This window comes from Kineococcus lubricus, assembly GCF_050871965.1.
Taxonomy (GTDB): Bacteria; Actinomycetota; Actinomycetes; order Actinomycetales; family Kineococcaceae; genus Kineococcus.
On sequence record NZ_JBJLSK010000016.1, the window covers coordinates 1 to 57373 of the forward strand.

The 57373-nt window shown below is 75.4% G+C and carries 53 protein-coding genes and 1 tRNA gene (1 of these 54 cut by a window edge); 36 read left to right on the top strand and 18 right to left on the bottom strand.

All coding sequences use genetic code 11. The annotated features are described in order from the left end of the window. Positions 1-185: 185 nt before the first annotated feature. The 4 genes from obgE to ACRYRX_RS13460 are packed head-to-tail and all read left to right on the top strand — an operon-like array spanning position 186 to position 4608. A complete protein-coding gene (gene obgE, locus ACRYRX_RS13445; protein ID WP_432512523.1) occupies positions 186-1700 on the top strand; it encodes a GTPase ObgE in 1515 nt (504 codons plus the stop codon). Beyond that, positions 1697-2842, top strand: coding sequence for a glutamate 5-kinase (proB, locus tag ACRYRX_RS13450; RefSeq protein WP_432512524.1), 1146 nt, complete (start codon positions 1697-1699; stop codon positions 2840-2842). Before obgE ends, proB begins: the two co-directional genes overlap by 4 nt. 36 nt (positions 2843-2878) lie before the next feature. Then, positions 2879-3265, top strand: a complete 387-nt coding sequence (locus tag ACRYRX_RS13455; protein WP_432512526.1) for a hypothetical protein — start codon at positions 2879-2881, stop codon at positions 3263-3265. A gap of 53 nt (positions 3266-3318) precedes the next feature. Next, positions 3319-4608 (top strand): glutamate-5-semialdehyde dehydrogenase, encoded by a 1290-nt coding sequence (locus ACRYRX_RS13460; protein ID WP_432512528.1) that lies wholly within the window; start codon positions 3319-3321, stop codon positions 4606-4608. Here the strand turns inward: ACRYRX_RS13460 and ACRYRX_RS13465 are convergent. Further along, entirely contained in the window at positions 4593-5558 is a 966-nt protein-coding gene (locus tag ACRYRX_RS13465; RefSeq protein ID WP_432512530.1) for a glycosyltransferase family 2 protein, read from the bottom strand. The two genes, ACRYRX_RS13460 and ACRYRX_RS13465, sit on opposite strands and share 16 nt — an antisense overlap. 88 nt (positions 5559-5646) lie before the next feature. Here ACRYRX_RS13465 and ACRYRX_RS13470 point away from each other — a divergent pair, with 88 nt between their 5' ends. From ACRYRX_RS13470 to ACRYRX_RS13490, 5 genes are all read left to right on the top strand, one after another. Next, positions 5647-5805 carry a hypothetical protein gene (locus ACRYRX_RS13470; RefSeq protein ID WP_432512531.1) on the top strand — a complete coding sequence of 53 codons (159 nt, stop codon included), beginning with the start codon at positions 5647-5649 and terminating at the stop codon, positions 5803-5805. Positions 5806-5843: 38 nt separating this feature from the next. Beyond that, on the top strand, positions 5844-6449 hold the full coding sequence (gene nadD, locus ACRYRX_RS13475) for a nicotinate-nucleotide adenylyltransferase (RefSeq protein ID WP_432512532.1): 606 nt from the start codon (positions 5844-5846) through the stop codon (positions 6447-6449). Between the two features lie 30 nt (positions 6450-6479). After that, positions 6480-6860: a ribosome silencing factor gene (rsfS, locus tag ACRYRX_RS13480; RefSeq protein WP_432512533.1), complete on the top strand. Its 381-nt coding sequence runs from the start codon at positions 6480-6482 to the stop codon at positions 6858-6860. Further along, the gene (locus tag ACRYRX_RS13485; protein ID WP_432512535.1) at positions 6857-7486 is read left to right on the top strand and encodes a histidine phosphatase family protein; all 630 of its coding nucleotides are present in this window, start codon (positions 6857-6859) and stop codon (positions 7484-7486) included. Before rsfS ends, ACRYRX_RS13485 begins: the two co-directional genes overlap by 4 nt. Positions 7487-7570: 84 nt before the next feature. Continuing rightward, a tRNA-Ala gene (locus ACRYRX_RS13490) sits at positions 7571-7643 on the top strand. 64 nt (positions 7644-7707) lie between these two features. Here the strand turns inward: ACRYRX_RS13490 and ACRYRX_RS13495 are convergent. After that, complete coding sequence (locus ACRYRX_RS13495) at positions 7708-8499, bottom strand: serine hydrolase (protein ID WP_432512537.1); 792 nt, start codon at positions 8497-8499, stop codon at positions 7708-7710. 61 nt (positions 8500-8560) lie between these two features. Beyond that, the gene (locus ACRYRX_RS13500) at positions 8561-9586 is read right to left on the bottom strand and encodes an LLM class flavin-dependent oxidoreductase (protein ID WP_432512538.1); all 1026 of its coding nucleotides are present in this window, start codon (positions 9584-9586) and stop codon (positions 8561-8563) included. Positions 9587-9633: 47 nt separating this feature from the next. On the opposite strand from ACRYRX_RS13500, the gene ACRYRX_RS13505 reads away from it, so the two are divergent. The 4 genes from ACRYRX_RS13505 to ACRYRX_RS13520 all read left to right on the top strand — a co-directional run bounded on the left by ACRYRX_RS13505 (position 9634) and on the right by ACRYRX_RS13520 (position 14632). After that, entirely contained in the window at positions 9634-10449 is an 816-nt protein-coding gene (locus tag ACRYRX_RS13505) for a shikimate 5-dehydrogenase (protein ID WP_432512539.1), read from the top strand. Between the two features lie 100 nt (positions 10450-10549). Beyond that, positions 10550-11419 (top strand): diguanylate cyclase domain-containing protein, encoded by an 870-nt coding sequence (locus ACRYRX_RS13510; RefSeq protein ID WP_432512540.1) that lies wholly within the window; start codon positions 10550-10552, stop codon positions 11417-11419. 154 nt (positions 11420-11573) lie between these two features. Continuing rightward, complete coding sequence (gene leuS / locus ACRYRX_RS13515; RefSeq protein WP_432512542.1) at positions 11574-14093, top strand: leucine--tRNA ligase; 2520 nt, start codon at positions 11574-11576, stop codon at positions 14091-14093. A gap of 5 nt (positions 14094-14098) precedes the next feature. Then, positions 14099-14632, top strand: coding sequence for a GNAT family N-acetyltransferase (locus tag ACRYRX_RS13520; RefSeq protein ID WP_432512544.1), 534 nt, complete (start codon positions 14099-14101; stop codon positions 14630-14632). Positions 14633-14706: 74 nt separating this feature from the next. Here ACRYRX_RS13520 and ACRYRX_RS13525 read toward each other — a convergent pair whose 3' ends face one another. Continuing rightward, positions 14707-16968 (bottom strand): glycoside hydrolase family 3 C-terminal domain-containing protein, encoded by a 2262-nt coding sequence (locus ACRYRX_RS13525; RefSeq protein ID WP_432512545.1) that lies wholly within the window; start codon positions 16966-16968, stop codon positions 14707-14709. A 46-nt stretch (positions 16969-17014) separates the two neighbouring features. Here ACRYRX_RS13525 and ACRYRX_RS13530 point away from each other — a divergent pair, with 46 nt between their 5' ends. The 3 genes from ACRYRX_RS13530 (at position 17015) to ACRYRX_RS13540 (ending at position 21039) form a co-directional block, all read left to right on the top strand. Then, entirely contained in the window at positions 17015-17611 is a 597-nt protein-coding gene (locus tag ACRYRX_RS13530) for a TetR/AcrR family transcriptional regulator (RefSeq protein WP_432512547.1), read from the top strand. A gap of 117 nt (positions 17612-17728) precedes the next feature. Continuing rightward, a complete protein-coding gene (locus ACRYRX_RS13535; RefSeq protein ID WP_432512549.1) occupies positions 17729-18598 on the top strand; it encodes a ComEA family DNA-binding protein in 870 nt (289 codons plus the stop codon). Then, positions 18595-21039: a ComEC/Rec2 family competence protein gene (locus ACRYRX_RS13540; protein ID WP_432512551.1), complete on the top strand. Its 2445-nt coding sequence runs from the start codon at positions 18595-18597 to the stop codon at positions 21037-21039. Before ACRYRX_RS13535 ends, ACRYRX_RS13540 begins: the two co-directional genes overlap by 4 nt. 3 nt (positions 21040-21042) lie before the next feature. On the opposite strand, the gene ACRYRX_RS13545 is transcribed toward ACRYRX_RS13540, so the two are convergent. After that, the gene (locus tag ACRYRX_RS13545; RefSeq protein ID WP_432512552.1) at positions 21043-21579 is read right to left on the bottom strand and encodes a GbsR/MarR family transcriptional regulator; all 537 of its coding nucleotides are present in this window, start codon (positions 21577-21579) and stop codon (positions 21043-21045) included. 165 nt (positions 21580-21744) lie between these two features. Here ACRYRX_RS13545 and ACRYRX_RS13550 point away from each other — a divergent pair, with 165 nt between their 5' ends. The 8 genes from ACRYRX_RS13550 to holA are packed head-to-tail and all read left to right on the top strand — an operon-like array spanning position 21745 to position 31512. After that, positions 21745-23349 carry a peptide ABC transporter substrate-binding protein gene (locus ACRYRX_RS13550; RefSeq protein WP_432512554.1) on the top strand — a complete coding sequence of 535 codons (1605 nt, stop codon included), beginning with the start codon at positions 21745-21747 and terminating at the stop codon, positions 23347-23349. Beyond that, positions 23346-24842 carry a M14 family zinc carboxypeptidase gene (locus ACRYRX_RS13555; protein ID WP_432512555.1) on the top strand — a complete coding sequence of 499 codons (1497 nt, stop codon included), beginning with the start codon at positions 23346-23348 and terminating at the stop codon, positions 24840-24842. The genes ACRYRX_RS13550 and ACRYRX_RS13555 overlap by 4 nt, the downstream gene beginning before the upstream one ends. Continuing rightward, positions 24839-25765, top strand: coding sequence for an ABC transporter permease (locus ACRYRX_RS13560; protein WP_432512557.1), 927 nt, complete (start codon positions 24839-24841; stop codon positions 25763-25765). The genes ACRYRX_RS13555 and ACRYRX_RS13560 overlap by 4 nt, the downstream gene beginning before the upstream one ends. Then, a complete protein-coding gene (locus tag ACRYRX_RS13565; protein ID WP_432512558.1) occupies positions 25758-26648 on the top strand; it encodes an ABC transporter permease in 891 nt (296 codons plus the stop codon). The genes ACRYRX_RS13560 and ACRYRX_RS13565 overlap by 8 nt, the downstream gene beginning before the upstream one ends. 5 nt (positions 26649-26653) lie before the next feature. Continuing rightward, positions 26654-28312 carry a dipeptide ABC transporter ATP-binding protein gene (locus ACRYRX_RS13570; protein WP_432512560.1) on the top strand — a complete coding sequence of 553 codons (1659 nt, stop codon included), beginning with the start codon at positions 26654-26656 and terminating at the stop codon, positions 28310-28312. Continuing rightward, on the top strand, positions 28309-29772 hold the full coding sequence (locus tag ACRYRX_RS13575; protein ID WP_432512562.1) for an amidohydrolase: 1464 nt from the start codon (positions 28309-28311) through the stop codon (positions 29770-29772). Before ACRYRX_RS13570 ends, ACRYRX_RS13575 begins: the two co-directional genes overlap by 4 nt. Next, positions 29772-30410 (top strand): FMN-binding negative transcriptional regulator, encoded by a 639-nt coding sequence (locus tag ACRYRX_RS13580; protein ID WP_432512564.1) that lies wholly within the window; start codon positions 29772-29774, stop codon positions 30408-30410. Before ACRYRX_RS13575 ends, ACRYRX_RS13580 begins: the two co-directional genes overlap by 1 nt. 55 nt (positions 30411-30465) lie before the next feature. Further along, complete coding sequence (holA, locus tag ACRYRX_RS13585) at positions 30466-31512, top strand: DNA polymerase III subunit delta (RefSeq protein ID WP_432512565.1); 1047 nt, start codon at positions 30466-30468, stop codon at positions 31510-31512. A 77-nt stretch (positions 31513-31589) separates the two neighbouring features. Here holA and rpsT read toward each other — a convergent pair whose 3' ends face one another. Beyond that, positions 31590-31850, bottom strand: coding sequence for a 30S ribosomal protein S20 (gene rpsT, locus ACRYRX_RS13590; RefSeq protein WP_432512567.1), 261 nt, complete (start codon positions 31848-31850; stop codon positions 31590-31592). 315 nt (positions 31851-32165) lie between these two features. On the opposite strand from rpsT, the gene ACRYRX_RS13595 reads away from it, so the two are divergent. Next, positions 32166-32621 carry a hemerythrin domain-containing protein gene (locus ACRYRX_RS13595; protein WP_432512569.1) on the top strand — a complete coding sequence of 152 codons (456 nt, stop codon included), beginning with the start codon at positions 32166-32168 and terminating at the stop codon, positions 32619-32621. 8 nt (positions 32622-32629) lie between these two features. Continuing rightward, positions 32630-33400: an alpha/beta hydrolase gene (locus ACRYRX_RS13600; protein WP_432512570.1), complete on the top strand. Its 771-nt coding sequence runs from the start codon at positions 32630-32632 to the stop codon at positions 33398-33400. 18 nt (positions 33401-33418) lie between these two features. Here the strand turns inward: ACRYRX_RS13600 and ACRYRX_RS13605 are convergent, their stop codons facing one another. Further along, the gene (locus ACRYRX_RS13605) at positions 33419-34378 is read right to left on the bottom strand and encodes a DUF4349 domain-containing protein (RefSeq protein WP_432512572.1); all 960 of its coding nucleotides are present in this window, start codon (positions 34376-34378) and stop codon (positions 33419-33421) included. A 103-nt stretch (positions 34379-34481) separates the two neighbouring features. Between ACRYRX_RS13605 and lepA the strand changes: the two genes are divergently transcribed. Continuing rightward, positions 34482-36392, top strand: a complete 1911-nt coding sequence (lepA, locus tag ACRYRX_RS13610; protein ID WP_432512574.1) for a translation elongation factor 4 — start codon at positions 34482-34484, stop codon at positions 36390-36392. Between the two features lie 69 nt (positions 36393-36461). Then, entirely contained in the window at positions 36462-37673 is a 1212-nt protein-coding gene (locus tag ACRYRX_RS13615) for an MFS transporter (protein ID WP_432512575.1), read from the top strand. Here ACRYRX_RS13615 and ACRYRX_RS13620 read toward each other — a convergent pair. The 5 genes from ACRYRX_RS13620 to ACRYRX_RS13640 form a co-directional block, all read right to left on the bottom strand. Then, entirely contained in the window at positions 37668-38651 is a 984-nt protein-coding gene (locus ACRYRX_RS13620) for an LLM class flavin-dependent oxidoreductase (protein WP_432512706.1), read from the bottom strand. The genes ACRYRX_RS13615 and ACRYRX_RS13620 overlap by 6 nt on opposite strands. Before the next feature lie 31 nt (positions 38652-38682). Beyond that, entirely contained in the window at positions 38683-39342 is a 660-nt protein-coding gene (locus ACRYRX_RS13625) for a hypothetical protein (protein WP_432512576.1), read from the bottom strand. Continuing rightward, complete coding sequence (locus ACRYRX_RS13630; RefSeq protein ID WP_432512577.1) at positions 39339-40325, bottom strand: acetylxylan esterase; 987 nt, start codon at positions 40323-40325, stop codon at positions 39339-39341. Before ACRYRX_RS13630 ends, ACRYRX_RS13625 begins: the two co-directional genes overlap by 4 nt. 56 nt (positions 40326-40381) lie before the next feature. Continuing rightward, positions 40382-41257 carry a GTP-binding protein LepA gene (locus tag ACRYRX_RS13635; RefSeq protein ID WP_432512579.1) on the bottom strand — a complete coding sequence of 292 codons (876 nt, stop codon included), beginning with the start codon at positions 41255-41257 and terminating at the stop codon, positions 40382-40384. A gap of 169 nt (positions 41258-41426) precedes the next feature. Further along, complete coding sequence (locus ACRYRX_RS13640) at positions 41427-42245, bottom strand: DUF1206 domain-containing protein (protein WP_432512580.1); 819 nt, start codon at positions 42243-42245, stop codon at positions 41427-41429. Between the two features lie 114 nt (positions 42246-42359). Here ACRYRX_RS13640 and ACRYRX_RS13645 point away from each other — a divergent pair, with 114 nt between their 5' ends. The 6 genes from ACRYRX_RS13645 to ACRYRX_RS13670 all read left to right on the top strand — a co-directional run bounded on the left by ACRYRX_RS13645 (position 42360) and on the right by ACRYRX_RS13670 (position 50036). Continuing rightward, positions 42360-43493 carry a LacI family DNA-binding transcriptional regulator gene (locus ACRYRX_RS13645; protein WP_432512582.1) on the top strand — a complete coding sequence of 378 codons (1134 nt, stop codon included), beginning with the start codon at positions 42360-42362 and terminating at the stop codon, positions 43491-43493. Positions 43494-43678: 185 nt separating this feature from the next. Next, positions 43679-45205, top strand: coding sequence for an ABC transporter substrate-binding protein (locus tag ACRYRX_RS13650; RefSeq protein ID WP_432512583.1), 1527 nt, complete (start codon positions 43679-43681; stop codon positions 45203-45205). Positions 45206-45267: 62 nt separating this feature from the next. Next, positions 45268-46239, top strand: coding sequence for an ABC transporter permease (locus tag ACRYRX_RS13655; protein WP_432512707.1), 972 nt, complete (start codon positions 45268-45270; stop codon positions 46237-46239). 5 nt (positions 46240-46244) lie between these two features. Further along, complete coding sequence (locus tag ACRYRX_RS13660; RefSeq protein WP_432512584.1) at positions 46245-47162, top strand: ABC transporter permease; 918 nt, start codon at positions 46245-46247, stop codon at positions 47160-47162. After that, entirely contained in the window at positions 47159-48841 is a 1683-nt protein-coding gene (locus ACRYRX_RS13665; RefSeq protein ID WP_432512585.1) for an ABC transporter ATP-binding protein, read from the top strand. Before ACRYRX_RS13660 ends, ACRYRX_RS13665 begins: the two co-directional genes overlap by 4 nt. 10 nt (positions 48842-48851) lie before the next feature. Further along, positions 48852-50036, top strand: coding sequence for a glycoside hydrolase family 1 protein (locus ACRYRX_RS13670; protein WP_432512587.1), 1185 nt, complete (start codon positions 48852-48854; stop codon positions 50034-50036). Positions 50037-50090: 54 nt separating this feature from the next. On the opposite strand, the gene ACRYRX_RS13675 is transcribed toward ACRYRX_RS13670, so the two are convergent. The 3 genes from ACRYRX_RS13675 to ACRYRX_RS13685 are packed head-to-tail and all read right to left on the bottom strand — an operon-like array spanning position 50091 to position 52787. Beyond that, positions 50091-52286 (bottom strand): heavy metal translocating P-type ATPase, encoded by a 2196-nt coding sequence (locus tag ACRYRX_RS13675; RefSeq protein ID WP_432512588.1) that lies wholly within the window; start codon positions 52284-52286, stop codon positions 50091-50093. Between the two features lies 1 nt (position 52287). Then, the gene (locus ACRYRX_RS13680) at positions 52288-52497 is read right to left on the bottom strand and encodes a heavy-metal-associated domain-containing protein (protein WP_432512589.1); all 210 of its coding nucleotides are present in this window, start codon (positions 52495-52497) and stop codon (positions 52288-52290) included. Continuing rightward, positions 52497-52787, bottom strand: a complete 291-nt coding sequence (locus ACRYRX_RS13685) for a metal-sensitive transcriptional regulator (RefSeq protein ID WP_432512590.1) — start codon at positions 52785-52787, stop codon at positions 52497-52499. The genes ACRYRX_RS13680 and ACRYRX_RS13685 overlap by 1 nt, the downstream gene beginning before the upstream one ends. 89 nt (positions 52788-52876) lie before the next feature. On the opposite strand from ACRYRX_RS13685, the gene hemW reads away from it, so the two are divergent. Next, positions 52877-54091, top strand: coding sequence for a radical SAM family heme chaperone HemW (gene hemW, locus ACRYRX_RS13690; protein WP_432512592.1), 1215 nt, complete (start codon positions 52877-52879; stop codon positions 54089-54091). A gap of 9 nt (positions 54092-54100) precedes the next feature. On the opposite strand, the gene ACRYRX_RS13695 is transcribed toward hemW, so the two are convergent. Next, positions 54101-54970, bottom strand: coding sequence for a cutinase family protein (locus ACRYRX_RS13695; RefSeq protein WP_432512594.1), 870 nt, complete (start codon positions 54968-54970; stop codon positions 54101-54103). 145 nt (positions 54971-55115) lie between these two features. On the opposite strand from ACRYRX_RS13695, the gene ACRYRX_RS13700 reads away from it, so the two are divergent. After that, positions 55116-56147, top strand: coding sequence for an LLM class F420-dependent oxidoreductase (locus ACRYRX_RS13700; RefSeq protein ID WP_432512596.1), 1032 nt, complete (start codon positions 55116-55118; stop codon positions 56145-56147). Between the two features lie 3 nt (positions 56148-56150). Here the strand turns inward: ACRYRX_RS13700 and ACRYRX_RS13705 are convergent, their stop codons facing one another. Both ACRYRX_RS13705 and ACRYRX_RS13710 read right to left on the bottom strand, forming a co-directional pair. Then, a complete protein-coding gene (locus ACRYRX_RS13705; protein ID WP_432512598.1) occupies positions 56151-56555 on the bottom strand; it encodes a DUF4870 domain-containing protein in 405 nt (134 codons plus the stop codon). Between the two features lie 21 nt (positions 56556-56576). Continuing rightward, on the bottom strand, positions 56577-57373 hold the 3' portion of the coding sequence (locus ACRYRX_RS13710; RefSeq protein ID WP_432512600.1) for a DUF3097 domain-containing protein. The gene runs 70 nt beyond the window's last position; the window shows 797 of its 867 coding nt (coding positions 71-867); its start codon lies beyond the right edge, outside the window — the gene reads right to left on this strand; it ends in the stop codon at positions 56577-56579.

The following is a 57373-nucleotide window of genomic DNA, read 5'->3' on the forward strand; positions in this document are numbered from 1 at the left end:
CCCGTGTTGGGCGAATGGTCGTCAACATGGACGGAGGCGTGTGAGGACGCACCAGTCTTGAACACGCGGGGGGGACGGTATCAGATCCGGTCCGCCCCTCGTCCGTTCCACCCCTCGTCCTGCCCCGCAATCGGTGATCTTGCTGGGTTCCACCCGCTCGATCACCGCGAGGAGTCCTGAGAGAGATGTCGACCCACTTCGTCGACCGTGTCGTCCTGCACGCGTCCGGCGGTGACGGCGGCAACGGCTGCGCCTCGGTGCACCGCGAGAAGTTCAAACCCCTCGGCGGGCCCGACGGCGGCAACGGCGGCCGCGGCGGTGACGTGATCCTCGAGGTCGACCCGCAGGTCACCACGCTGCTCGACCTGCACCGCCGCCCGCACCGCAGCGCCCCCGGCGGCACGTTCGGGATGGGCGGGCACCGCAACGGCGCCGAGGGTTCCGACCTCGTCATCGGGGTCCCCGAGGGCACGATCGTGCGGTCCCCGAAGGGCGACCTGCTGGCCGACATGGTCGGGGCCGGGACGCGGTACGTGGTCGCCCCCGGGGGCCGCGGCGGGCTGGGGAACGCCGCGCTGGCCACCACCAAGCGCAAGGCCCCCGGGTTCGCGCTGCTCGGTGAGCCCGGCGAGGTCGTCGACGTCGTGCTCGAGCTGAAGACCCTCGCCGACGTCGCGCTGGTGGGTTTCCCCAGCGCCGGCAAGTCCAGCCTGGTCGCCGCGCTGTCCGCGGCCCGGCCGAAGATCGCCGACTACCCCTTCACCACGCTGGTGCCGAACCTCGGGGTCGTGGAGGCGGGCTCGACCCGCTTCACCGTCGCCGACGTGCCCGGGCTCATCCCCGGCGCCAGCGAGGGCCGCGGCCTCGGGCTGGACTTCCTGCGGCACGTCGAGCGCTGCGTCGCCCTCGTGCACGTCCTCGACGGCGCGACCCTGGAGTCCGACCGGGACCCGGTCAGCGACCTGGAGGCCATCGAGAAGGAGCTCGCGGCGTACACCGTCGACGACGGGACCGTCCCGCTGCAGGACCGCCCGCGCATCGTCGTCATCAACAAGGCCGACGTGCCCGACGCGCAGGACATGGCCGACATCGTCCGCGCGGACCTGGAGGAGCGCGGCGCGCCCGTGTTCGTGGTCTCGGCCGTGGCGCGCACGGGGTTGCGCGAGCTGTCCTTCGCGATGGCCGAGCTGGTCGAGGCCGCGCGCGCCGCGGCCCCCGAGGCCGTCCCCACGCGCATCGTGCTGAACCCGCCCGCCGTCGACGAGTCGGGTTTCCGCGTCACGCGCGAGGAGTACGGCGACGGCCAGGTGCGGTTCCGGGTGCGCGGCGAGAAGCCCCGCCGCTGGGTGCGCCAGACGGACTTCACCAACGACGAGGCCGTCGGGTACCTCGCCGACCGGCTCGCCCGGCTCGGTGTCGAGGACGAGCTGTTCAAGGCCGGGGCCACCCCGGGTGCGGAGGTCGTCATCGGCGACGACGCGAACGCCGTCGTCTTCGACTGGGAGCCGACCATGGTCGCCGGGGCCGAGGTCCTGGGCCAGCGCGGGTCGGACCTGCGCCTGGAGGACCACTCCCGGCCCACCCGCGAGACCAAGCGCCTGCAGGAGCGCGAGCGCCGGGCGGCCAAGGCCGCCGCGCGCGGGGAGCTGGAGGCCGAGCGCCTGGCCGGGCACTGGACCGCGGACGACGAGAGCGAATGACCGGGACGTCCACCGTCGCGCGGCGCGAGGACCTCGCCGGGGCGCGCCGCGTCGTCGTCAAGGTCGGGTCGTCGTCGCTGACCACCGCGGCGGGCGGGCTGGACGCCGCGCGCCTGGACGCGCTGGTGGACGTCCTGGCCCGTCGCCGCAGCGGCGGCGGGGACGTCGTCCTCGTCTCCTCCGGGGCCATCGCGGCCGGGCTGGCGCCGCTGGGCCTGCCCAAGCGCCCCCGCGACCTGGCCAGCCAGCAGGCCGCCGCCAGCGTGGGGCAGGGGTTGCTGCTGGCCGAGTACGCGCGCGCGTTCGCGCACGCCGGGCTGACGGTGGGGCAGGTGCTGCTGACGGCCGAGGACGTCGTGCGGCGCACCCACTACGGCAACGCCCAGCGGACGCTGCAGCGGCTGCTGAGCCTGGGGGTCGTGCCGGTCGTCAACGAGAACGACACCGTGGCGACCCACGAGATCCGCTTCGGGGACAACGACCGGCTGGCCGCGCTGGTGGCGCACCTGGTGCGGGCCGACGCTCTCGTGCTGCTGTCCGACGTCGACGCGCTGCACACCGCACCGCCCTCGACGCCGGGGGCGCGGCGGATCGCGTCGGTGCGCGGCCCGGAGGACCTGGCGGGGGTGACCGTCGGCTCGGCGGGCTCGGCCGTGGGCACCGGGGGGATGACGACGAAGATCGAGGCCGCGGGCATCGCGGTCGCGGCCGGGGTGCCGACGCTGGTGACCTCGGCGGCGCGGGCGGCCGAGGCCCTGGACGGCAGGGACGTCGGGACGTGGTTCTCCGTCCCGGCCTCCCGGCGGGCCCGGCGCAGCACGCGCCAGCTCTGGCTCGCGCACGCGGCGGCCCCGGCCGGCCGGCTCGTGCTGGACGAGGGGGCGGTGCGTGCCGTCCGCACGAACCGGTCGTCTCTGCTGCCGGCGGGGGTCGTCGGTCTCGCGGGCCGCTTCCGCGCCGGGGACCCGGTCGACCTGGTCGACGGAAACGGCCACGCGTGGGCGCGCGGGCTGGTGAACTACTCCTCGGAGGAGCTGCCGGAGATGCTCGGCCGGTCGACCCGGGAGCTGGCCCGGCAGTGGGGTCCGGCGTACGAGCGCGAGGTCGTCCACCGCGACCACCTGGTCCTCCTCGGCCGGTGAGGCACCGGTGCTGCGTCCACGAGCGGAGGGGCCGGCGTGAGTCGTGACTCGTCGTCGTTGTGGTCGGTGACCTTGACGGTCGCCGGGCCGGAGTGCGAGGTGAGCGAGGTGCGGGCCGCCCTGGACCGGCTGCTGACCGAGCGGCCGTTCCTGTCCAGCGTCCGCTACAGCTCGACGCGGGCCGAGCTGCGGTACTGGGACGAGGCGCGCGACGTGGACGACGCGGCCGCGATGGCCCTGCGGTTGTGGCCCGAGCACCGCAGCAGCGCCCGGTTGCCGGACTGGTCGGTCGCGGGGGTCGAGGTCGTCGACCGCGAGACGGTCGAGCACCGGGTGGAGGCGCGGGCCGGCGCGGCGCACCGGCGTCCGGGCGCGCGCCGGGCGCGGACGCTGGACCTCATCGGGGACATCGCCCCCTGGTGAGGTGGTCCCCCCGGATCGTTCAACGATCCGGGGACCGGGCGTAGGCTGGCCCCATGACCACCGCCGCGAGCACCGACACCCTCGCCGAGGCCGTCCTGGCCACCTGCCGCCGCGCGAAGGTGGCCTCGCGACCGCTGCGGGTCGCGACCCGGGCCACCAAGGACGCCGCGCTGCACGCCGTCGCCGACGCCCTCGAGTCCGCGACCGACCGGATCGTCGCCGCCAACGCCGAGGACCTCGCCCGCGGCCGGGCCGACGGGACCAGCGAGCACCTGCTGGACCGCCTGGCGCTGGACCCGGCCCGCATCGCCGCCATCGCCGGCGCCGTCCGCGAGGTCGCGGCCCTGCCCGACCCCGTCGGGGAGGTCGTGCGCGGCTCCACGCTGCCCAACGGGCTGCGGCTGCGGCAGTTGCGGGTGCCCATGGGCATGCTGGGCGTCGTCTACGAGGCCCGGCCGAACGTGACCGTCGACGTGGCGGTCCTGGCCCTCAAGAGCGGCAACGCGGTCGTGCTGCGCGGCGGGTCGGCCGCGCAGAGCAGCAACACGGTCCTCGTCGAGGTGATCCGCGGGGCGCTGGAGTCCGCGGGGCTGCCGGCGGACGCGGTCACCAGCATCGACGAGCACGGCCGCGACGGCGTGGGCGTCCTGCTGCGCGCCCGCGGCCTGGTCGACCTGCTGGTGCCGCGCGGCGGCGCGGACCTCATCCAGCGCGTGGTGCGCGAGGCCACCGTCCCCGTCATCGAGACCGGGGTGGGGAACTGCCACGTCTACGTCGACGCCTCCGCCGACCTCGCCCAGGCGGTCGAGGTCGTCCTGAACGCCAAGACGTCGCGGCCGAGCGTGTGCAACGCGGCCGAGACGGTGCTGGTCCACTCCGCGCTGGCCGCCGACTTCCTGCCCACCCTGCTGGGCGCGCTGCACGGTGCGGGCGTCGTCCTGCACGCCGACGAGCGGTCGCTGCGGGCGGCGCGGGCGGCCGGGCTGCCCGCCGAGCCGGTCACGGACGCGGACTGGGCCGCGGAGTTCCACGGCCTGGAGATCGCGGTCGGCGTCGTCGACTCGGTCCAGGACGCGGTCGAGCACATCTCCCGCTGGTCCTCGGCCCACACCGAGGCCGTCCTGGCGACCGACGTGCGGGTCACCGACTACTTCTGCGCGGCGGTGGACTCCGCGGTCGTGGCGGTCAACGCCTCGACCCGCTTCACCGACGGCGGGGAGTTCGGCCTGGGCGCCGAGGTCGGCATCTCCACGCAGAAGCTGCACGCGCGCGGGCCGATGGGCCTGGGCGAGCTGACGACGACGACCTGGCAGGTCCTCGGCGACGGTCACGTCCGGGTCTGACCCCGGTCCTCCAGCGAGTCGCTGGCGACGAGGTACGTCGGCCGGTTCTGCGCCTGCACGTAGAGCCGGCCGACGTACTCCCCGAGGACGCCCAGGCACAGCAGCTGCAGCGTCCCGACGCCGGCCACGACGGCCAGCGTCGAGGTCCAGCCCGGCACGGTCCGGCCGACGGCGAAGGAGACGAGCGCGTACAGCAGCAGCAGGGACGTCAGGACGGCCCCGCCGAGGCCGAAGAACGAGGCCAGCCGCAGCGGGGCGGTGGAGGAGCCGGTGATGGCGTCCAGGGACAGCCGCACCATCCGGGTCAGCGGGTACTTGGTGCGTCCCGCGCCGCGCGCCTGCCGGGCGTAGCCGACGGTCGTGGAGTCGAAGCCGAGGTCGGGGATCACCAGCCGCAGCACCCGGTGGGCCTCGGGCAGCTGCAGCACGGTGTCCACCACGACGCGGCTGGTGTACCGGAAGTCCCCGGCCTGCTCCGGGGCCCGGCCGCCGAGCCGGCTGACCAGCCGGTAGAAGCCGGCGGCCGTGAGGCGCTTGAGGCGGGAGTCGACCGAGCGGTCCTCCCGCACGGCGTAGACGACGTCGTGCCCGCGCCCGGCGGCGAGCAGGGCGGGCAGGACCTCCGGGGGGTCCTGCAGGTCGGCGTCCATGGTCACGACCGCCTCCCGGGCCCGGGCGCGGGCCAGCCCGGCCGACAGCGCGGCCTGGTGGCCGGAGTTCGCGCGCAGCCGCACCACCCGCAGCTGCGGCCACTCCCGCCGCAGCCGGGTGAGCACGACGGGGGTGGCGTCGGAGCTGCCGTCGTCGACGACGAGGACCTCGTACCCGCCGAGCCCGGCGGCGTCCAGGCCGTCCAGCACCGGCCGCAGGCGGCGGGTGAACTCGGGCAGGACCTCGGCCTCGTCGTAGGCGGGGACGACCACCGAGAGGGCGGGCTCGGGCGCGGACACGCGTCGATCCTGCCGCACGGGCGCCGGGCGGGGCGTGCGAGACTGGCGTGCACGTCTGACCCGTCGTCACCCCGCAGGAGGACCCACCATGCTGCACGCGCTGGTCGCCGAGGCCGCTCAGCAGACCGAGGAGACGCACGGCGCCGGTCTGCCCTCGCCGTACGTGTTCGGGATCGTCGCGCTGTGCGTCCTGGCGATGATGCTCATCTGCACCATGGCCTTCCGCAGCGTCGGGACCCGTCACTGACCTCGCAGCCGGACGGCCGCCGCCCGCGCCTGGGCGTGATGGGCGGCACGTTCGACCCGATCCACCACGGGCACCTGGTGGCGGCCAGCGAGGTCGCCGCCCGCTTCGAGCTGGACGAGGTGGTGTTCGTCCCGACCGGCCGCCCGTGGCAGAAGTCCCGCGGGGACATCGCCCCGGCCGAGCACCGCTACCTCATGACCGTCATCGCGACGGCGTCCAACCCGCGGTTCACGGTGTCCCGGGTGGACATCGACCGCGGCGGGTTCACGTACACGATCGACACCCTGCGCGAGCTGCGCGAGCTGCGGCCCGAGGCGGACCTGTTCTTCATCACCGGGGCCGACGCGCTGGCGCAGATCCTGCAGTGGAAGGACGTCGCCGAGCTGTGGTCGCTGGCCCACTTCGTGGGCGTCAGCCGGCCCGGGCACGCCCTGACCGACGACGGTCTGCCCCTGGACGGCGTCAGCCTCATGGAGGTGCCGGCGCTGTCGATCTCCTCGACGGACTGCCGCGACCGCGTCGCCGAGGGGCTGCCGGTCTGGTACCTGGTGCCGGACGGGGTCGTCCAGCACATCTCCAAGCACCGGCTCTACGCGCGCGTGGACGAGGCCGTCCCGGCCGCCGTGGGAGAATCGACGGGCTGAACCGTCCCGAACACCCCCGCTAGGAGTCTCGTGCCCGCTTCCGACCGTTCTCTCGAGCTGGTGTCCGCTGCCGCGGCAGCGGCCTCCGACAAGCTCGCGACCGACGTGATCGCGCTGGACGTCTCCGACCAGCTGTTCATCACCGACGCCTTCCTGCTGGCCTCGGCCCCCAACGAGCGCCAGGTGCGCGCGATCGCCGAGGCGATCGAGGAGGCCCTGCTGCCGCGGGGCGCCAAGCCCGTCCGCCGCGAGGGCGAGCGCGAGGGCCGCTGGGTCCTGCTCGACTTCGTCGACGTCGTCGTGCACGTCCAGCACACCGAGGAGCGCGAGTACTACGCGCTCGAGCGGTTGTGGAAGGACTGCCCGCTCATCGAGCTGCCCGAGCACGCTGTGAGCGACCAGCAGGCGTGAGCGCCCGGCGCGTCGTCCTGTGGCGGCACGGCCGGACGACGTTCAACGCGCAGGGCCGGATGCAGGGCCAGCTCGACGTCCCGCTCGACGACGTCGGCCGCGCGCAGGCCGCGGCGGCCGCCGCGCACCTCGCGGACCTCGGGGTGGACGCGGTGGTCGCCTCGGACCTGGCGCGGGCCGTGGACACGGCGCGCGCGTTCACCGCGCTGACCGGGCAGGACGTGCGGACCGACCCGGCCCTGCGCGAGGTGTTCGCCGGGGCGTGGCAGGGGCTGCTGAGCACCGAGATCGCCCAGCGGTGGCCGTCCGAGCACGCCGCGTGGCGCGGCGGCGACGACGTCCGCCCGGGCGAGACCGGGGAGACCCGCGCCGAGCTCGGTGAGCGGGTGGCCGCCGCCGTGGCCCGGCACGCCGGCCCGGTGGAGGGGACGCTGCTCGTGGTCGGCCACGGCGCGGCGCTCAAGGCCGGGCTGGTGCGGCTCGTGGGGCTGCCCGTCCAGGCCGCGGGGGCGCTCGCCGGCTTCCGCAACGGCCACTGGGCGGTGCTGGCCGCGCGGGGGCCCGGGTGGGCGCTGGAGGAGTACAACGCGGGCCCGGCCGGGGCCTCGGTGGGCGCCGAGGGCTGAGGGTGGTCACGACCACCCCCCGGGATGGGGTAATGTTCTCTTCGTCGCCGGGGGGAAACGCCGGGTGACGGGCAAGAGAAGCACGGGGCTGTGGCGCAGCTGGTAGCGCACCTCCATGGCATGGAGGGGGTCAGGGGTTCGAATCCCCTCAGCTCCACCCCAAGAAGGGCCCGGACGAGAGTCCGGGCCCTTCGTCGTCCCCGGGAGCCCCAGGGCCCGGGTCACCAGGTCGCGTCGAGCTCGGTGAGCAGCGCGCTCACCACACCGGTCACGGCCGACCGGGAGCCGACCACCCCGGGCTGACCGGCCCGGACCGTCGCGGCGGCCAGGACGACGCGCCGCCCGCGCCGGGCGGTGCCCACCAGGACGGCGGTGCCGTAGCGGCCGGTGGAGGACGCGTGCGTCAGCGACCACCCGCCGGGCAGGGCGGTCGTCGGGAACAGGGCCAGCAGGGCCGCGCGGTCCACCGGCGGCAGCGCGGCCCCCAGCACGAGCCGCCCGTGGGTGCGCGCGAGCTCGGCGGTCGTGGTCGTGTCCCGGGGGTCCCACGGCGCGGCCGTGCAGGACTGCGGTGCGCTGCGGTCCAGGCGGGTGCGCCGGTCGCCGAGGCGGCGGCAGAAGCCCGTCACGGCCGCGGCGCCCCCGCCGCGGCGCAGCAGCAGGTTCGTCGCGGTGGCGTCGCCGCGCCGCAGGGCGGCGTCCCCGAGCCGCCCGACGGGCAGTCCCGTCCCCACGTGCCACCCGCAGACGGGGGAGGCGCCGACGACGTCGCCGGGGCCGTAGCGGACCTCCTCGGCCAGCGCGGCGCGGCCGCGCTCGTGCAGCAGCAGCCCGAGCGCCGGGCCGGCCGACAGGGTCAGGACCGGCCGGGTCTCCTCGGACCGGTGGCGGGCGCACCGGCCGGTGAACAGGTCCTGGGCCCAGAACGTCACCTCGTCGGGGGCCGGGTCCAGGGCGGCCAGGAGCCCGGTGCCGACCCCGGCCGCCACGACCGCGCGCCGCGAGACGTCCACGTCGAGCCTCCTCCCGCCCGCCGGCTCCAGGGTGCGCCGGGGGCGGGGTCGGGCGCCAGGGTCAGGTGGCCGGGCGCCACCCGAGCGCCGGGGCGACGTGCTCGACGATCGAGCTCATGAGGTGGGTGTTGTAGTCCACCCCGAGGGCGTTCGGGATCGTCACCAGCAGGGTGTCGGCCTCGCGGACCGCGGCGTCCTTCGCGAGGTCCTCGGCGACCTGGTCGGGATCGCCCGCGTAGGTCTTCCCGAACCGGGCCAGTCCGGGTTCGCCGAGGGAACCGACCTGGTCGGTCGAGCCCCGGTCGCGGCCGAAGTAGGCCTCGTCGAGGTCGTCGACGATCGGCATGACGCTGCGGGACACCGAGACCCGCGGTTCGCGCTGCCAGCCGGACTCCTTCCAGACCTGCCGGTACAGCGCGATCTGCTCGGCCTGCAGCTCGTCGAACGGCACGCCGGTGTCCTCGGTCAGCAGGGTCGAGCTCATGAGGTTCATGCCCTGCTGCGCGGTCCACTTCGCGGTCTCGCGGGTGCCCGAGCCCCACCAGATCCGGTCGGACAGGCCGGGGGACTGGGGCAGGATCGGCAGGTTGACGCTGCGGCCGGTCATCCGCGGGTTCGACTCCGCCACGCCCGCGCCGGCGATGGCGCGCCGGAAGACCTCGGTGTGCCGGCGGGCCATGTCGGCCTCGGTCTCACCCTCGGCCGGGACGTACCCGAACGTGGCCGGGCCGTGCAGCGCGGGCTCGGGTGATCCCCGGCTCACGCCGAGCTGGAGGCGGCCGTCGGAGAGCAGGTCCGTCATCGCGGCCTCCTCGGCCATGTACAGCGGGTTCTCGTACCGCATGTCGATGACGCCGGTGCCCAGCTCGATGCGGCTCGTCCGGGCGGCCATCGCGGCCAGGACGGGGAACGGCGCGGCCTGCTGGCGGGCGAAGTGGTGCACCCGCACGTAGGCGCCGTCGAAGCCGAGCTCCTCGGCCGCGACGGCGAGCTCGACGGTCTGGACGAGGGCCTCGCGGGCGGTCCGGGCGGCCGAGCCCGGGACCGGCTGGTAGTGCCCGAAGGACAGGAACCCGATGCGCTTCACATGGTCATTGAACCATCAACAAGTGGGATCTGTTCCAGGATGGGGTCGTGCTGTCCAAAGACACCCAGCTGTGCCTGTCCCTGTCGGGCCGCCCGAGCAACCTCGGCACCCGCTTCCACAACTTCCTCTACGCCGAGCTCGGCCTCGACTTCGTCTACAAGGCCTTCACCACCGACGACCTGCCCGCCGCCATCGGCGGCGTGCGCGCCCTCGGCGTCCGCGGCGCCGGGATCTCCATGCCGTTCAAGGAAGCCGTCATCCCGCTCGTCGACGAGCTGCACCCCTCCGCCGCGGCGATCGACTCCGTCAACACCGTCGTCAACACCGACGGGCACCTCGTCGCCCACAACACCGACTACCTCGCCGTCGCCGCCCTCCTGGCCGAGCACGGCGTCACCCCGCAGGGGACCGCCGCCGTCCTCGGCAGCGGCGGCATGGCCAAGGCGGCGCTCGCGGCCCTGCGCGACAACGGGTTCGAGGACCTGCTCGTGGTCGCCCGCAACGAGGCGACCGGGGCGCCGCTGGCCGCGCGGTACGGCGCCCGGTGGCAGCCGCGGATCGGTGCCGAGCGCCCGCGGCTGCTGCTCAACGCGACGCCGGTGGGGATGGCCGGCGGCCCGGCCGCCGGCGACCTGCCCGTCCCGCGCGAGGTCGTCGAGGCGGCCGGGGCCGTGTTCGAGGTCGTCGCCGTCCCCGAGGTCACGCCGCTGGTCGCGCTGGCCCGCGAGCTGGGCCTGCCGGCCGTCACCGGCACCGAGGTCGCGGCCGTCCAGGCCGCCGAGCAGTTCGTCCTCTACACCGGCGTCCGTCCGAGTGCCGACCAGGTGCGCCGAGCGGGTGAGTTCTCGCGCGGGCAGGGGTGAGCCGGGCCCGGCGGGGGACCGGGCGCGGGAGGATCGGGGCATGCGCCCGTCACCCGTCCCCCGTCTCCAGCCGGCACCCCGCCCTGCCGACGGGCAGGGCGTGACCAGTGCGCCCGGACCCCTGCGGTCCACGGCGGGTCCGCGCCGGAGCGCCGGCGCCCTCGACGGCCGCGCGGCCGCCCTGCTGCTCGTGCCCGTCGCGGGTGCGGTCGCGACCGTCGTCGCGGCCTCGCTCGCCTCGACGACCGTCGCGCTCGTCGTCGCCCTCGTCGCGGTCTCGGTGGTGGCCGCCGTCCTGGCGGTGGCGCTGGTCGTGGCCGTGCGGGCCCACCGCGAGGCCGAGCGGTCCGCGCAGGCCCTGCTGAGCGCGCTGGAGACCGCGCGCGACGAGAGCGTCCACGACGCCGTCACGGGGCTGCTCAACCGCCGCGGGCTGGTGCTCGTGGGCGAGCAGGTCCTGGAGTCGGCGCGCCGGGCCGGGGGCGCCGTCCACGCCTGCCTGGTCGAGGTGACCCCGGGGGTGCAGCTCGGGGGAGCGCCCGCGACGGCCGGGGAGCTGCGCGCCCGGCGCGAGGCCGAGTGGGCGGCGGCCGCCGCGGCGCTGCGCGGGGCCACCCGCACCTCCGACGTCGTCGCCCGGGAGGGCGAGGGCCGGTTCATCGTGCTCGGCCCCGGGGCCGGCCTGCACGCCCAGGAGCTCGAGCGCCGCGTCCGGGTCGGGCTGGCCCAGAGCCGCCTGGCCGGGGGCGACGACCGCGTCACCCGCCTGGGCGTGGAGGCCGGCGCGGCCGTCCTGGCGCCCTGGGACGAGGGCGGGGTCGGCGACCTCCTGGTGCGCGCCGAGCAGGCCCTGTCCCAGCGGCGCGCGCTGCGCCGCAGCGTGCCCCAGCACGGGTGGGGGCGCCGTCGCAACGACCGCAGCGCCCGGCCCGAGCGCCCGAGCGGTCCGGCCTCCGACGTGACCGAGTAGTCTTTCCCGCGTGTCTTCCCGCCGACTTCCCAGCCGGTGCTGAGCTGCTGCGGCCCCGCAGGTGCTCGCACCGCGACCCCTCCCGCGGGAGGGGTCTTCGGCTGTCCAGGCGAGTTCGCAGGTGCGGGACGCACGAGCGCACCGGGAGGACGGGATGACTGACGTGACGACCGATCGGGTCGAGGAGCAGGACGAGCAGCGGTACGACGCGTTCGCCCTGCAGGACAAGTGGCTGCCGGTCTGGGACGAGCTCAAGCCGTTCCGCAGCGGCGAGGCCGGGGACGAGCGCCCCAAGAAGTACGTGCTGGACATGTTCCCGTACCCCTCCGGGGACCTGCACATGGGGCACGCCGAGGCGTACGCCCTGGGCGACGTCATCGCGCGCTACTGGCTGCAGCGCGGTTTCGACGTCATGCACCCCATCGGCTGGGACGCGTTCGGGCTGCCGGCCGAGAACGCCGCCATCAAGCGCGGCCTGGACCCGCGGCAGTGGACGTACGACAACATCGCCCAGCAGCGCGCCTCGATGCGCCGCTACGCGTGCTCGTTCGACTGGGACCGCGTGCTCCACACGTCCGACCCCGAGTACTACAAGTGGAACCAGTGGCTGTTCCTGAAGCTGTACGAGAAGGGCCTGGCCTACCGCAAGGACTCCCTGGTCAACTGGGACCCGGTCGACCAGACGGTGCTGGCCAACGAGCAGGTGCTGCCCGACGGGACGTCGGAACGTTCCGGCGCCAAGGTCGTCAAGAAGAAGCTGACCCAGTGGTACTTCCGCATCACCGAGTACGCCGACCGCCTGCTGGACGACCTGGACGGCCTGGAGGGCAAGTGGCCGGCCAAGGTGATCTCGATGCAGCGCAACTGGATCGGGCGTTCGACCGGCGCTGAGGTCGAGTTCGCGATCGAGGGCCGCGACGAGCCGGTCACCGTGTACACGACGCGCCCGGACACCCTGCACGGGGCGACCTTCATGGTCGTGGCCGCCGACTCCGACCTGGCCGCCGAACTCGTCGAGGGTTCCTCCGGGCAGGTGCGCGAGGCGTTCGAGGCGTACCGCACCCAGGTGCAGGAGACCTCCGAGATCGACCGGCTGTCCTCGGAGCGGGAGAAGACCGGCGTCGACCTGGGCCGGTTCGCGGTCAACCCCGTCAACGGGGAGCGGCTGCCGATCTGGGCCGCCGACTACGTCCTGGCCGACTACGGCACCGGCGCCATCATGGCCGTGCCCGCGCACGACCAGCGCGACCTCGACTTCGCCCGGGCGTTCGGGCTGCCGGTGCGCGCCGTGCTCGACGTCCGCGACGCCGACGGGAACCCGCTGCCCGACCCCGCGCAGTCCGGCGAGGCCACCACGGGCGACGGCGTGCTCGTGAACTCCGGCCCGCTGGACGGGCTGGACAAGGCCGCCGGCATCGCCGCGGCGATCGAGCTGCTGCAGGCGCAGGGCAAGGGCCGGCCGGCGAAGAACTACCGCCTGCGCGACTGGCTGATCTCCCGGCAGCGCTACTGGGGCACCCCGATCCCGATCGTGCACACGCAGACCGGTGAGGTGCCCGTCCCCGAGGACCAGCTGCCCGTCCTGCTGCCGCCGTCCGAGGGCCTGAACCTGACGCCCAAGGGGACCTCGCCGCTGGGTGCGGCGCAGGACTGGGTGAACGTGCCCAGCCCCGTCGACGGCACCCCCGCGCGCCGGGACCCGGACACGATGGACACGTTCGTCGACTCCTCCTGGTACTTCCTGCGCTTCGTCTCCCCGCAGGACGACACGAAGGCGTTCGACACCGACCTCATCGCGCAGTGGGGCCCGGTCGACCAGTACGTCGGCGGGGTGACGCACGCGATCCTGCACCTGCTGTACGCGCGGTTCATCACCAAGGTCCTGCACGACCTGGGGTACCTGACCTTCGACGAGCCCTTCACCCGCCTGCTGAACCAGGGCATGGTGCAGATGGAGGGCTCGGCGATGAGCAAGTCGAAGGGCAACATCGTCCGGCTCTCCGACCAGCTGGAGGAGCACGGCGTCGACGCCATCCGGCTGACCATGGCGTTCGCGGGCCCGCCCGAGGACGACATCGACTGGGCCGACGTCTCCCCGTCGGGTTCGGCGAAGTTCCTGGGCCGGGCGTGGCGGCTGGCCCGCGACGTGAGCTCGCCCGCCGGGGTGGACGTCGCGACCGGCGACCCCGCCCTGCGCCGGGTGACGCACCGGGCGCTGCACGAGATCGCGCAGCACGTCGAGGCGTACCGGTTCAACGTCGCCGTCGCGCGCGTCATGGAACTGGTCAACGCGACCCGCAAGGCCATCGACTCCGGGCCCGGCGCGGCCGACCCCGCGGTGCGCGAGGCCACCGAGGCCGTCGCGATCGTGCTGTCGCTGTTCGCGCCGTACGTGGCCGAGGACATGTGGTCGCTGCTGGGCCACGAGCCCGCCGTCGCGCGCGCCGGCTGGCCGGCGGTCGACGAGTCGCTGCTGGTGCAGGACACCGTGACGTGCGTCGTGCAGGTCAAGGGCAAGGTCCGCGACCGCCTGGAGGTGTCCCCGGACATCTCCCAGGACGCGCTGCGCGAGCTGGCCCTGGCCAGCGAGAAGGTGCAGCAGGCGATCGACGGCCGCGAGCTGCGGACCGTCGTGGTGCGCGCTCCCAAGCTCGTCAACGTCGTCCCGGCCTGAAGCCCGTGACGAGCGCCGCGGAGGGTTTCCGGATCGAGACCCCGCGCCTGCTGCTGCGGCGCTGGACGGCCGGGGACCGGGAACCCTTCGCGGCGCTCAACGCCGACCCGGAGGTGATGCGCCACCTCCCCTCGGTGCTCGACCGGGCCGCCTCCGACGCGTTCGCCGACCGCTGCGACGCCTCCTTCGAGCGGTCCGCGGCGACCGAGGCGGCTCCGTTCGGGCTGGCCGCGGTGGAGCGCCGCGAGGACGGGCGGTTCCTGGGGTTCGCGGGGCTGCACCGGCACCGGTGGTACCCCGACGACGTCGAGCTCGGCTACCGCCTGGCCCGGGACGCCTGGGGCCGCGGGTACGCCACGGAGGCGGGTGCGTCCTGGGTCGCGCACGCCCGCGAGGCCGTGCGGCTGCCGCGGTTGATCACGATCGTGGCGCCCGGCAACGCGGCCAGCCTCGCGGTGGCCGCCAAGCTGGGCTTCCGCGAGGGCTGGCGCGCCGAGCGCGAGGACGCCGAGCACGTGGTCCTCGTCCTGGACCTGTGACCCCCTCCCGCTGAACCCCGCCCGTCGCGGCCGGGCGCGTGCTCGGCCGCGACGGGCGGGCCGCGGGCGGCGGGTCAGGCGCCGGCGTCCGCGTCGGCGAGCAGACCGGGCAGGTCGGACTCCGCGAGCGGGAACCCGGGGAAGCGCGTGAGCCGCAGCAGCGGGATCGCGCGCATCATCTCCCCGTTGTGGGCGTCGAACACCAGGTCGTGCCACGGGGTACCGGCCAGCGCCTGGAGCAGGACGGGGCCCGCGGCCGGGTGCGCCAGCCAGGTCGCCAGGTCGGAGTCGGCCCGCACGGGCGTGCGGACGCCGTCGCCGGGGACCTCGACGGTCGTGGCGAGCCGGATGTCGCGCGAGGATGCCCCGACGCGGATCCCGAACTCGCCGCCCTCGACGACCCACCGCCCGACGCCGGTGTGCCAGAACGAGAACGCGCGCCGGTCCAGGGCGACGACGACCTCCCGGCTCTGCCCGGGGTCCAGGGTGACGCGCGCGAAACCTTTCAGCTCCTGCTCGGGGCGGAACACCGTCGCCTCGACGTCGCTGACGTAGACCTGGACGACCTCGCTGCCGGCGACCGGCCCGGTGTTGGTGACCGTCACGTGGACGTCCAGGCCGTCCGGGCCGGGGACAAGGCGCAGGCCGGAGTAGCCGAACGTCGTGTACGACAGGCCGTGCCCGAAGGCGGCGGCCACGGGCAGCGAGTGCGCGTCGTACCAGCGGTACCCGATGAGCAGCCCCTCGCCGTACCGGACCTGGCCGTTCTCGCCGGGGAAGTTCCCGACGGTCGGGTTGTCGCGGTAGTTCACCGGGACGGTCTCGGCGAGGCGGCCGGAGGGGTTCACGTCACCGGAGAGCAGGTCGGCGATCGCGCTGCCGCCGGCCTGGCCGCCGAGCCAGCCCTCCAGGACGGCCCGCACGCGGTGCTGCCAGGGTTCGAGGTTCACGACGGACCCGTTGCTCAGCACGACGACGACGTTCGGGTTCGCGTCCGCGACCTGCTCCAGCAGCGCCAGCTGGGTGGGCGGCAGGTTCGTGTGCTCGCGGTCGTAGCCCTCGGACTCGTAGGAGGCCGGCAGCCCGAGGAAGAGGACGACGACCTCGGCCGCCGCGGCGGCGGCGACGGCCTCGCGCACCAGGTCCGTGTTCGCGTCCTCGGACTCCGGTGCGTACCCGGCGGCGAAGGTGATCTCGCGGGACCCCTCGAACCGGACCCGCAGGGCGCTCAGGGCGTCGTCGAGCCGGGTCGGGTTGACCTGCGAGGAGCCGGCGCCCTGGTAGCGCGGGGTGCGGGCGAACTCGCCGACGACGGCGACGGTGCCGCCGGTCGCCGCGAGCGGCAGCACGCCGCCGTCGTTCTTCAGCAGGACCGCGCTGCGGGTGGCGGCCTCGCGGGCCAGGGCGTGGTGGGCGTCCACGTCGAACGTCCCCGGGTCGGCCAGGGCGGGCCCCGCCTTCTCGACGAGGTTCAGGACGTTGAGCACGGCGGTGTCGAGCGCCTCGGTGCTCAGCGTCCCGGCGTGCACGGCGTCGAGGATGCGCTGCGCGCCCGCGCCGGACGACGACGGCATCTCCAGGTCCAGCCCGGCGCGGACCCCGTCCTCGCGGACGTTCACCGCGCCCCAGTCGGACACGACGAGGCCGGTGAAGCCCCACTCCTCGCGCAGGACCCGGGTCAGCAGCCAGGGGTCCTCGGAGGCGTAGACGCCGTTGACCCGGTTGTAGGAGCACATGACCGTCCACGGCTGCGCGGCGCGCACGACGCGCTCGAACGCGGTGAGGTAGATCTCGCGCAGGGTGCGTTCGTCGACCTCGGCGGAGATCGTCATCCGCTGGGTCTCCTGGTTGTTGGCGGCGAAGTGCTTCAGCGACGTCCCGACGCCCTGGCTCTGCACGCCCTGCACGAGGGCGGCGGCCAGGTCCCCGGCGAGCACGGGGTCCTCGGAGAAGTACTCGAAGTTCCGCCCGCACAGCGGGGAGCGCTTCATGTTCACGCCCGGGCCGAGCAGGACCGACACCCCCGCCGCGCGGGTCTCGCGGCCCAGGGCCTCGCCGACACGGCGCAGGAGGTCGGTGTCCCAGGACGAGGCCAGGCCCGCGGCCGGCGGGAAGCAGGTCGCGGGGACGCTGGCGTTCAGGCCCAGGTGGTCGCCCTCGCCGTCCTGCTTGCGCAGGCCGTGCGGCCCGTCGGTGACCATCAGCGCCGGGACGCCGAGGCGCTCGACGGGCTGGGTGTGCCAGAAGTCGGACCCGTCGAGCAGCGAGGCCTTCTCCTCGAGGGTCAGCCGGGCGAGCAGGTCGGCCGGGGAGGGCGGGGCGTCGGTGTCGGTCATGGCCGGAGGCTACGCCCGAAAACCAATCAGGTGGTAGGTATTGAGCGTGGCGACCCGTGGCGAGTACGCGAAGGGGCGCGCCCGGCGCGCGCAGATCCTCACCGAGGCCGTCGCGGTGTTCGCCGAGTCCGGGTACCGGGCCGCGTCGCTGCGCGACCTCGCCGCCCGCTGCGGGCTCTCGCACGCCGGACTGCTGCACCACTTCGGCGGCACCGCGGCCGGCGGCAAGGCCGCGCTCCTGCTCGCCGTCCTGGAGCAGCGCGACGAGCAGGACGCGGCCACCGCCGACCTGCGCTCCGGGACCGGCCGGGAACGCCTCGACGCCCTCGTGGAGGTCGTGCGCCGCAACACCGGCCGCCGCGGCATCGTCGAGCTGTTCACCGTCCTGTCCGCCGAGGCCACCGCCGCCGACCACCCCGCGCACGCGTTCTTCGCCGAGCGGTACCGGCGGATCGTCACCGCCGTCGCCGACGCCTTCACCGACTGCGGCCACCCGCGACCGCGGTCCGCGGCCCAGCGCCTGGTCGCGGTCGTGGACGGGCTGCAGGTGCAGTGGCTCACGCACCCCGACGAGGTCGACATGGTCGCCGAGGTGCGCGCCCAGATCGACGCCGAACTGCGGGGGACCGGCAGCGCGGGGTGACGCCGGAGTGAGGTCGGGGTGTCACCGGGGTCCCCACAGGGCCGTCGGCCCGCCCCGCCGTCCACAGGGGGTCGCTCCGGTCCCCGTACCCGGCCCACGGCGACCTAGGTTCCGCGGGTGGCCCCGACCTACCGACCCCGCGACCAGGTCGCGCGCGCCCGGGAACTGGCCGTCCGGCAGTTCCGCGACCTCGACCCGCCGGAGGACGGGATGGACGAGGCCCTGGACGACGAGCTGGACGACGAGCTGGAGGTCCCGCCGCACCGCCCGGTGCCGGAGTGGCGCCGCCGCCTGGCCGACCGCACACCCCCGGCCCTGCGTACCGCCCGCGTCCGCGTCGGCCCCCGCGCCGCGCTCGGCGCCGTCCTCGTGGCGCTCGCCGTGGCGGCGGGGCTGGTCCTGCTGACGGGGCGCGACCGGCCGGGAGACGTTGCGGCGCAGGGGAACCCGCTCCCGGTGCGCAGCGCGACGGCCGAGGCCACCGCCTCCGACCCGGTGCCCGACCCGGCGCCGTCCCCGCGGCCCACGGGGGCGCCGTCCCCGGGGACGGTCGTCGTGCACGTCGCCGGCCGGGTCGTCTCCGGCGGCGTCGTGACGCTGGCGGCCGGCAGCCGCGTCGCCGACGCCCTCGCCGCAGCCGGTGGCGCCGCCGCCGAGGCCGACCTCGACGGCCTGAACCTGGCCCGCGTCCTCGCCGACGGCGAGCAGGTGCTCGTCCCCGGCCCGGGCGATCCCGCCCCCGCCGCGCCCCCGGCGGGCCGGGCCCCGGCTGCGGCCCCGGCTGCGGCCGCAGCGGCGCCGGTGGACCTCAACACCGCGACCGCGGCCGACCTCGACGCCCTCCCCGGCGTCGGGGAGGTCCTGGCCGGCCGCATCGTCGCCTGGCGCACCGAGAACGGGCCGTTCTCCGCCGTCGAGGACCTCGGTGAGGTCCAGGGCATCGGCCCGAAGGTCCTGGAGGGCCTGCGCGACCTGGTGACGGTGTGAGCGACGCCGTCGTCCCTGCTCCGCCCCCCGCCCGCCGGGTCGGCGCACCGCCGGTCCCGCTCGACCTGCGGCTGGTGGCGCTCGCCCTCACCGCCTGGCTCACGGCGTTCACCGCGGTGGCCCGCCCGGACCGGGCGTGGTGGGCCGCGGCGGCCGGCGCCGCCCTGCTCCTGGTGGCGCTGCTGGCCCTGCTGCGCCACCGCCGGGGCGCGCGGGTGGTCCTGGTGGTCACCGGCTGCCTGCTCGTCGTGGTCTCCGTCGCCCTGCAGCACGACCGGGCGAGCGCCGGGGGGCTGACCGGCCTCGCGGACCGCCGGGTGTCGGGGGAGTTCACCGCGCTCGTGCGCTCGGACCCGCACGACCTGCCGCCGCTGCGCGACGGGGCGCCGCCGCGGGTGGTCCTCGACGTGCGGATCACCGCGGCGGAGGTGCGGGGGACCGTCCGCACGGGGGCCACCCCGGCCACCGTGTTCGCCGACGCCCTCGCCGGCGCGGGCGGGTGGCGCGACGTGCGCTGGGGCGACCGCGTCCGGTTCCGGGGGACGCTGGGCCCGGCCGACCCGGGGCGGCGGTCGCTCGTCGTGGTCTCGGCCGGGCCGCTGACCGGGGCCGAGCGCCCCGCCGGCTTCCTGACCGTCGCCGAGACGCTGCGGCACGGCCTGCGGGACGCCGTCGCCGGTCAGCCCGCCGACGCGCGGGGCCTGCTGCCCGGTCTCGTCGTCGGGGACACCTCCGCGCTGCCCGCCGACCTCGAGACGGCCATGCAGGACGTCGGGATGACCCACCTCACGGCCGTCAGCGGGTCCAACACGACGCTCGTCGTGGGGTTCGGCGTGCTCGTCGCGTCGTGGCTGGGGTGCGGGCGGCGGGCGCGGCTGCTGGTCGCCGCCGTCGGCCTGGTCGGTTTCGTCGTGCTCGCCCGCCCCGAGCCGAGCGTCCTGCGGGCCGCGGTCATGGGGGGTGTCGCGATGGCCGGGCTCGCCGCCGGCCGGCCCGCCCGGGGGGTCGGCGTGGTGGCCGCGGCCGCCGTGGTGCTGCTGGTCGCCGACCCGTGGCTGGCGCGGGAGTTCGGGTTCGTGCTCTCGGTGCTGGCCACGAGCGCCCTGGTGCTGCTGGCCCGGCCGTGGGCCGAGCGCCTCACCGCGGCCGGGGTTCCCCGCGTCGTGGCGTACGCGGTCGCGGTACCCGCTGCGGCGCAGGCGGTCTGCGGTCCGGTGGTGGTGCTGCTGAACCCCGCGGTGAACCTCGTGTCGATCCCCGCGAACGTGCTCGTCGCCCCGGCGGTGGCCCCGGCCACGGTGCTCGGCCTGGCCGCGACGCTGCTGGCGCCGCTGTGGCCGGCGGGGGCCGCCGGGCTGGCCTGGCCGGCCGGGCTGTGCGCGTGGTGGATCGGGGCCGTCGCCCGCGCCGCGGCCGGGCTCCCCACGTCGGTCCCCGTCCCGGCCGGTGCGGCCGGTGCCGTCGTGGTGGTGCTGCTGACGCTGCTCGTCGTCGGCGCGGCAGCGGCCGCCCTGCGCTCCCGGGCGCCCGGCGCGCGCCGCCGGCCGCTGGCCCTGGCGGCCGTCCTCGTGCTGAGCGCCGCGCTGCTGGTGCGCTGCGCGCCCCGCTGGGGTGGGCCGGCCGGCCCGTGGCCGCCGCCGGACTGGCTCGTCGTGGGCTGCGACGTGGGTCAGGGCGACGCCGTGGTGCTGCGCTCGGGGCCGTCGTCGGCGGTCCTCGTCGACGCCGGCCCGGACGACGTGCTGGTCGACGGCTGCCTGGACCGGCTGGGTGTGGACCGCCTCGACGCGGTGGTCCTCACCCACTTCCACGCCGACCACGTCGGGGGTCTGGCCGGGGCGCTGGACGGCCGCCCGGTGGGGCGGGTGCTCGTCCCCCCGCTGGCGGTGGAACCGGCCGCCGGGCGGGTCCGGCGGCTGGCGGGCCCGGTGGTGGGGACGAGCGCGGGCGACTCCGGTGCGGCCGGGGAGGTCCGGTGGTCGGTCCTGGGCCCGTCCGCGCAGGTCGCCGACCTCGCCGCCCCGGACTCCGGGCAGGTCAACGACGCGAGCCTGGCGCTGCTGGCCGACGTGCGCGGGGTGCGGGTGCTGCTGACGGGGGACCTCGAGCGCGAGGGGCAGCGGCGGGCGCGGGCGCGGATCCCGCCGGGGACGCTCGTCGACGTCGTGAAGGTCGCCCACCACGGGTCGGCGAACCAGTTCCCCGGCCTGTACCGCGACGTCCGCCCCCGGGTGGCGATCGTGGAGGTGGGTGAGGTCAACGACTACGGCCACCCCGCGGCCCCCACCCTGGAACTGCTGACGGCCGCCGGGGCCCGGGTGCTGCGGACCGACCGCGACGGGGACGTGGCGGTGGCCGGGACCGCGTCGGCCCTGCGGACGCTCGTGCGGGGCTCGGACCCGCGCGAGGCGGAGCGGCGGGCCCGCCACTCCGACGGGTGAGGCTCAGCGCCGGCCGCGGGGGGCGTCGCGCTGGGCCTTGACCTCGGCCCACTCGGCGAGCATCTTGCGGTGGTACCCGGCGAGCCACTCGAAGTAGTCGCGCATGTTCTGCAGCCGGCGGTGGGTGGGGGAGTCCCCGGGCCCGAACAGGTCCAGCGCGTCCTCGGCGAAGCGGGCGCTGCGGAACAGGTACTTGCGTTCCCCGGCGAGGAAACTGCCCCAGACGTCCTCCTCCATCCGGTAGTGGTGGCGGCGGTCCCCGGGGACGGCGTGCCGGTGGATGAAACCGGCCTCCTCCAGGCGGCGCGTCGTCGTCGACACCGACCCGGCGCTGGCGCGCAGCTCGCGGGCCAGGTGCCCGGCCGAGACGTGCGGAGCCTCCGACAGGAGCAGGTAGCCGATCACCCGGCCCTCCATGCGGGGGGCGCCGCCGGCGGACCAGGCCAGGCCGAACTCCTCGACGAGGGCCAGCCGGTCGGCGGGCATCGCGGCCTCACCGGTCTCGCCGGGGTCGCCGGTCTCGTCCGATCGCTGCACCACCGGGTTCCCTCCTCGTCCACCGCCGCGCGGGGACCTCATCGTGGCACGGGCGCCCGGGACCGGCGTGTCACCGCGCCGTTAAGAGTTCATTTCATACTGAAAGATCCGTAGCTTTCCAAGGCCGACAGGTGCAGAGTGGGCCCACCCACCGACCAGGAGGCCCCGATGTCGCGTTCCCGCCGTCCCCGCGCCCTGCTCGCCCTCGCCCTCACCACCGCGCTCGCGGTCTCCGCCTGCTCCGCCGGCGACGACGACAGCGGCGGGCCGGGCGGCTCCACCGCCTCGATCACCGTCGCCGTCGGCACCCCGGACCACCTCAACCCCGGTCGGCAGACCGTCGCCTTCGACCAGGCCCAGGCGCTGTTCACCTCCCTCACCGCCGTCGACGAGGACGGCGAGCTGGTGATGGCCGCGGCCGAGTCGGTCGAGTCGCCCGACGGCACCACCTGGACGGTGCGGCTGAAGCAGGGCTGGACCTTCCACGACGGCACGCCGGTCACCGCGAAGAACTACGTCGACGCCTGGAACGCCGTCGCCTACGGCCCCAACGCCTGGGAGAACAACGGCCAGATGGCCGCCATCGCCGGCTACGCCGACCTCAACCCCGCCGAGGGCGAACCCGTGGCGACGACCATGTCGGGACTCGCCGTCGTCGACGACACCACGTTCACCGTCACCCTCACCGCCCCCGACGGGCAGTTCCCCTACCAGCTCTCCCAGGGCCAGACCGGGTTCTACCCGCTGCCCGACACCGCCCTGGCCGACCCCGACGCCTTCGACGCCCGCCCGGTCGGCAACGGGCCGTTCCGGGCGACCGGGGCCTGGGAACCGGACCAGCCGCTGACCCTCACCGCCTACCCCGACTACGCCGGCGAGGAACCCACCGTCGACGAGATCACCTTCCAGCCCTACACCGACATGACCACCGCCTACACCGACGTGCAGGCCGGCAACGCCGACGTCCTGTTCCTGCCCGCCGACAAGTACACCGCCGCCGCGGCCGACTTCGGCGACCGGCTGCACACCTTCGACGCCCCCGGCATCTCCTACCTCGGGCTGCCGCTGGACGACCCCCGCTACGCCGACGTCCGGGTGCGGCAGGCCATCTCGATGGCCGTCGACCGCGACGCCGTGAACCGGGCCGTGTACGGGGGGCTGTACGAACCGGCCACCGCGTGGACGCCGCCCGCCGAGGCGGGCACGCCCGAGGGCATCTGCGGGCGCTACTGCGAGTTCGACCCCGCCGCGGCGAAGGCGCTGCTGGCCCAGGCGGGCGGGTTCTCCGGGACCATGGAGGTCGTCTACCCCGGCGGGGTCGGGCTCGACACCGTCTACGAGGCGTACGCGAACCAGCTGCGGCAGAACCTCGGCCTGGCCGACGTCGTCGCCCGCCCGTCCAGCGACTGGGCCTCGTTCGCCAGCGCCCGCACCGCCGGGGAGATGACCGGGCCGTTCTTCTCCCGCTGGGGCGCGCTGTACCCCAGCCAGCAGAACACCCTGCGGGCGTTCTTCACCACGACCGGCGGCTGCGCTCCCTGCGTGGCGTGGAAGGACCCCGCCACCGAGGCCGCCATCGCCGCCGCCGACCGGCAGGTCGACCAGGCCGCCGCCGAGCAGGGGTACGCAGCCGCGCAGGAACTCGTCCAGGCGGCGTTCCCGGCCGCGCCGATGTTCTTCGAGACGTACTCCTACGTCACCTCCGAGGACGTCGCCGGGCTCCCCGCCGCCAACGGCAGCCCGATCCTGTCGAAGGTGGAACTGGTCTCGTGACCACGACGAGCAGCACGACCAGCGGCAGCACCGCCGCGAGGACCGGCGGGACGGTCCCCGCCCCCCGCCCCGCCTGGGTGGACGACGTCGTGGCCCGGGCCGGCTCGGTCCCGCCCATCCCCGGTTTCCCCACCGTCGACGAGCTGAGCGGGCGGTTCCACGCCCTCGCCGCGCAGTTCCCCGACCTCGTCCGCGTCCGCCGGGTCGGCACCTCCCGGCTCGGGGAACCCATCGAGTGCTTCGAGGTCGGGGAGCAGGACCCCGGCCTGCCGGTGAACCTCGTCGTCGGCGGGGTCCACCCCAACGAACCCGTCGGGGCCTGCACGTCGCTGCACCTGGCCCGGGAGCTGTGCACCGACGCCGCGCTGCGCCGCGACCTCGGGGCGGTCTGGCACGTCGTGCCCTGCATCGACCCCGACGGCGCCCGGCTCAACGAGGGCTGGTTCGCCGGCCCCTTCGAGCGGGGCCACTACAGCCGGCACTTCTACCGCCCCGCCCCGGCCGAGCAGGTGGAGTGGTCCTTCCCGTTCGCGCACAAGGGGTGCTACTTCGACGCCCCCACGCCCGAGACGCTGGCCCTGATGCGGCTCATCGACGACCTGCGGCCCCGGCTGCTGGTGGCGCTGCACAACGGGGAGATGGGCGGGGTGTACTACTACGTCTCCCGCGCCCTGCCCGGGCTGGTCGAGGCGCTGCACGCCGTCCCGGCCGCGCTCGGGCTGCCGCTGGACCTCGGCGAACCCGAGAACCCGGTGGCCCCCGTCCTCGGCGACGCCGTCTTCGGCCTGCCCGGCCTCGGGGAGGTCCTCGACCTCCTCGAGGAGCTCGGCGTCGACCCCGCCGACCACCAGGGCGGCACCTCCTCGGCGGAGTGGGCGCACCGGCACGGCACGTTCTCCCTCGTCGCGGAACTGCCGTACTGGTCGCACCCGGCCGCCGACGACACCACGCCCACGACCCGCACCCAGCGCGAGGTGCTCACCGCGAAGGCCGACGCGCTGGCCGCCGACGGACGGGAACTCACCGGGATCCTCGCCGCGGCCGAACCGCACCTGACCGAACCCCGGACCGGGCCGCCGACCCCGTTCCTGCGGGCCTCACGGGCGTTCGTGCCGATGTTCGCCGACGTCGCGCGCCACGACCGCGCCCGCGCCGCCGACCCCGCCGCGCAGCGCCCCGCGACCGTCGCGGAGGAGTTCTCCGCCGCCGACTTCGTCCGCATGTTCCGGCTGCGCTACGGCGGGATGCTGGTCCGGGCCCTGGCCGCCCCCGTCGCCGGCGGGCTCGCCGGGCCGGAACTGCGGCGGCTGCACCGGCGCGCCGCCGACCTGCTCGAGGACTGGCAGCAGGACGCCGCCCGGCTGCGCGGCACCCAGCGCCTCGACATCGCCGACCTCGTCGGCGTCCAGTACGGCTCGACGCTGGCGACGGCCCTCGCGCTGCGCGACGAGGCGGCGGAACCCTCGGCGGAACTCCCGGCGGGGCCCTCGTGACCGCCCACCTCACCCGCCGGCTCGGGGAACTCGTCGTGGTGTTCCTGGGCGTCACCTTCGTCCTGCACGCCCTCGTCTTCGCCCTGCCGGGCGACCCCGTCGCCGCCCTGGGCGGGGACCGCCCCCTGTCGCCCAGCGTCGTGGCGCAACTGCGGGCCGAGCACCACCTCGACGAACCGCTGTGGCGGCAGTACCTGCTGCACCTGGCCGGTCTGCTGCGCGGGGACCTGGGCACCGACTTCGCCGGCCGCCCCGTCACCGAGCAGATGGCCGCGCGCTGGCCCACCACCGTCACCCTCGCCCTCACCGCGTGGGCGATGCAGGTCGTGGGCGGGATCGTCCTGGGCGTCGTCGCCGGCGTGCGGCGCGGCACGGTCCTGGACCGCGGGGTCCTGCTGCTGACCGTCGTCGTCTCCGCGGTCCCGGTGTTCGTCCTCGCCGTCACCGCCCGGCTGGTGTTCGGCGTGCGGTTGGGCGTGCTGCCGGTCGCGGGCGACGCCGCGGGCTGGCCGACGGCGTTCCTCATGCCGGCCGCCGTCATCGCCGTCTTCGGCCTGGCGCCCGTCGCGCGGCTGGTGCGCGGCAGCGTCGCGGGGACCCTGGGCTCGGACTTCGTGCGCACCCACCGGGCCAAGGGGTTCACCCCCGGCCGGGTCCTGGCCGTGCACGTGTCGCGGAACTCCGCGATCCCCGTCGTGACGTTCCTGGCCACCGACCTCGGGCTGCTGCTCGGGGGTGCGGTCGTGGTGGAGGGCGTCTTCAACCTCCCCGGCGTCGGGCAGCTGCTCGTGAGCGCGGTGAGCACCCACGAGGGGGCGACCGTCGTGGGCGTCTCGACGGCGCTGATCCTCGTGTTCCTGCTGACCAGCCTCGTCGTCGACGTCGTCGCCTCCGCCCTCGACCCCAGGATCCGTCGTGGCTGAACCCACCACCCTCACCGTCCCGGCCTCCCCGGCCCTGCGCGCGCGGGGGGTCTGGCCCACGCTGCGCCGCCGCGCCGGGTTCTGGGTGCCCGCCGTCCTCCTCGCGCTGCTCGTGGTCGTCGCCCTGTTCCCCGGCTGGGTCGCCGGCTACTTCGGCCACGGCGACCCCCGCGCCTGCGACCTGGCCCGCACCGTCGGCCCCGCCACGGCCGGGCACCCCTTCGGGTTCGACGTCCAGGGCTGCGACGTGTACGCCAACGTCGTCCACGGCACCCGCAACTCCCTGGCCGTCGGGTTCGCCGCGACGTTCCTCGCCCTGGTCGTCGCCCTCGTCGTGGGCACCCTGGCGGGGTTGCGCGACGGCTGGCTGGACACCCTCTTCGCCCGCACCACCGACGTGTTCCTCGGGTTCCCGTTCCTGCTGGGCGCCCTGGTCGTCCTCATCAGCCTGGGCGACCGGTCGGTCTGGACGGTGTCCCTGGTGCTGGGGATCTTCTCCTGGCCCGTGATGGCCCGGCTGGTGCGCTCCTCGGTCCGCAGCGTGCGGGGCGCGGAGTTCGTGCTGGCCTCGCAGGCGATGGGCCTGGGGGCCTGGCGGACCACCACCCGCCACGTGCTGCCCAACGCCCTCGGCCCGGTGCTGGCCGTCGCCACCATCGCGGTCGGGCAGATCATCGTCGCGGAGTCGACCCTGACCTACCTGGGGGTCGGCCTGCAGGCCCCGGCCGTCTCCTGGGGCCGCCAGCTCGCCGAGGCCCAGCAGCAGCTGTCCTCCGCCCCGCACCTGCTCCTGTGGCCGGGCACGTTCCTGGCCGTGACGGTGCTGTCCCTCGTCTGGCTCGGCGACGTGCTGCGCGACGCCCTCGACCCCCGGCAGCGGTGATCCCCGTGAACGACCCGACCCCCGACGTGGTCCTGCGCCTGCGCGACGTCGGCGTCACCTTCCCCGTCGACGGCCGCGACGTCCCCGCCGTCACCGGCGCCGGCTGGGAACTGCGGCGCGGCGAGGTCCTCGCCGTCGTCGGCGAGTCCGGCTCCGGCAAGAGCGCGACGGCGCTGGCCGTGCTGGGGCTGCTGCCCCCCGGGGCCAGGACCACCGGCACGATCGAGTTCGACGGCCGCGACCTGCTCGCGCTGCCCGAACCGGAACTGCGGGCGCTGCGCGGACGGCGGATCGCGATGGTCTTCCAGGACCCGCTGAACTCCCTGGATCCGGTGTTCACCGTCGGGTTCCAGCTCGTCGAGCTCCTGCGGGTCCACGACCCCCGGCTCAGCGCGGCCCGGGCCCGGGCGCGGGCCCTGGACCTGCTGCGCGCGGTGGACCTGCCCGACCCCGAGCGCCGGCTCGGCCAGTACCCCCACCAGCTGTCCGGGGGCCAGTGCCAGCGGGTCGTCCTCGCGATGGCGCTGGCCGGGGAACCCGACGTGCTGCTCGCCGACGAGCCCACCACCGCCCTCGACGTCACCGTCCAGCAGGAGGTCCTCGACCTGCTGCGCGACGTCGCCGCCCGCACCCGCACCTCGATCGTGCTCATCACCCACGACATGGGCGTCGTCGCCGACCTCGCCGACCGGGTCGTGGTGATGCGCGCGGGGCGGGTCGTGGAGAGCGCCCCCGTCGAGGAGCTGTTCGACGCCCCCCGCGAGCAGTACACCCGGGACCTGCTGTCCGCCGTCCCCGGCCGGGGCACCGCACCGGACCCGCCGCCCGTCGACACCGCGGCCCCGCCGTTCCTGCGGGTCGAGGACCTCGTCGTCGAGTTCGGCGGGCGCGGGTGGCGGCGCCGCCCGGTCCGCGCCGTCGACGGGGTGACGTTCTCGGTGCGCCGCGGCGAGGTCCTCGGCCTCGTCGGGGAGTCGGGGTCGGGCAAGTCGACCGTCGGGCGGGCCCTGGTGGGCCTCGTCCCCGTCGCCGGGGGTTCGGTCGAGGTCGGCGGCGACCGCACCACCGGCACCGACCGCCGGGCGCGGCGGCGGGCCCGGCGCCGCACCGGGGTGGTGTTCCAGAACCCCACCGCCTCCCTGGACCCGCGCCGGACCGTGGGCGACGCCCTGGCCGAACCCCTCACCGCGCTGGCCGGGCTGCGCGGGCCGGCCGTGCGGGCCCGGACCGCGGAACTGCTCGAGTCGGTGGAACTGCCCCCCACCTGGGCCGGCCGCTACCCCCACGAGCTGTCCGGCGGGCAGCGGCAGCGGGTGGCCATCGCCCGCGCCCTGAGCCTGCGCCCGGACCTGCTCGTCGCCGACGAGCCGACCTCCGCGCTCGACGTGTCCGTCCAGGCGACCGTCCTGCGCCTCCTGCGCCGGCTGCAGGCCGAGCTCGGCTTCGCCTGCGTGTTCATCTCCCACGACCTCGCCGTCGTCGAGCAGCTGTGCCACCGGGTGGCCGTCCTCAAGGACGGCCGGCTCGTCGAGGAAGGACCCCGCGACCAGGTCCTCACCGCCCCGCGGCACGACTTCACCGCCCGGCTGCTGGCGGCGGCGCCGGTGCCCGACCCCGCCGAGCAGGCCCGCCGCCGGGTCGCCCGGCTGGAGGTCAGCCGGTGAGCGCGCTGCTGCTGCACGAGGTCCGCCGCCGCGGGCGGGTCGTCGACGTCCTCCTCGCCGGGGGCCGCGTCGTCGCGGTCGGCGACGACCTGCGCGCCGCCGCGACCGGGCTGGACCCCCTGGGGGACGTCGAGGTCGTCGAGGCCGGCGGCGCGGTGCTGCTGCCCGGGCTCGTCGACGCCCACGTCCACCTCACCCAGTGGGCCGCGGCCCGTCGGCGCGTCGACGTCCTCGCCGCGGCCTCCGCCGCCGAGGTCGCCGACGTCCTCGCCGCGGCCGCCGGGACCGGCGGGGACCTCCTGGTCGGCCACGGGTACCGGGACGCGCTGTGGACGCGGCCCGCTCACCGCGACGTGCTGGACGCCCGGTTCCCCGACCGGCCCGTCCTCGTCGTCAGCGCGGACCTGCACGCGGCGTGGGTGAACTCGGCCGCCGCGCGGCGCTTCGGGGTCGACGACCCCACCGGGGTGCTGCGGGAGGCGCCGGCGATGCGGCTGCTGACCACCGCCGGCGACGTCGGCGACGCGGTCCTGGACCGGTGGGTCGCCGAGGCGACGGCCGCCGCGGCCGCCCGCGGGGTCACCGGCCTCGTCGACCTGGAGTACGCGCCGATCACCGCCTGGGCCCGGCGCGAGCGCCCCGCCGTGCGGGTCGAGGCCGGCGTCTGGACCGACTGGCTGGAGGAGGCCGTCGAGGCGGGGCTGCGCACCGGCGACCTGGTCCCCGGCGCCCCCGGCCGGGTCCGGGTGGGGCCGGTGAAGTTCGTGGTCGACGGGTCGCTGGGCACCCGCACCGCGTTCTGCCGCGAGGAGTACCCCTCCGGCGGCCACGGGGTGCTGCGCCTGCGGCCGGAGGAGCTGGAACCGGGCCTGCGCCGGGCCACCTCCCACGGCCTGGCGGTCGCCGTCCACGCCATCGGCGACGACGCCGTCCGCGTCGCCCTCGACGCCTTCGAGGCCACCGCCGCCACCGGCTCCCTCGAGCACGCCCAGCAGGTCCACCCCCAGGACCTGCCCCGCTTCGCCCGCCTCGGCGTGGTCGCGAGCATCCAGCCGCGGCACGCCGTCGACGACCGCGACGCCGTCGAGCGGCACTGGCCCACCGGGGCCGGGCGCGCCTACCCCTACGCCGCGCTGCTGGCCGCGGGCGCGCAGCTGCGGCTCGGCTCCGACGCCCCCGTCGCGCCGCTGGACCCGTGGGACGCGGTGGCCAGCGCCGTGCACCGCAGCGTCGACGAGCGCGACCCCTGGCGCCCCGACCAGCACCTGCCCCTCGACGTCGCCCTCGCCGCCGCCTGCGGGGGCCGGCGCGACGTCCACGTCGGGGACCGGGCCGACCTCGTCCTCGTCGCCGACGACCCCGCCCGCGCGTTCGCGAACGGGGGAGCGGACGCCCTGCGCCGCACCGAGGTCCTCGCCACCGTGCTGGGCGGGGAGTTCACCCACCGGGCCGGCACCTGATGCACGTCCCCGACGAGTACCGGGCCCCCTCGGACGCCGCGGTCGCCGAGCTGGTGGACGCGCACCCGTTCGCGCTGCTCGTGGGCGTCGAGGGCGACGGCGTCCGGGCCGTGCCGGTGGCGACGCACGTGCCGGTCGTGCGGGGCGCCGGCGCCGCCCCGGCGGTGCGGGCCGGCGACGTCCTCCTGGGCCACCTGGCCGCGGCGAACCCGCAGTGGCGGGGGTTCACCGCGCACCCCCGCGCGCTGCTGGTGTTCTCCGGCGCCTCCGGCTACGTCTCGCCGACGGTCTACCGGACGGCCCCGGCCGCCCCCACGTGGAACTACGCCGCCGTCCACGTCACCGCCCGGATCGAGGTGCTGCCGGCGGGGGAGGCGACGCTGCACGTGGTGCTGGAGACGGTGCGGGCCCTGGAGGCCCGGCGGGCCGCGCCCTGGGACGTGACCCCCTCGCTGGAGCACGTCCGCCGGATCCTGCCCGGGGTCGTCGCCTTCGCCGCGCACGTGGAGGACGTGCGGGCGCAGTTCAAGATGAGCCAGGACAAGCCGCCGCGGCTGCGCGAGCGGGTCCGGGAGGGCTTCGCCGGGGACGGGCGGGACGACGTCGTCGCGGCGATGGACCGCGCGAGCCCGCCCTGAGCGGCCCCGCGCCCGGCGCGCGGCCGGTGTCCGGCCCCCGTGCGACAGTGTGGCCGTGCCCGCCGCCCAGTCCTCCAGCAAGAGCCGCACCGCGGGCCGCAGCCGGTCCGCCGCCAAGGGCGGCGAGGGCACCGTCACCCCCCACGACCTGGCCCCCGCGCCGGTCGTCCTGCTCGCCGGGTCCGAGGAGGCGCTGGCCGACCGCGCGTTCTCGGCGCTGCTGGCCCGGGTGCGCGAGCAGGACCCGGCCTTCGAGCGCACCGACGTCGCGGCGGCCGGCTACCAGAAGGGCCAGCTCGCGACCTGGACGTCCCCGTCGCTGTTCGACGAACGGTCGCTGGTGCTGGTCGACGGGGTGGACGCCGCCACCGACGCCTTCGTCGAGGACGTCCTGGAGTACCTGCGCGCCCCGGTGGAGTCGGTCGTCCTGGTGCTGCGCCACCGCGGCGGCAACAAGGCCAAGAAGGTCCTCGACGCGGCCCGGGCGGTGCCCGGCGTCGCGGAGGTGTCGTGCCAGCCGCTCAAGCGCGACCAGGAGAAGGTCGACTTCGTCCTGGCCGACGTGCGCCGCGCGCGCCGCCGCATCGACGTGGAGGCGGCGCGGGCCCTGGTGCAGGCCCTGGGCAGCGACCTCGGGGAGCTCGCCGCCGCGGTCGACCAGCTGCTCACCGACACCGACGGGACGGTCACCGAGGACGCCGTGCACCGCTACCACGGGGGGCGGCGGGAGGCGACGGGGTTCGAGGTCGCCGACGCGGCGATCGCGGGGGAGGAGGGGCAGGCGCTGGTGCTCGTGCGGCACGCCGCCGCCACCGGGGTGCCCGCCGTCGTGGTCGTCGCCGCGCTGGCGTCGCGGTTGCGGCAGCTGGCGAAGGTGGCCGCCGCCGGCCGCGGCCGGGCCGCCGACCTGGCCCGCGACCTCGGGATGGCCCCGTGGCTGGTGGAGAAGGCCCAGCGCGAGGTGCGGAACCTGTCCCCCCAGGGGCTGGCCGACGCGATCCTGGCCGTCGCGGCCGCCGACCACGCCGTCAAGGGCGGCGGCGCCCACGCCGAGCACGCCCTCGAACGGGCCGTGCGGGTGGTGGCCGCGGCCCGCCGCTGACCGGCCGCCAGCACGGGCCCGGACGCACCGAGGGCCGGCCCCCGGACGGGGACCGGCCCTCGGCGAGGAGCGGTGGATCAGGCCTTGGCCGCGGCCTTGGCGATGGCCGACTTGCGGTTGGCGGCCTGGTTCTTGTGGATGACGCCCTTGCTCACGGCCTTGTCGAGCTTCTTGCTCGCCAGGGCCAGCGCGGCCTGGGCCTTGGCCGAGTCGCCCGAGGCGAGGGCTTCCTTGAAGTGGCGCACGACGGTGCGCAGCTCCGACTTGACGGCCTTGTTGCGCAGGCGCGCCTTCTCGTTGGTGAGGATGCGCTTCTTCTGCGACTTGATGTTGGCCACGTGCTCCGTCTTCCTGTCGATCGGTGATCAGTGTCAGAGGGCGGTCGCTCCACCGGGGACTCCCGGCGTGGGGACACCGGGGGGGACGGTGGGAGACCGTGACCTCCGCACGGAGCGAAGGCATCGTCAAGGTTACCAGCGGATGCGCCGGGCCCACGACACGCGCCGCGGTCCGGGGCCGTCCGCACCCGTGACGGGAAGGGTCACCGTCGGTAGCATCGGTCCAGCGTCGCGTGCCGGTGGGAGACCGTCCCAAGCATGGAGGCGCCGGACCGAGGGAGCCCGACGTGGACCGTCGCCCCCTTCCGTCCCCGCGTGCCTGAGCGCGGGACGGAACGCCTCACCGCCTGGGGCCGGGAACTGCACCAGGTGCACGAACGACTCCACCGGGCGCTGCGCCTGGCGCGCGACGGGCTGGACGCGCCCACCGCCGGTGACCTCCTGCTGCACTGCCGGGGGTTCTGCGCCGCCCTCGACGGCCACCACCGCGGCGAGGACCGGACGCTGTTCCCCGCGGTCGCGGCCGCCCACCCGCACCTGCGGCCCGTGCTGCGGGCCCTGGAGCAGGACCACTCCACGATCCGGTACCTGCTGACCGGCCTCGCCGACGCCGTCGAGCGCGACGCCGGCCCCGACGACCTCGCCCGGCACCTCGAGGGCGTGGCCGCGGTGATGGAGAACCACTTCCGCTACGAGGAGAGGCAGCTGAGGACCGTGCTGGAGACCCTGGACCTGCCCGTCGCGCCCGCCGACGCCCTGGGGCCGCTGTGAACCCCGTCGTGAACCCCGTCGTGAACCCCGTCGTCATCGACGGCGTGACCCTGGACGTGCAGGAGTTCCCCGTCCCCGGGGCCCCGGCGCTGCTCGTGCTGCCCGGCGGCGGCTTCCGCGAGCACACCCCGCACGACGGCGAGGGCTACGCGCACCGGCTGAACTCCCTCGGCCTCGGCGCCGTCGTCCTGCGCTACCGGCTGCGGCCCGACCCGTTCCCGCTGGCGCTGCAGCAGGCCCGGACGGCGCTCGCGGCGCTGCTGGCCGGGGACCTGCTGGCGGGGGCGGACTGCGCGCGCACCGGCGTGATCGGTTCCAGCGCAGGCGGTCTGCTGGCCGGTCTGCTGGCGACCGGGGCGGTCCTGAGCGTCGAGCCGCCCCCGGCGACCGTCCCCCGGCCGGCCTTCCACGTCCAGTCCTACGGCCTGGCGGACCTCGCGCTGCTGCCGGACGCGGCGGTCGCGGCGCTGCTGGGGGACCGCAGCGGGCTCGCGGCCGAGCTCTCACCGGTGCACCACGTCACCGCGGGCACCGCCCCGACGTTCGTCTGGGCCACGGCGCAGGACCGGCCCGGCCTGCCCAACGCCCTGGCGTGGGCGCGGGTCCTGGCCGAGCACGACGTGCCCGTGGAGCTGCACGTCTACCCCGAGGGCGGGCACGGGGTCGGGCTGGCCGACGGGGTGGCCCACGGAGCGTTCGGGCAGCGGGCGATCCCGCACACGGCGCAGTGGACCGAGGCGTTCCGGCGCTGGCTGGTCCTCACGGTCGGGCCGTGGTGAGACGCGACCGCCGGGGGGTCACTCCGCCGCGGCCCCGGCGGCCGGTGGGCCGCCGGCGGCGGACCGGCGGCGGCGCAGCACCAGCCACACCGGGACCCCCACGAGCGCGAGCGGCACCGCGAACGGCAGGACCGCCCCGACGACCAGGGTGAGGACCCGCGCGACCTCGCCCAGGGCGTGCCAGCCCGCCACCAGGCCCCCGGTGAAACCGGGCTGGTCGGCGGCCCGGACCGCGGCCGGCGGAGCGCCGCGGACCAGGTCGACGTCGACGGTCGCCAGCGACACCTGGTCGGCCAGGGTCCGCTGCCGCGCCTGCAGCGCCTCCAGGTCCGCCTGCCGCCGGGCGATCTCGCCCTCGATCGCCAGGACGTCCGGGACGGTCGTCGCCAGCGGCAGCCGGTCGCGGAACGTCTGCAGGACGGCCTGCGCCGAGGCCACCCGGCTGTCGACGTCGGCGACCTCGGTGCTCACGTCGTTCGAGCCGGTCGTGCGCTCGGTCTGCTGCCCGAGCCCGGCGACCGCGTCGAGGGTGTCCTCGAACGCGGCCGAGGGCACCCGCAGGGTCAGGTGCGCGTGCTCGGCGCCGTCCGCGCCGCCGGTGCTGCTGGCGCTGACGAGCCCGCCGGCCGACTCCGCCCGCGCCCGGACGGCCTCCACCGCGGCCGGCAGGTCGCGCACGCGCACCGCGACGGTGGCGGTGGAGACGATCGAGCGGCCCGGCCCGGCGGTGTCCGGGCCGACCACGGCCTGCGCCCCCGCCGCGTCCGCACCGCTCGCCTCGGCCGCGACGGACCCGCCGCCGGCGTCCTGCGCCTGCTGCGGCGGGCCCCCGGTGGACCCCGAGGAGGAGTCGGCGCCGGAGCCGCTGCACGCGGCGGCCCCCAGCAGCAGGGTCAGGGCCAGCGCGGGGGCCAGGAGCAGCCGGCGGCCCCCCGGACGGGCGGCGCGGGCGGGGCGGGGCGGGGTCGGGGAGCGCACAGGACACCTCCGGGCGGGGCGGTCACCGTGACCGTGCGGCTCGGACGCCGGGCCGTGCCGCGCGGTTCCGTCCCCGGACGCCGCCGCCCCCGGACGTGCGACGATGGGACCGCCCGCCAGACCGATCGAGAGGTGCTCCCCACCCGTGTCCCCGAGAGCCGCCGACGCACCGGCACCCGCCGCGACCGCGCCGGAGCTGCTGCGCAACTTCTGCATCATCGCCCACATCGACCACGGCAAGTCGACGCTGGCCGACCGGATGCTGCAGCTGACCGGCATCGTCGACGAGCGGGCCATGCGCGCGCAGTACCTCGACCGGATGGACATCGAGCGCGAGCGCGGCATCACCATCAAGTCGCAGGCCGTCCGGATGCCGTGGGGCCTGGACGGCACGGACTACGCCCTCAACATGATCGACACCCCCGGGCACGTCGACTTCACCTACGAGGTCTCCCGGTCGCTGGCGGCGTGCGAGGGAGCGGTGCTGCTCGTCGACGCCGCGCAGGGCATCGAGGCCCAGACCCTGGCGAACCTCTACCTCGCCATGGAGAACGACCTCACGATCATCCCGGTCCTGAACAAGATCGACCTGCCCGCCGCGCAGCCGGAGAAGTTCGCCGAGGAACTGGCCAAGCTCATCGGCTGCCAGCCCGAGGACTGCCTGAAGGTCTCCGGCAAGACGGGCGTCGGGGTGGACCTGCTGCTCGACGAGATCGTCAAGCAGGTCCCGGCGCCGGTCGGGGACGCCGACGCCCCCGCCCGCGCGATGATCTTCGACTCCGTCTACGACACCTACCGCGGCGTGGTGACGTACGTCCGGGTCGTCGACGGGATGCTCTCGCCCCGCGAGCGCATCGCCATGATGTCGACGAAGGCGACCCACGAGCTGCTGGAGATCGGCGTCAGCTCGCCCGAGCCGACCCCCTCGAAGGGCCTGGGCGTCGGTGAGGTGGGGTACCTCATCACCGGCGTGAAGGACGTCCGGCAGTCCAAGGTCGGCGACACCGTCACGAACGCGGCGAAACCGTCCGCGACGGCGCTCGGCGGGTACCAGGACCCCAAGCCGATGGTGTTCTCCGGGTTGTACCCGATCGACGGCTCGGACTACCCGCTGCTGCGCGACGCGCTCGACAAGCTCAAGCTGAACGACGCCGCGCTGGTCTACGAGCCCGAGACGTCGGTGGCGCTCGGTTTCGGGTTCCGCATCGGTTTCCTCGGCCTGCTGCACCTGGAGATCGTCCGCGAGCGCCTGGAGCGCGAGTTCAACCTCGACCTCATCTCGACCGCGCCGAGCGTGCCGTACGAGGTGACGCTGGAGGACAAGCGGGTCGTGGAGGTCACGAACCCCTCGGAGTTCCCCGAGGGCAAGATCGCCGAGGTGCGCGAGCCGGTCGTGCGGGCCACGATCCTGGCCCCGGCCGACTTCATCGGCGCCATCATGGAGCTGTGCCAGCAGCGCCGCGGTGACCTGCAGGGCATGGACTACCTGTCCGAGGACCGCGTGGAGATGCGGTACCGGCTGCCGCTGGCCGAGATCGTCTTCGACTTCTTCGACCAGCTGAAGTCGCGCACCCGCGGGTACGCGTCGCTGGACTACGACGTGGACGGCGACCAGGCCGCCGACCTGGTGAAGGTCGACGTGCTGCTGCAGGGCGAGCAGGTCGACGCGTTCAGCCAGATCGTGCACCGGGACAAGGCGTACGGCTACGGCGTGATGATGGCCGGCAAGCTGAAGGACCTCATCCCGCGCCAGCAGTTCGAGGTGCCCATCCAGGCCGCCATCGGTGCCCGCGTCATCGCCCGCGAGAACGTCCGCGCCATCCGCAAGGACGTCCTGGCCAAGTGCTACGGCGGTGACATCACCCGCAAGCGGAAGCTGCTGGAGAAGCAGAAGGAGGGGAAGAAGCGGATGAAGATGGTCGGGCGGGTCGAGGTGCCCCAGGAGGCCTTCATCGCCGCGCTGTCCTCCGACGCCGCGGGCGACAAGGCGAAGGACAAGAACGCCAAGAAGTGACGCCGAGGAGTGAGGCCGGTGCTCCGCGCCACCGCGCGGGGGCACCGGCCGGACCCTAGGGTCGGGCCCGTGGCCCGAAACCCCGGACGTCCACGGCTCGGGGTGCTCCCGGGTTTCCTGGTGGCGCTGTCCCCGTTGTCCCAGCTGGGGTTCACCCCCGTCTCGCTCGTCCTGGGCGAGCGCCTCGGGCTGAGCGTCGGCCAGGTCGGCCTGACGGTCGGCGCGTACGCGGCGGCCGCCGCGCTCGCCACGGTCGTCCTCGGCCCGGTGTTCGACCTGGTGTCCCCCCGCCGCGTGCTGCCGGTGGCGGTCGCCGCCAACGTGCTGCTGTCGGCGTCGCTGCTGCTCGAACCGGGGTTCGCCGGGATCCTCGCCGCGCGGGTGCTGTCGGGGGTCACGAACAGCGCGCTGGTGCTGTGCGCCTCCGTGGTCGTGGCCGACGCGAACCGGGACGACGGGACGGCGCGCGAACGCGGGTTCTCCCGCCTGCAGACGTTCACGAGCCTGGGGGCGGTGGTGGGCCTCGGGGTCGGGGCGGCCGCCGCGGGGCTGGGGCGGCCGCACCTGTGGTCGTGGACCGTCGTGGGCTACGGGGTGCTCGTCCTCGTGCTGGCCCCGGTCATCGCCCGCCGTCTGCCGCCGGTCGCGGACCGCGCGGCCGGCCGGTCCGCGGCGGTGCGGGTGCGCACGGTGCTGCGCGAGGCCGCCACCGCCCTGCGGGTGCCCCGGACGGCCGGGTTCCTGCTGGCGGCGGCCGGGGTCGGCTGGGCGATCCAGGCCACCCACTACGCCGTCGGGATCCTCGCCGAGGAGCTGTCCCCGCCGCTGACGCAGCGCATCGCGCTGTCGGTGATGATCCCGGCCGGGGTGTTCGTCGGGGCGGGCCTGAACCAGTTCGCGCTGTCGCGGCGCAGCGCCGTGCAGCTGTTCGGCCGCGCGTACCCGGCGCTGCCGCTGGCCTGCGCGGTGCTGGCCGTGGTCGTGGGGTTCTCCGGCGCCTGGGCGGTGTCCGCGCTGCTCGTGACCCTGGTGCTGCTCGGGACGGTGCTCGGGGTGCTCATGCCGCTCAGCCCCGCGGTCCTCGTGGGCTGGCACCCGGACCTGCGCGGCAGCGTCACGGCCGCCGACTCGGTCGCCAAGGGCATCGGATCGACCGTGAGCCCGGTGGTGCTCGGCGGGGTCGCGGCCGCGACGTCGCTGAGCGGGGGTTTCCTCGTGCTCGCCGTCGTCGCCGCGGCCGCCGCCCTCTGCGCGCGCCCCGCCCCGGGGCGGGCGTCATGAGGCGGGGGCCCACCCCAGCCGGGGACCGAGGTGGGCCGCGGTGTCGGTGAGGATCTGCACGTAGTCCTCGTGGTCGAACCCGAACGGCAGCGCGAACACGACCTCCTCGACGAGCTGGAACCCGGCGTCGGCCCACAGCCGTTCGGCGATCTCGTCCGAGCGGCCGAGCAAGTCCTGCGCGAACAGCAGCCGGCCCGGGCCCTGCGGGACCCCGACCCGCGCGGAGCGGTGCTCGACGTAGGCCCGGTACTTCTCGGCCTGCGCGGGTGTGGCGGAGTCGGTCGGGATGACGACCAGGCCCTGCGAGGTGCGCCCGGTGGGGTGCAGGTCGCGGAAGGCCCGCAGGTGCGAGGCCTGGATCGCGGCGAAGTCGGTGGACCCGTCCTCGGCCCGCACGACGCTGGAGGCCAGCAGGTGCAGGCCCTGCGACCCGGCCCACTGCGCCGAGCGCAGGCTCGCCCCGCCGTACCAGAGCCGGTCGGCCAGGCCGGGGGAGTGCGGTTCGACGCGGTCGGAGAACACCTCGATGCCCCGGGTCCCGGCGAAGTCGCTGGCGGCGTCCCCGCGCAGGAACCGGTGCAGCCGCAGCACCCGCTCGTAGCTGAAGTCCTCCACGTCGGCGGTGTCGGGGTACAGGGACGCCTTGACGTGCTCGAACTGCATCGGGGGCCCGACGCTGACGCCCGGTTCCAGCCGGCCGCCGGCCAGGACGTCGACGGTCGCGAGGTCCTCGGCCAGCCGCAGCGGGTTCTCCCAGCCGAGCGGGGTGACGGCCGTCCCCAGGTGGATCCGCGTCGTCCGCTGGGTGAGCGCGGCCAGGACGGCGACGGGGGAGGAGATCCCCGGCTGCAGGTGCCGGTGCCGCAGCCAGGCGCTGTCGAACCCGAGCCGTTCGCCGAGCTCGACGACCCGCAGGGTCGTCTCGTGACCCGGGCGGGGGTCGGCCGGGTCGAACGACCCGATCGTCAGGAAACCCATCCGCCGCAGGGCGGCACCCTCGACCGGCACGTCAGACCGTCCCCTCGAACCCGGCGCTGGCGGTGACGGTCCCCGGGCGGACCTCGGTGAAACCCCCGTCGGCGACGTCGACGCGGTCGGGCGCGGGCAGCACCGGGGCGCCGGTGAGGACGCGCACCCCCAGGCCCCGCTCGCGCCAGCGGGCGGCCTGCGGCAGCCGTTCCAGGGCCAGCTGCGCGGCGTGCCCGACCTGGGCCGCGGCCTTGCCGGTGGACATGGTCACCCCGGGGGCGAGCCGGATCGTCAGCACCCCGTCGGGGCCGGGCACGGCGAGGTCCGCCGGGTCGGCCAGGTCCAGGCCGCCGACCTGCAGCGGGCGCAGCGGCGCGGGGACCTCCTCGCGCGGGTGCGGGGCGAACACGCGCACGACGGCGTCGCCGCAGACGGCCTCGGCGTGCGGGAGGGCGGCGGTCCGGTCCCACTGCGCGCCGCGGGCGCGGCGGCAGATCTTGCGGATCCGCCGGTCCCGCCAGGCCCGCACGGCCTCGTGCAGCTCACCGTCGGGGTCGGTGACGCGGGGGTCGGTCAGCAGCAGGACGACCGCGCGCGCGGCCGCGACCAGGGTGTCGGTGCGGGTGGGGGCGGGGTCGCGCTCGACGCGGGCGACCATCGACAGCGACCAGGGGTCGGCCTCGTCGTCGGCGGGGGTCACCGCAGGCCCCGCCGGTCGAGGAACCGCAGCTGCCGCTGCGTCTGGTGCCCGGCGCCGCCGGCGTGGTCGGCGAACTCCCACACGTCGATCTCGCGGTCGTCGTGGCCCCAGCGGTTGTAGGCCGCGAACACCGTCGAGGGCGGGCACACCGGGTCCATGAGCGCGACGCTGAACAGCGCGGGGACCCGCGCGCGGGCGGCGAGGTTCACCCCGTCGACGTAGGACAGGGTCGTGAAGGCCCGCTCGGCCTTCTCGGGGGAGTGCCGGCGCAGGTAGGTGACGACCTCCAGGTAGGGGCCGTCGCCGGCGAGGTGGGTGCCGCGGCGGACGTCGCACAGGAACGGGACGTCGACGAGCGCGGCCGCGACCCGGTCGCCGGACAGCGCGGCGGCGGCGATGGAGAACGCCCCGCCCTGGCTGGCGCCGCGCACGACGACGCGCGCGGTGTCGACCTCGACGCCGAGGGAGGGCAGGGCGTGCGCGACGTCGACCGCGCGGGCGCAGTCGACCAGGGCCCGGCGGTAGTAGTGGGTGGCCGGGTCGTCGATGCCCCGCGTCATGAACCCGCCGACCCACTGGCCGCCGGTGACGTCGGGGTCGGGGTCGGGGGTGTCGTGGCCCTGACCGCGGGTGTCGACGACGAGGTGGGCGAAACCGGCTGCCGCCCAGCCGGTCCGGTCCACGGGCAGGCCGCGTCCCCCGGAGTACCCGATGAACTCCACCAGGACGGGCAGCGGGCCGGGCAGGTGGGCGGGGCGGATCAGCCAGGCCGCGATCCGGTCGCCGTTCCAGCCGGCGAACCGGACGTCGTCGATGCGCAGCGCGGGCAGCGCCGGTCCGGTGTACGGCGACAGCTCCACGGCGAGGTCGTGGCGGCGGGCGAGGGCGAGGCTGCCGGCCCAGAACGCGTCGAGGTCGGCGGGTTCGGCGACCTCGCCGGTGCAGGAGCGCAGCGAGTCCAGCGGCAGGTCGGTCAGCGGCACGTGCTGACGCTACTGCGGGCCCCGCCGGTGGGCTCGGGCGGTGGGCTCGGGTGGGCTCAGGCGGCGGCCGGGTGCGGCTGGGCGCGGAACTGCTCCAGGGTGTCGCGCAGCGCGGCCAGGACGTGGTCGGGCACCCGCATCCCCTGGTGCCGGGCCCACAGCAGCTCGCGCTCGACGAGCCCGATCTGGGCCCCGAAGTCCTCGACGCGGTCGGCCAGCCCCAGCGTCGTGAGGACGGCGCCGAACTGGGCGCGCTGGGCCGGGGTGTGCGCGCCGACGGGGGTGAAGGACTTGCGGCGCAGCACCCGGGCCAGCCGCAGCTGCCACGGCGCGAGCACGTCCTGCTGGATCATCTCGGTCGCCGAGAGGCGGTAGAAGGCGAAGTGCCCCGGTTCCTGGCGGCGGATGGGCTGCACGATCGTGCGCGAGACGGCGTCCTCGCCCATCTCGTCGAGACCGTCGACGAGCAGGTTGTAGGCGACGACGGCGGCCTTCTCGGTCGCGGCGCCGGTCAGGTAGTAGAGCAGCCGCGCGACCTCCTGCACCGGGCGCAGGTGGGCCAGCGACCCCAGGAGGCGGATCCGGGCGCTGACGTCGTCGGTGTTCGGGTCGGCCGGGGCGAGGTCGACGTCCTGCTGGAGCCGGTCGAGGATCAGGCCGTGCTGGATCTCCTGCGGCTGCCACACGTCGGCGTAGAAGAGGCGGTCGGTCTCGGAGACGTCCGGCAGCAGCGTCAGCAGCTCCAGGACGTTGCGGTCGACCTCCAGCTCGACGCGGGCGAGGTAGTCGATGACGTGGCCGAAGCGCTCGCGCAGGCCGCGCGGGTCCTTCACCGTGCGGTCGACCGACTCCAGCGGGATCGGCGGGTGCTTCTCGCCCAGGCGCAGCACGTGGTCGCGGATGTCCGCGGGGGTGATGGGCTTGCGCGACACGGGGCTCCTGCTTCCTGACCGACGACTCGACGGCCGACGGGGGCGCGGTGCGGGCGCTGCGCGCACCCCGTCGTGAGGCCGTCCTCAGTTCGGAGCCCATCGACCGGTGGATGGGTTCCCCGCAGCGGTCGTGGTCCGGATCACCCGGTCGGGCGCAGGCGGGAGCGGGTCAGGCCCGGGCGCGTCGGTGCGCGGTGAGGAGCTGGAACACCCCGTAGGCGGCCAGGCCGAGGGCGACCAGCAGGAGCAGCACCACCCCGAACGGCTGGGCGGCGATCTCGCGGAACGCCGCGTCCAGACCGCGGGACTTGCCGGTGTCGCCCGTGGCGGACACCACGACCAGGGCGCCGAGCACGGCGAAGGCGACACCGCGCGCGACCCAGCCGGCCACCCCCAGGGCCGTCAGCGGGCGCGACAGCGACCCCTCGACCTTCTCCTCGAAGTCCTTCCGGACGCCCCGGACGACCAGCCCGACCCCGACGCCGGCGACCACGAGCCCGGCCAGGACGACGAGGACGGCCCCGCCGGGGGCCTCCAGGACGCGCTGGGTCAGCGTCTGCTGCTGGGCGCCCGGCGACGACCCGCCCCCGGTGGCGAACCGCACGCAGGAGACCACCAGGGCGAGCGCGACGACGGCCTTGACGGCCGCGCTGAGGCGGTGGGAGGTCTTGCCGCCGGTGACGGCCACGACGACCTGCCAGGCCGCCAGGGCGGCGAGCCCGAGGGCGAGCACCCAGAGCAGGACGGCGCCGAACGGCTGGGCCGCGACCTGCCCCAGCGCGCCGCCGGAGTCGGCCGAGCCGCCGGACCCGCCGAGGGCGACCTGGGCGGCGAGCCAGGCGATGAGCAGGTGGACGACGCCGTCGGCGGCCACCCCGGCCCGGCCGACCTTCTTCAGGCCGTGCTCGTGGGCCTGCGCGAAGGCCTCCCCGCGCCGGACGTGGGAGCGGACCTCGGAACTGGCTCGGGAACGCGCTGGACCGGGCATGCGTCGAGGGAACTGCCAGGTCACCGCGCGCGCAACCGGGAGGGTCCCCGCCGGGCCCGTCGTAGCATCGACGGTCGAGCAGCCGAACCGCAGCAGAGCAGGAGACGTGGGGGAATGGCCCGCCACCCGACCCGGCCGCAGGCGCCGAGGACCCCGACCGTCTACGACGTCGCCGACCGCGCGGGCGTGTCGATCGCGACGGTCTCGCGGGTGCTGCGCACCCCGGACGCGGTCCGGGAGGCCACCCGGGAGCGGGTCCTGGACGCCGTCCGGGCCCTGGGGTACGTCCCGTCGGGCAACGCCCGGGCGCTGGCGGGCAACCGCACCGGGGTCATCGGCCTGTGCTTCCCGGGCCACGACGGGCTGGAGGAGGACGACCGTCCGTCGCTGGTGGCCGAGGGCGGGGTGCGGGTCGTCGACGACCGCCGGCGCGGCGCGGGGCCGAGCACCCCGAACCTGTACTTCGACGAGGTGCTGCGCGGGGCCGAGGTCGAGGCGTGGCGGCGCGGGTTCGCGCTGATGGTCGCCGCCGGGCGCGGGCCGGCGCGCGACGTCATCGTCAACGACGTCGCCGGCCGGGTCGACGGGCTGGCCGTGGTGGCCCGCACGGTCTCCGACGACCTGCTGGCCCACGTGGCCCGCCGGATCCCGGTGGTCGTCCTGGCCGACGCGACCCACCCGGGTGAGCGCGGGGACGCCTTCGACCACGTCAGCGCCGACAACGCCGCGGGGATGCGGGCGCTGGTGGCGCACGTCGTCGGCGGGCTGGGGGTGCGGGACGTGGTGTACGTCGCGGGCCCGCCGGACTCCCCGGACGACGCCGAGCGCCAGCTCGGGCTGGCCGCGGCGCTGGCGGACGCGGGTCTGCCGCCGGTGCCGCAGGTGCGGGGGGACTTCCGGCGCGACCGCGCGTTCGAGGCGGTGTCGGGGCTGCTGGTGCAGCGGGTGCCGCGGGCGCTGGTCTGCGGCAACGACCAGTCGGCCCTGGGTGCGCTGGACGCGGTCCGGGCGGCGGGGCTGTCGGTGCCCGGCGACGTCTACGTCACCGGGTTCGACGGGGTCGACGGGGCGCGCTTCAGCGACCCGCCGATCACGACGGTCGCCCAGCCGATGGCGGACCTGGGCCGGGCCGCGGTGCGGGCCGTGGTGGACCGCCTCGCCGCGCCGCAGGCGCCGCGGCTGGTGGCCCGGCTCCCGGTCGAGGTGCTGCTGCGGGAGAGCTGCCCGCCGGTTGACACCGGGATGTAAGCGCATACGCTGATCTCCACGACGAACGTGGAGGTCGAGCGATGACGCTTCGGCAGGGACCGGCGATGGGTCGCCGGGGAGTGCTCGCGGGGTTCGGTGGAGCCGCCGCCCTCGTGGGCGCAGGGCTCGGCGGGTGCAGCGTGCAGGTGCGCAGCCAACCCGATCCGACGATCGGGCGGGACACCATGCTCATCAACGCGGACAAGGGCAACCCCCTGTTCGACCGGAACTTCAACCCCTTCCTCACCAACAAGCGGACCGCCTCGACGTGGATCTACGAACCGCTGATCCTGATCAACCCCCTCGACGGCGAGCAGATCCCGTGGCTCGCGCGGTCCTGGGAACTGCCCGACCCCCGCACCGTCGACGTGACCGTCCGGCAGGCGACCTGGAGCGACGGGGAACCGTTCACCGCCGACGACGTGAAGTTCACCTTCGACCTGATCCGGGAGCACGCCGCGCTCGACCTCAAGGGCGCCTGGCAGCACCTGGAGTCCGTGGAGGTCTCCGGCGACCACGTCGTCTTCCACCTGCAGACCGACGACGTCCCCGCGCTCGCGGTCCTCGGCGTCACGTACGTCGTCCCGCAGCACCTGTGGTCGCAGGTGGCCGACCCCACGACGTTCCGCAACGAGGACCCCGTGGGCACCGGGCCCTTCGTGCTCGGCAACTACACCGACCAGCAGTACTCGATGGACCGCAACGAGGACTACTGGCAGGCCGAGGAGGTCGAGATCGCCCACCTGATCCTGCCGGGCACGAACTCCCAGCTCGACACCGTGACCCGCGGGTACGACTGGAGCTACTCGTTCATCTCCGACGTCGAGGGGACGTGGGGCGCGGCCAGCCCGCACAACAAGTTCTGGTTCCCGGCCGCCGGGATCATCGCGCTCATGCCGAACCACACCGTCGCCCCCTTCGACGACGTCGACGTTCGCCGGGGGCTCTCCCTCGCCCTGGACCGCGCGCGCATCGCCGAGGTCGCCAGCGAGGGGTACATGGACCCCGCCGGGCAGACCGGCCTCATGCTGCCGAACCAGCAGGACTGGCTGAACCCGGACATCCCCGACGAGGGGCGGGTCGCGCAGGACGTCGACGCCGCGCTCGCCGCGTTCGCCCGCGCCGGGTACACCCAGCGCGACGGCCGGCTCGTCGACGCCGCCGGGGAGCAGTTCTCCTTCGCGCTGACGTCGGCCAACGGGTACTCCGACTGGACCAAGGCCGCCCAGGAGGTCCAGCGCCAGCTCGGCGAGATCGGCGTCGAGGTGACGATGAACCTGCCCCAGCCCGCCGGCTACCAGTCGGCCATCGCCAACGGGGAGTTCGAGGCCGCCATCGGCGGCATGGGCGGCGGTGACGTGTTCCGCGCGTTCAACGACCTCATGTCCAGCGACTTCAAGGTCGACGTGGGCAAGACCACCGCGGCCAACTACGAGCGGTTCTCCGACCCCGAGGTCGACGACCTGCTGGCGCAGTTCAAGTCCACCACCGACCCGGCGCGGCAGCTCGCCGTCGCGCGGGCGCTGCAGCAGCAGGTCTACGACAAGCTCCCGGTGATCGGCCTGTACCACGGCGGGTCCTGGGGGCTGTACAACGACGCGAAGTTCGTCGGGTGGCCCACCGAGGACGACCCGTACATGGCCCCGCAGAACTACGACTCGGCGCCGCTGGGGATCTTCACCCGGCTGAAGCTGGCCGGAGGCGCCGCGTGAGCGTCCTCGAAACCCCCGCGCGCCCCGCGGCCCGGTCCCGGGGTCCCCTCCCCGGCCGCTACCTGCTCGGCAGGCTCGGCCTGTTCGTCCTCACGCTGTGGGCCGCCGTCACCGTCAACTTCGTCCTGCCGCGGCTCATGCCGGGCACCCCGGCCGACGCCGCGGTGGCGAAGCTGTCGCAGAACGGGCCGGTGAGCCCGGCCACGAAGGCCGCCATCGAGGCCCAGCTCGGCGTCCCCGACGGCAACCTCCTCGCCCAGTACGGGTCGTACCTCCGGCAGGTCGTGACCCTCGACTTCGGCGTCTCCTACACCTTCTACCCGCAGACCGTCGCCTCGATGGTCGCCCGGGCGCTGCCGTACACCCTGCTGCTCGTCGGGATCGTCACGGTCCTGGCCTTCCTGCTCGGCACCCTCGTCGGCGTCGCGTCGGCCTGGAAGCGCGGCACCTGGCTCGACGCGCTGCCCACCCTGACCGGCAGCTTCCTGTCGACGTTCCCGTACTTCTGGACCGCCCTGCTGCTGTTGTTCTTCCTCGGGTACGTCCTGCACTGGTTCCCCACGACGGGGGCCTACTCGGCCACCACGACCCCCGGGTTCAGCCTCGACTTCCTCGGCGACGCGGTCGCGCACGCGGCCCTGCCGGCCCTGACGATCCTGCTGACCTCCCTGGGCGGGTGGATCCTCGGCATGCGCAACGCCATGATCAACACCCTGGGCGACGACTACGTGACCTTCGCCGAGGCCAACGGCCTGCGCGGGCGCACCGTCGCGGTCCGCTACGCCGCGCGCAACGCGATCCTGCCCAACCTCACCGGTTTCGGGCTGTCCCTCGGCGGCGTCGTCGGCGGCTCGGTGCTCGTCGAGCAGGTCTTCGGCTACCCCGGCATCGGGTACCTGCTGTTCAACGCCGTCATCGGCCAGGACTACCCGCTCATGCAGGCGCTGTTCCTCATGATCACCGTCAGCGTGCTCGTCGCGAACTTCCTCGTCGACGTGCTCTACGGCCTCCTCGACCCGCGGACCCGGAAGTGAGCCCGATGACGACCACCACCGGAAGCACCGCCGCAGAGCCCTCCGTGCAGCGCGGCCCCAGCGCGTGGCGCGCCGCGGGCCGGATCTTCCTGACGATCTGGTCCGACGGCAAGGCCCGGGTGGGGATCGTCGTCCTCGGGTTCTTCCTCCTCGTGGCCCTGCTCGCACCGCTGCTGGCGCCGTACGGGGCCGAGACGAACACCTTCGAGCGCAGCCAGGACGTCAGCGCGGCGCACTGGCTGGGCACCACCGCCGCGGGCGAGGACGTCCTGTCCCAGCTCATCCACGGCGCCCGCGTCAGCGTCCTCGTCGGGTTCAGCGCCGGCCTGCTCGCCACGGTCGTCGCCGTCCTCGTCGGCCTGTCCTGGGGCTACACCCGCGGCTGGGCCGCCGAGGTCATCGGCTTCGTCGTCAACCTGTTCCTGGTCATCCCCGGCCTGCCCTTCATGATCGTCATCGCGGCGTACCTGCAGAACGGCGGGATCGGCGTCATCATCGCCGTCATCGTCGTCACCGGCTGGGCCTGGGGTGCGCGCGTCCTGCGCTCGCAGACCCGGTCGCTGCGGTCCCGCGACTTCGTCGAGGCGGCCCGGTTCTCCGGCGACAGCGCCCCGCGGATCGTGTTCCGGGAGATCCTGCCGAACATGACCTCGCTCATCGTCGGGAGCTTCTTCGGCGCCGCGACCTCGGCGATCCTGGCCGAGGCGGGCCTGGAGTTCCTCGGCCTCGGCGACACCTCCGTCGTCAGCTGGGGGACGATCATCTACTGGGCCCAGAACTCCAGCGCCCTGCTCACCGGGCAGTGGGCGCTGCTGTTCGCCCCCGGCCTGTGCATCGCCCTGCTGGCGATGAGCCTGACGCTCGTCAACTTCGGCGTCGACGCCGTGAGCAACCCCCGGCTGCGTGGAGGGAAGAACCGATGACCACCGCGTCGTCCCGCGTGAGCGCCCCGACCGTCGTCGAGGAGGACCTGCTCGAGGTCCGCGACCTCTCCGTCGTCTACGAGTCCAGCGGGCACCGCCCCGTCCAGGCCGTCGACCACGTCTCCTTCGGGCTGCGCCGCGGCGAGTTCGTCGGCCTGGTGGGGGAGTCGGGGTCGGGCAAGTCGACCCTCGGGTACGCCGTCACGCGTCTGCAGAAACCCCCGGCCCGCACCAACGGCGGGCAGATCCTCTTCGGCGGGCACGACATCCGCGACCTCGACGACGAGGCCCTGCGCCGGCAGCGCCGCGGCGGGTTCGCGATGGTCCTGCAGTCGGGCATGAACGCGCTGAACCCGGTGCGCCGCGTCCGGGACCACTTCACCGACATCTACCGCGCCCACGGCCACGTCGAGCGGGCCCGCTGGCACGACCGGTCGACCGAGCTGCTGGCCAAGGTCGAGCTCGACCCCGGCGTCCTGGCCCGGTTCCCCGGGGAACTGTCCGGCGGGATGCGCCAGCGCGTCTCCATCGCGCTGGCCCTCTCCCTCGACCCGCAGCTGGTGGTGTTCGACGAACCGACGACCGCGCTCGACGTGCTCGTCCAGCACGCCGTCATGGACACGATCGTCGACCTCCAGCGCACCGAGGGGTTCACCGCCGTCCTCATCAGCCACGACCTCGGGATCGTCCTGGAGGCCACCGAGCGCGTCCTGGTCATGCACGAGGGCCGGATCGTGGAGGACGGGACCTCCCGGCAGATCCACACCGACCCGCGCGACGACTACACCCGGCACTTGCTGAGCCACTACGCCGACCCGCGCGCCGAGGTCGTCTCGCTGCCCGGGTTCGAGGACCGGTCGCTGCGGCCCCGCCCGGCGCCCCCGGCCGGCGGCACCCCGGTCGTCGTCGAGGCCGTGTCCAAGACGTACCCCCCGCCGCGGCGCGGGGAGGAGGAGGTCCACGCCGTCCGCGACGTCTCCTTCACCCTCGAACCCGGCGCGTCGCTGGCCCTGGTCGGCCAGAGCGGGTCCGGGAAGTCGACCATCGCCCGGATGATCACCGGCATCGAGGCCCCCACCGCCGGGTCCGTCCGGTTCGGCGACCTCGACGTCGGCCGGCTGAAGCGGCGCGAGCTCAAGCGGCTGCACCGGGACGTGCAGATGGTGTTCCAGGACCCCTACGCCGCGCTGAACCCGCTGCACACCGTCGAGTACGCCCTCACCCGGCCCGTCGTGAACCACACCGGCCTGAAGGGGGCGCAGGCGACCCGGCGGGTCCACGAGCTGCTGGAGACCGTCGGGCTCACCCCCACCTCGCAGTTCGCGCAGAAACTGCCGCACCAGCTCTCCGGCGGCCAGCGGCAGCGGGTCGTCATCGCCCGCGCGCTGGCCTGCGAACCGCAGGTCATCGTCGCCGACGAACCCGTCTCGATGCTGGACGTGACGCTGCGCGCCGGGGTCCTGGCCCTGCTGGAGGACCTGCGCGCCCGCCTCGGCGTCTCCCTGCTCTACATCACCCACGACCTGCTCAGCGCCCGCCTCATCACCGACGAGGTCCTCGTGCTGCACGCCGGGCGCGTCGTCGAGCGCGGCCCGACCGCGCAGGTCCTGCAGCACCCCACCGACCCCTACACGGTGTCCCTGCTCGACGCCGTCCCGAACCCCGCACGCACGCGATAGGAGCACCACCATGCGGACCTTCCCCGACGGGTTCCTCTGGGGAGCGGCCACCGCCGCCCACCAGGTCGAGGGCGGCAACGTCGGCAGCAACTGGTGGGTCCACGAGCACGACCCCGCCCTGGCCGCGGCCTGGGGGATCGTGGAACCGTCCGGGGACGCCGCCGACAGCTACCACCGCTACCGCGAGGACGTCCGCGTCCTGGCCGACCTCGGGCTGAACTCCTACCGGTTCAGCGTCGAGTGGGCGCGCGTCGAACCCGAGCGCGGGTTCTTCTCCCGCGCCGCGGTCGACCACTACCGGCGGATGGTCGACACCTGCCGGGAGTTCGGCGTCGAACCCGTCGTGACGCTGCTGCACTTCACGGTGCCCCGCTGGTTCGAGCGCGACGGGTTCTGGCGGGCCGACGACGCCGCCGACCGCTTCGGCCGCTACGTCGAGGCCGCCCTGCCCGTCGTCCGCGACGTCGAGTGGGTCTGCACCGTCAACGAGCCGAACATCGCCGCGATGCTGGCCGGCGGGGAGGACGCCTCCAACCTCGTCGCGCACGGGCTGCCGAACCCCGACCTGCACGTCGCCGACCAGCTCCTGGCCGCGCACGAACGCGCCCGCGACGTGCTCTCCCAGGTCCGGGGGGTCAAGTCCGGGTGGACGGTGGCGACGCAGGCGTTCGCGAGCACCGGCGAACCCGGCGCCGACGACCGGCTCGCCGAGTACGGCCACCCCCGCGACGACTGGTACCTGGAGGCGGCGAAGGGCAACGACTTCCTCGGCGTCCAGGCGTACACCCGCACGTTCATCGGCCCCGACGGCCCGTTGCCCGTGCGCGAGGACGTCGAGACCACCCTGACCGGCTGGGAGTTCTACCCCGCCGCCGCGGCCGACGGCCTGCGCTCGGCGTGGGAACTGACCGGCGGGGTGCCGCTGCTGGTCACCGAGAACGGGATCGCCACCGCCGACGACACCCGGCGGACCGCCTACACCCGCGCCGCGCTGGAAGGGGTCCACGACTGCCTGGCCGGGGGGATCGACGTGCGGGGCTACCTGCACTGGAGCCTGCTGGACAACTACGAGTGGGCCTCGGGGTACCGGCCCACCTTCGGGCTCGTGAGCTGGGACCCCGAGACGTTCGCCCGCACCCCCAAGCCCAGCGCCCGCTGGTACGGCGGGGTCGCCCGCGCCAACGCCCTGCCCTGACCTGCCCTCGCCGCGCCGTGGGGGACCGGCTCGTGGACGCCCGGTGGAGGGGCGTCAGCGGAAGCGGCGCAGCCGCAGGGAGTTGGTGACGACGAACACCGACGAGAACGCCATCGCCGCGGCCGCCACGACCGGGTTCAGCAGCCCCGCCGCCGCCAGCGGCAGTGCGGCGACGTTGTAGGCGAAGGCCCAGAACAGGTTCCCGCGGATCGTCGACAGCGTCCGGCGGGACAGGCGCACCGCGTCCACGGCGGCCTCCAGGTCGGCGCGCACCAGGGTGAGGTCACCGGCCTCGATGGCCGCGTCGGCGCCCGAGCCCATCGCGATGCCGAGGTCGGCGGTGGCCAGGGCCGCGGCGTCGTTCACGCCGTCGCCGACGACCGCGACGACCCGTCCGCGCTCCTGCAGCGCGGCGACGTGGGCGACCTTGTCCTCGGGGTGGACCCCGGCCACGACGTCGTCGATCCCCACGGAGGCGGCCACGGCGCGGGCGGTGCGCTCGTTGTCCCCGGTCAGCAGGACCGGGTGCAGGCCCAGGCGCCGGAACCCCTCGACGGCGGCGGCGCTGGTGTCGCGCACGGTGTCGGCCACGGCCAGCACCCCCAGCGGCCGCTCGGAGGCCACGAGGAGGGCCGTGCGGCCGGCGGACTCGTTCTCCCGCAACGCCTCCACCAGTTCCGCGGGCAGGTCCAGCCCGATCCAGGAGGGGCGCCCGGCCCGCAGCGGAACGCCGTCGACGACGCCGCCGATCCCGGCCCCCGGCACCGCGGTGACGTCGGTGACCTGCGGCAGCGGTCCGCGGGCGCGCGCCGCCGCGGCGACGGCCCGCCCGACGGGGTGCTCGGAGGCGTCCTCCAGCGCGCCCGCCCACCGCAGCAGGTCGTCCTCGGAGACCCCCGGCGCGGGGACCACGGCGACCAGGGACATCCGCCCGGTGGTCACGGTCCCGGTCTTGTCCAGGACCACGGTGTCGACGCGCCGGGTCGACTCCAGCGCCTCGGGCCCCTTGACGAGGATGCCGAGCTGCGCGCCGCGGCCGGTCCCCACGAGCAGGGCCGTCGGGGTGGCCAGGCCCAGGGCGCAGGGGCAGGCGATGACGAGGACGGCCACGGCGACGGTCAGCGCCTCCGGTGCGGGGGTGCCCGCCAGCAGCCAGCCCGTGAACGTGGCCAGCGCCCCGACGAGGACGACGGGCACGAAGATCCCCGAGACGCGGTCGGCGAGCCGCTGCGCCGCGGCCTTGCCGGACTGGGCCTGCTCGACGGTGCGGCCGATGCGGGCCAGCTGGGTGTCGGCGCCGACGCGGGTGGCGCGCACGACGAGCCGGCCCCCGGCGTTGACGGTGCCGCCGACGACGCCGTCCCCGACGCCGACCTCCACCGGGACGGACTCGCCGGTGAGCAGGCTCTGGTCGACGGCGGAGGCGCCCTCGCGGACGGTGCCGTCGGTGGCGACGGTCTCCCCGGGGCGGACCACGAAGTCCTCCCCGGTGCGCAGGTCGGCCACGGGCACGCGCACCTCGGCCCCGGCCCGCAGGACCGCGACGTCCTTGGCGCCGAGGGCGAGCAGCGCCCGCAGCGCGGCTCCCGACCGGCGCCGCGCGCGGGCCTCCAGGTACCGCCCGGCCAGGACGAAGACGGTCACGACGGCCGCGACCTCGAGGTACAGCTCGTCCCCGGCCGAGCCCAGCAGGGCGAACTCCATGTGCATCCCGGGCATCCCGGCGTCGCCGAGGAACAGCGAGGCCACGGACGTCAGGTAGGCCGCGGCGACCCCGAGGCTGACGAGGGTGTCCATGGTCGCCGCGCCGTGCCGGGCGTTCACGACGGCCGCGCGGTGGAACGGCCACGCCCCCCAGACGACGACGGGGGAGGTCAGCGCGAACGCCAGCCACTGCCAGTTCGCGAACTGCAGGGCCGGGACCATCGACAGCAGCAGCACGGGCAGCCCGAGGGCGGCCGTGACCGCGAGCCGGCGGCCGAGCTCGGTCGTGGCCGGGTCCTCCTGCGGCGCAGCGGGTTCGGGGTCGGGCGCGGGCAGCGCGGCGGTGTACCCCGTCTTCTCCACGACGGCGATGGCCTCGGCGACGCCGGTGCCCGCGGGGAGCCGCACGGTGGCCTTCTCGGTGGCGTAGTTCACGCTCGCCTCGACGCCCGGCATCCGGTTGAGCTTCTTCTCGATGCGGTTCGCGCACGAGGCGCAGGTCATGCCGCCGATGAGGAGCTCGACGGGACCGCTGGTGGTGGTCACGTCAGTCCGCCAGTTCGTAGCCCGCCTCGTCGACGGCGGCGGCGACGGCCGCGCGGTCGAGCGGGGAGGCGCTGGTGATCGTGAGGGTGGAGGTGCCGCCGGCGACGAGGTCGACCCGCACCGACTCCACGCCCGGCAGGGCCGAGACCTCCTCGGTCACCGCCGCCACGCAGTGGCCGCACGTCATGCCGGACACGCCGAACCGGTTCATCAGGACCTCACCAACCGCGCGATCGCCGCGCTCGCTTCCTTGATCTTCTCGTCGGCCACGGCGCCGCCCTCGGCGGCGGCGTGCGCCACGCAGTGCCCGAGGTGGTCGTCCAGGAGGGACAGGGCGACCGCCTGCAGGGCCTTGGTGGCCGCGGAGACCTGGGTCAGGACGTCGATGCAGTACGCGTCCTCCTCGACCATCCGCTGCAGACCGCGCACCTGGCCCTCGACGCGGCGCAGCCGCTTGAGGACCTCCGTCTTCTCCCCGGCGTACCCGGGCCCGTGCTCCATGGCTCCTTGATACCCCCCTGGGGTGTCGAGTGCAACCCCTACCCCCTAGGGGTACCCGGGCATCGGCCGCGACGGGCGACACTGGAGGGGTGCCCAGCACCCTGCCCGACGGCGAGACCGTCCCCGCCGACGGATCCCTGCCCCCGCACGCCCTGGACGGCGCGGCCGGGCGCACCTTCGGCGTCTACCTGCACGTCCCGTTCTGCTCGGTGCGCTGCGGCTACTGCGACTTCAACACCTACACCGCCACCGAGCTCGGCGGCGGCGGCTCCCAGGCCGCCTACGCCGGCACCGCCGCGGCCGAGGTGCGGATGGCCGCCGGCGTCCTCGGCGCCGCCGCGCGCCCGGCGCAGACGGTGTTCTTCGGCGGCGGCACCCCCACGCTGCTGCCGGCCGACGACCTCGCCGCGATGCTCGCCGCGGTGCGCGAGGGGTTCGGGATCGCCCCCGGCGCCGAGGTCACCACCGAGGCCAACCCGGACTCGGTGACCCCGCAGAGCCTGCAGCGGCTGCGGGAGGCGGGCTTCACCCGGGTCTCCTTCGGGATGCAGTCCGCCGTCCCGCACGTCCTGGCCGTCCTGGAACGCACCCACGACCCCGCCCGCGTCCCCCTCGCCGTCCGCTGGGCCCGCGAGGCCGGGCTCGAGGTCAGCCTCGACCTCATCTACGGCACCCCGGGGGAGTCGCACGACGACCTGCGCCGCAGCCTGGACGCCGCGCTGGACTGCGCCCCCGACCACGTCTCGGCCTACGCGCTCATCGTCGAGCAGGGCACCAGGCTCGCCGGTCAGATGCGCCGCGGGGAGGTCCCCGAACCCTCCGACGACGACGAGGCCGACAAGTACGAGATCGTCGACGACACCCTCGCCGCCGCCGGGTTCTCCTGGTACGAGGTGAGCAACTGGGCCCGCGAGCCCCGGTTCGCCTGCGCCCACAACCTCGCCTACTGGCGCGGCGGGGACTGGTGGGGGATCGGTCCCGGCGCGCACAGCCACGTCGGCGGCGTGCGGTGGTGGAACGTGAAGCACCCCACCGCCTACGCCGGCCGCCTCGGGGCCGGGCAGTCACCGGCGTACGCCCGCGAGGTCCTCACCGCCGACGACCGCCGCGTCGAGGACGTCCTGCTGCTCTCGCGGCTGGCGGAGGGTTTCGACCCCGCCTGGTGGGACGTGCGCCCGCAGGCGGCCCAGCTCCTGCTCGACGGGCTGCTCGAACCCGCCGCGGGCGGCCGGGTGGCCCTCACGCGGCGGGGCCGGCTGCTGGCCGACGCGGTGGTGCGCCGGCTGCTCGACCCCGCCCGCTGAGGAGTCCGGTCAGCAGGACGCGACGCGCTCCCACCCGCCGTCGACGGCGCGCAGCGACACGGTGACGTAGCTGCTCACCAGGCCCAGGTCGTCCCGGCTGCCCCGGGCGTAGGCGCGGCCGAACACGCTGACGGCGCGGTCGGCGGCGACGTGCGCGCGGGTGCTGTCCCGCACGCACGTGCTGGGGGCCGGGCCCGGGTCCGTGGGGGACCCGCCGGCGCGGACGAGGCCCGCCGCGAACTGCGCCCCGGCGGTCGTCGACCCGTTCGTCGCGTAGCTGAGGTGACCGCCCGTGCCCGTCTTGGGGGCGCTGCCGCAGACGGTGTCGCTGCTGTTGCAGTAGTCCTTCGACCGCGGCCCGTAGGTCGGGCTGGCCGTGGCGATCGTGCGCCCGCTCAGCCCCAGCGGGTTGCCGAAGACGACGACGGCCGCCACCCGCCCGGCCAGCTCAGCCGGCACCGGCGTGCCCGTGGTGGTCCCCGTCCGGATGCCGAGGGCGATGTCGGTCACCGTGGCCCCCTGGGAGTACCCGCCGAGGACGAAACGGGTGCCCGGGCACTGCGCGGCGACCGAGCGCACGTGCGCGCTCATGGCGCTCGCCCCGGGACCGGCGCTGGTCTGGGAGGTGTTCGCGGCGTAGTCGACGGCGTGCGAGGCGACGGACCGGTCGCTGAGCTGGCTGGTCAGGGCCCGCACGAACGGCCCGCCGACGATGCCCAGGCCCGGCGCCTCGCCGGTGCCCCGGGCGAAGACGACCTCGACGTCGGAGCAGGTCGCGGCCGCCGCGGGGGCGGCGGTGGCCACCAGTCCGGCGCCGGCCACGGCGGCGGTCAGGGAGGCGGACGCGCAGAGGCGGCGCAGCAGGGGGGTACGGAGCACGGTGGGTCCTTCGCGTCGTCGACCGCGGCGGTCGAGGGGTGGGGTCCGGGCGCGTCTTCACGGGAACCGCACGGACGGGGCACAGGATGCCCGGCGGGACCGGCGGCGGCAAGGGGGTCGCGCGGCCGTCCCGTAGCGTGCGGGGATGGACCTCGGACTGAGCCTCGGCTACCTCACCGGCCCCGTCGGGCCCGCCGCGGCCCGGGCCCTGGACCTGACCCGCGCCGCCGAGGACGCCGGGTTCGCCTCCGCCTGGGTCGCCGAGGCGTACGGCACCGACGCCGTCAGCGTGCTCGGCTGGCTCGCGGCGCGGACCAGCCGCATCGGGCTCGGGTCGGCCGTCCTGCAGATCCCCGCCCGCGCCGCGGCCTCCACGGCCATGACGGCGGCCACCCTCGACGGGCTGTCCGGCGGCCGGTTCCGGCTCGGGCTGGGCGTCTCGGGCCCGCAGGTCGCCGAGGGCTGGTACGGCCAGCCCTTCGCCAAGCCCCTGGCCCGCACGCGCGAGTACGTCGAGGTGGTCCGCAGGCTGCTGGCCCGCGAGGAGTCGCGGTTCACCGGGGCCCACCTGGAACTGCCGCTGCCGGGCGGCCCGGGTGTGCCCCTCAAGCTCATGCAGCCCGCCCCCCGGCCCGACCTGCCGATCCACCTGGCGGCCGTCGGCCCCCGCAACGTCGAGCTGGCGGGGGAGATCGCCGACGGCTGGCTGCCCTCGTTCCTGGTCCCGGAGAACTCCGCGGAGTCGTTCGACCGGCTGCGCGCGGGGTTCGCGCGCCGCACCCGGCCGGTGGGGGGTTTCGCGGTGACGGCCTCGGTGCCGTTCGTGCTGACCGGCGCGACGGGCGACGAGCGCGCGCGGGCCGAACGCCCGGTGCGCGAGCTCATCGCCCTGTACGTCGGCGGCATGGGCTCGCGGGAGCAGAACTTCTACGCCGACCTCGGCCGCCGCCTCGGTTTCGGCGACGCCGTCGACGCCGTGCAGGACCTCTACCTCGCCGGGCGCAAGGACGAGGCCGTGCAGCGGGTCCCGGCGGGCCTGGTGGAGGCGACGAGCCTGGTGGGGTCCGTCGACGCGGTGCGCCGGCGGCTCGCCGACCACGAGCGGGCCGGGGTCACGACCGTCGCGCTGGTCCCGCTGGGGGCCGACCCCGCCGGGGACCTGCGCGCGGTGGCGTGAACCTCAGCGCACCACCCGGAAGATCAGCGGGTAGCGGTAGGCGCGCCCCTGGTTGGCCGCGACCGCCGCGAGGATCGTGAAGATCAGCGCGACGACGCCGGGCACCACCATGAGGCCGTACGACAGGCCGAAGGTGAACAGCGCCAGGACCGAGCAGAGGACGAACAGCACCGCCTCGTAGACGATCAGCGAGATCGTCATGTTCAGCGCCTCGGAGGTGTGCCCGCGCACGAACCCGCTGCGGTCCTTGAACACCAGGAACAGGATCAGCGGGCCCAGGAACGGCAGCGTCACGAAGCTCGCGGCGATCGCGGACAGGTGCCCGAACATCCCCCACATCCGCTCGTCCGACGGCGACATCGGGACCGGGGCGTAGGGCTGCTGCGGCGGGTACGGGGGTTGGCTCACCCCTCGATCGTGACCGTTCCCTCAGCGGTCCGCCAGGTCGGCGGTCACGAAGTCGACGAGTTCCTCCACCCGGCCCAGCAGCGCCGGCTCCAGGTCGGCGTACGTGCGCACCGTCCCCAGGATCCGCTTCCAGCCCTGCGCGACGTCGGCCTGGGTGGCGCGCGGCCAGCCCAGCTCGGCCAGGACCCCCTTCTTCCAGTCCTGCCCGCGCGGGATCGCCGGCCACGCCGTCCAGCCCAGCCGCTGCGGCCGCACCGACTGCCACACGTCGACGAACGGGTGCCCCACCACGAGCACGTGCGGGCTCTTCCCGACGCCGGCGACGATCCGCGACTCCTTCGACCCCGGCACCAGGTGGTCCACGAGGACGCCGATCCGCCGCCCCGGCCCCGGGCCGAAGGAGCGGATGGCCGCGTCGAGGTCGTCGACCCCGTCGAGCATCTCCACCACGACGCCCTCGACGCGCAGGTCGTCGCCCCAGACCTTCTCGACGAGCTCGGCGTCGTGCCGGCCCTCCACGAGCAGGCGCGAGGCCCGCGCGGTCCGGGCGGGGGCGCCGGCGACGGCCACCGACCCGCTGGCCGTGCGGGTCGGCCGGGCCGGGCCCGCGGCCCGGGGCGCCACGAGCCGCACCGGCTGCCCGTCCACCCAGAACCCCGGTCCCAGCGGGAAGGTGCGGGTGCGGCCCTTCGCGTCCTCCAGGACGACGACGTGCACCCCGCCGCTCTTCTCCACCCGCACGACCGCGCCGACCCAGCCGGTGTCGACGTCCTCGACGACCAGGCCGCGCACGGCGGGCTCGTCGCGGTGGGTGGGCC

Bases quoted from the DNA above. Each gene is read 5' to 3' on its own strand.
- obgE (WP_432512523.1), top strand. From the start codon at position 186: ATGTCGACCCACTTCGTCGACCGTGTCGTCCTGCACGCGTCCGGCGGT.
- proB (WP_432512524.1), top strand. From the start codon at position 1,697: ATGACCGGGACGTCCACCGTCGCGCGGCGCGAGGACCTCGCCGGGGCG.
- ACRYRX_RS13460 (WP_432512528.1), top strand. From the start codon at position 3,319: ATGACCACCGCCGCGAGCACCGACACCCTCGCCGAGGCCGTCCTGGCC.
- ACRYRX_RS13470 (WP_432512531.1), top strand. From the start codon at position 5,647: ATGCTGCACGCGCTGGTCGCCGAGGCCGCTCAGCAGACCGAGGAGACG.
- nadD (WP_432512532.1), top strand. From the start codon at position 5,844: ATGGGCGGCACGTTCGACCCGATCCACCACGGGCACCTGGTGGCGGCC.
- leuS (WP_432512542.1), top strand. From the start codon at position 11,574: ATGACTGACGTGACGACCGATCGGGTCGAGGAGCAGGACGAGCAGCGG.
- ACRYRX_RS13525 (WP_432512545.1), bottom strand. From the start codon at position 16,968: ATGACCGACACCGACGCCCCGCCCTCCCCGGCCGACCTGCTCGCCCGG.
- ACRYRX_RS13550 (WP_432512554.1), top strand. From the start codon at position 21,745: ATGTCGCGTTCCCGCCGTCCCCGCGCCCTGCTCGCCCTCGCCCTCACC.
- ACRYRX_RS13580 (WP_432512564.1), top strand. From the start codon at position 29,772: ATGCACGTCCCCGACGAGTACCGGGCCCCCTCGGACGCCGCGGTCGCC.
- lepA (WP_432512574.1), top strand. From the start codon at position 34,482: ATGGGACCGCCCGCCAGACCGATCGAGAGGTGCTCCCCACCCGTGTCC.
- ACRYRX_RS13620 (WP_432512706.1), bottom strand. From the start codon at position 38,651: ATGGGTTTCCTGACGATCGGGTCGTTCGACCCGGCCGACCCCCGCCCG.
- ACRYRX_RS13640 (WP_432512580.1), bottom strand. From the start codon at position 42,245: ATGCCCGGTCCAGCGCGTTCCCGAGCCAGTTCCGAGGTCCGCTCCCAC.
- ACRYRX_RS13645 (WP_432512582.1), top strand. From the start codon at position 42,360: ATGGCCCGCCACCCGACCCGGCCGCAGGCGCCGAGGACCCCGACCGTC.
- ACRYRX_RS13650 (WP_432512583.1), top strand. From the start codon at position 43,679: ATGCTCATCAACGCGGACAAGGGCAACCCCCTGTTCGACCGGAACTTC.
- ACRYRX_RS13660 (WP_432512584.1), top strand. From the start codon at position 46,245: ATGACGACCACCACCGGAAGCACCGCCGCAGAGCCCTCCGTGCAGCGC.
- ACRYRX_RS13665 (WP_432512585.1), top strand. From the start codon at position 47,159: ATGACCACCGCGTCGTCCCGCGTGAGCGCCCCGACCGTCGTCGAGGAG.
- ACRYRX_RS13670 (WP_432512587.1), top strand. From the start codon at position 48,852: ATGCGGACCTTCCCCGACGGGTTCCTCTGGGGAGCGGCCACCGCCGCC.
- ACRYRX_RS13680 (WP_432512589.1), bottom strand. From the start codon at position 52,497: ATGAACCGGTTCGGCGTGTCCGGCATGACGTGCGGCCACTGCGTGGCG.
- ACRYRX_RS13685 (WP_432512590.1), bottom strand. From the start codon at position 52,787: ATGGAGCACGGGCCCGGGTACGCCGGGGAGAAGACGGAGGTCCTCAAG.
- ACRYRX_RS13700 (WP_432512596.1), top strand. From the start codon at position 55,116: ATGGACCTCGGACTGAGCCTCGGCTACCTCACCGGCCCCGTCGGGCCC.